Origin of the sequence: Pseudomonas sp. PDM05 (genome assembly GCF_014851685.1) — a bacterium.
GTDB lineage: Bacteria > Pseudomonadota > Gammaproteobacteria > Pseudomonadales > Pseudomonadaceae > Aquipseudomonas.
Genome location: NZ_JACVAC010000011.1, coordinates 170,231 through 211,942, shown reverse-complemented (window position 1 = coordinate 211,942; position 41,712 = coordinate 170,231). Strand labels below are relative to the sequence as shown.

33 protein-coding genes (1 of these 33 running past the window's edge) are annotated in these 41,712 nt (G+C 62.0%); 21 read left to right on the top strand and 12 right to left on the bottom strand.

Features of this window, described 5'->3' with window-relative positions; genetic code table 11:
• Positions 1-386: 386 nt before the first annotated feature.
• Complete coding sequence (locus IB241_RS21065; protein WP_192300134.1) at positions 387-1,175, bottom strand: helix-turn-helix transcriptional regulator; 789 nt, start codon at positions 1,173-1,175, stop codon at positions 387-389.
• A 199-nt stretch (positions 1,176-1,374) separates the two neighbouring features.
• On the opposite strand from IB241_RS21065, the gene IB241_RS21060 reads away from it, so the two are divergent.
• The 8 genes from IB241_RS21060 to IB241_RS21025 all read left to right on the top strand — a co-directional run bounded on the left by IB241_RS21060 (position 1,375) and on the right by IB241_RS21025 (position 11,962).
• Positions 1,375-2,739 (top strand): APC family permease, encoded by a 1,365-nt coding sequence (locus tag IB241_RS21060; RefSeq protein WP_192300133.1) that lies wholly within the window; start codon positions 1,375-1,377, stop codon positions 2,737-2,739.
• Between the two features lie 9 nt (positions 2,740-2,748).
• Complete coding sequence (locus IB241_RS21055; protein WP_192300132.1) at positions 2,749-3,852, top strand: P1 family peptidase; 1,104 nt, start codon at positions 2,749-2,751, stop codon at positions 3,850-3,852.
• 366 nt (positions 3,853-4,218) lie between these two features.
• Complete coding sequence (locus tag IB241_RS21050; protein WP_192300131.1) at positions 4,219-5,652, top strand: serralysin family metalloprotease; 1,434 nt, start codon at positions 4,219-4,221, stop codon at positions 5,650-5,652.
• 52 nt (positions 5,653-5,704) lie between these two features.
• A complete protein-coding gene (locus IB241_RS21045; protein ID WP_192300130.1) occupies positions 5,705-6,073 on the top strand; it encodes an AprI/Inh family metalloprotease inhibitor in 369 nt (122 codons plus the stop codon).
• A 104-nt stretch (positions 6,074-6,177) separates the two neighbouring features.
• Positions 6,178-7,878 (top strand): type I secretion system permease/ATPase, encoded by a 1,701-nt coding sequence (locus IB241_RS21040; protein ID WP_192300129.1) that lies wholly within the window; start codon positions 6,178-6,180, stop codon positions 7,876-7,878.
• Positions 7,875-9,167 (top strand): HlyD family type I secretion periplasmic adaptor subunit, encoded by a 1,293-nt coding sequence (locus IB241_RS21035; protein WP_192300128.1) that lies wholly within the window; start codon positions 7,875-7,877, stop codon positions 9,165-9,167. Before IB241_RS21040 ends, IB241_RS21035 begins: the two co-directional genes overlap by 4 nt.
• Positions 9,168-9,169: 2 nt before the next feature.
• Positions 9,170-10,507, top strand: a complete 1,338-nt coding sequence (locus IB241_RS21030) for a TolC family outer membrane protein (protein ID WP_192300127.1) — start codon at positions 9,170-9,172, stop codon at positions 10,505-10,507.
• A gap of 42 nt (positions 10,508-10,549) precedes the next feature.
• The gene (locus tag IB241_RS21025; RefSeq protein WP_192300126.1) at positions 10,550-11,962 is read left to right on the top strand and encodes a lipase; all 1,413 of its coding nucleotides are present in this window, start codon (positions 10,550-10,552) and stop codon (positions 11,960-11,962) included.
• A gap of 149 nt (positions 11,963-12,111) precedes the next feature.
• Here IB241_RS21025 and IB241_RS21020 read toward each other — a convergent pair whose 3' ends face one another.
• The gene (locus IB241_RS21020; protein WP_192300125.1) at positions 12,112-12,336 is read right to left on the bottom strand and encodes a YgdI/YgdR family lipoprotein; all 225 of its coding nucleotides are present in this window, start codon (positions 12,334-12,336) and stop codon (positions 12,112-12,114) included.
• Between the two features lie 187 nt (positions 12,337-12,523).
• Here IB241_RS21020 and IB241_RS21015 point away from each other — a divergent pair, with 187 nt between their 5' ends.
• The 3 genes from IB241_RS21015 to IB241_RS21005 all read left to right on the top strand — a co-directional run bounded on the left by IB241_RS21015 (position 12,524) and on the right by IB241_RS21005 (position 17,432).
• On the top strand, positions 12,524-14,167 hold the full coding sequence (locus IB241_RS21015) for a VRR-NUC domain-containing protein (protein ID WP_192300124.1): 1,644 nt from the start codon (positions 12,524-12,526) through the stop codon (positions 14,165-14,167).
• Positions 14,164-16,419, top strand: coding sequence for an ATP-dependent DNA helicase (locus IB241_RS21010; RefSeq protein WP_192300123.1), 2,256 nt, complete (start codon positions 14,164-14,166; stop codon positions 16,417-16,419). Before IB241_RS21015 ends, IB241_RS21010 begins: the two co-directional genes overlap by 4 nt.
• 80 nt (positions 16,420-16,499) lie before the next feature.
• Positions 16,500-17,432, top strand: coding sequence for an alpha/beta fold hydrolase (locus tag IB241_RS21005; protein WP_192300122.1), 933 nt, complete (start codon positions 16,500-16,502; stop codon positions 17,430-17,432).
• On the opposite strand, the gene IB241_RS21000 is transcribed toward IB241_RS21005, so the two are convergent.
• Together IB241_RS21000 and IB241_RS20995 are read right to left on the bottom strand one after the other, a co-directional pair.
• Positions 17,395-18,861 carry a sensor histidine kinase gene (locus IB241_RS21000; protein ID WP_192300121.1) on the bottom strand — a complete coding sequence of 489 codons (1,467 nt, stop codon included), beginning with the start codon at positions 18,859-18,861 and terminating at the stop codon, positions 17,395-17,397. The two genes, IB241_RS21005 and IB241_RS21000, sit on opposite strands and share 38 nt — an antisense overlap.
• A complete protein-coding gene (locus IB241_RS20995) occupies positions 18,858-19,568 on the bottom strand; it encodes a response regulator transcription factor (RefSeq protein ID WP_192300120.1) in 711 nt (236 codons plus the stop codon). The genes IB241_RS21000 and IB241_RS20995 overlap by 4 nt, the downstream gene beginning before the upstream one ends.
• Before the next feature lie 147 nt (positions 19,569-19,715).
• Between IB241_RS20995 and IB241_RS20990 the strand changes: the two genes are divergently transcribed.
• Positions 19,716-21,410: a cytochrome c biogenesis protein DipZ gene (locus IB241_RS20990; RefSeq protein ID WP_192300119.1), complete on the top strand. Its 1,695-nt coding sequence runs from the start codon at positions 19,716-19,718 to the stop codon at positions 21,408-21,410.
• Positions 21,411-21,492: 82 nt separating this feature from the next.
• Positions 21,493-22,185, top strand: a complete 693-nt coding sequence (gene msrA, locus IB241_RS20985) for a peptide-methionine (S)-S-oxide reductase MsrA (RefSeq protein WP_192300118.1) — start codon at positions 21,493-21,495, stop codon at positions 22,183-22,185.
• Between the two features lie 32 nt (positions 22,186-22,217).
• Here msrA and IB241_RS20980 read toward each other — a convergent pair whose 3' ends face one another.
• A complete protein-coding gene (locus IB241_RS20980) occupies positions 22,218-23,168 on the bottom strand; it encodes an alpha-E domain-containing protein (protein ID WP_192300117.1) in 951 nt (316 codons plus the stop codon).
• A 2-nt stretch (positions 23,169-23,170) separates the two neighbouring features.
• A complete protein-coding gene (locus tag IB241_RS20975; RefSeq protein ID WP_192300116.1) occupies positions 23,171-24,580 on the bottom strand; it encodes a circularly permuted type 2 ATP-grasp protein in 1,410 nt (469 codons plus the stop codon).
• 484 nt (positions 24,581-25,064) lie between these two features.
• Here IB241_RS20975 and IB241_RS20970 point away from each other — a divergent pair, with 484 nt between their 5' ends.
• The 6 genes from IB241_RS20970 to xylB all read left to right on the top strand — a co-directional run bounded on the left by IB241_RS20970 (position 25,065) and on the right by xylB (position 31,973).
• Positions 25,065-25,610 (top strand): hypothetical protein, encoded by a 546-nt coding sequence (locus tag IB241_RS20970; RefSeq protein ID WP_192300115.1) that lies wholly within the window; start codon positions 25,065-25,067, stop codon positions 25,608-25,610.
• Positions 25,611-26,003: 393 nt separating this feature from the next.
• Entirely contained in the window at positions 26,004-27,536 is a 1,533-nt protein-coding gene (locus IB241_RS20965; RefSeq protein ID WP_192300114.1) for a sugar ABC transporter ATP-binding protein, read from the top strand.
• Positions 27,529-28,509 (top strand): ABC transporter permease subunit, encoded by a 981-nt coding sequence (locus IB241_RS20960; RefSeq protein ID WP_192300113.1) that lies wholly within the window; start codon positions 27,529-27,531, stop codon positions 28,507-28,509. The genes IB241_RS20965 and IB241_RS20960 overlap by 8 nt, the downstream gene beginning before the upstream one ends.
• 37 nt (positions 28,510-28,546) lie before the next feature.
• Positions 28,547-29,479 (top strand): ABC transporter substrate-binding protein, encoded by a 933-nt coding sequence (locus IB241_RS20955; protein WP_192300112.1) that lies wholly within the window; start codon positions 28,547-28,549, stop codon positions 29,477-29,479.
• A 21-nt stretch (positions 29,480-29,500) separates the two neighbouring features.
• Complete coding sequence (locus IB241_RS20950) at positions 29,501-30,493, top strand: LacI family DNA-binding transcriptional regulator (protein ID WP_192300111.1); 993 nt, start codon at positions 29,501-29,503, stop codon at positions 30,491-30,493.
• A gap of 16 nt (positions 30,494-30,509) precedes the next feature.
• Entirely contained in the window at positions 30,510-31,973 is a 1,464-nt protein-coding gene (gene xylB / locus IB241_RS20945) for a xylulokinase (protein ID WP_192300110.1), read from the top strand.
• Between the two features lie 165 nt (positions 31,974-32,138).
• Here the strand turns inward: xylB and IB241_RS20940 are convergent, their stop codons facing one another.
• A complete protein-coding gene (locus IB241_RS20940; protein WP_192300109.1) occupies positions 32,139-32,579 on the bottom strand; it encodes an Lrp/AsnC family transcriptional regulator in 441 nt (146 codons plus the stop codon).
• Between the two features lie 109 nt (positions 32,580-32,688).
• On the opposite strand from IB241_RS20940, the gene IB241_RS20935 reads away from it, so the two are divergent.
• Positions 32,689-33,594 (top strand): DMT family transporter, encoded by a 906-nt coding sequence (locus IB241_RS20935; RefSeq protein ID WP_192300108.1) that lies wholly within the window; start codon positions 32,689-32,691, stop codon positions 33,592-33,594.
• Here the strand turns inward: IB241_RS20935 and IB241_RS20930 are convergent.
• A complete protein-coding gene (locus tag IB241_RS20930) occupies positions 33,572-35,551 on the bottom strand; it encodes a peptidase U32 family protein (protein ID WP_192300107.1) in 1,980 nt (659 codons plus the stop codon). The genes IB241_RS20935 and IB241_RS20930 overlap by 23 nt on opposite strands.
• A gap of 245 nt (positions 35,552-35,796) precedes the next feature.
• On the bottom strand, positions 35,797-36,177 hold the full coding sequence (locus IB241_RS20925) for a RidA family protein (protein ID WP_192300106.1): 381 nt from the start codon (positions 36,175-36,177) through the stop codon (positions 35,797-35,799).
• Between the two features lie 185 nt (positions 36,178-36,362).
• Between IB241_RS20925 and IB241_RS27705 the strand changes: the two genes are divergently transcribed.
• Positions 36,363-37,718: a methyl-accepting chemotaxis protein gene (locus IB241_RS27705; RefSeq protein WP_192300105.1), complete on the top strand. Its 1,356-nt coding sequence runs from the start codon at positions 36,363-36,365 to the stop codon at positions 37,716-37,718.
• A 49-nt stretch (positions 37,719-37,767) separates the two neighbouring features.
• Here IB241_RS27705 and IB241_RS20915 read toward each other — a convergent pair whose 3' ends face one another.
• The 3 genes from IB241_RS20915 to IB241_RS20905 form a co-directional block, all read right to left on the bottom strand.
• Complete coding sequence (locus IB241_RS20915) at positions 37,768-39,090, bottom strand: OprD family porin (protein ID WP_192300104.1); 1,323 nt, start codon at positions 39,088-39,090, stop codon at positions 37,768-37,770.
• A gap of 467 nt (positions 39,091-39,557) precedes the next feature.
• A complete protein-coding gene (locus IB241_RS20910) occupies positions 39,558-40,427 on the bottom strand; it encodes an isocitrate lyase/PEP mutase family protein (protein ID WP_192300103.1) in 870 nt (289 codons plus the stop codon).
• A gap of 132 nt (positions 40,428-40,559) precedes the next feature.
• A protein-coding gene (locus tag IB241_RS20905) for a hypothetical protein (protein WP_192300102.1) crosses the window boundary here: on the bottom strand, positions 40,560-41,712 show its 3' portion. The gene runs 494 nt beyond the window's last position; the window shows 1,153 of its 1,647 coding nt (coding positions 495-1,647); its start codon lies off the right edge, out of view; the stop codon is at positions 40,560-40,562.

Below are 41,712 nucleotides of genomic sequence, written 5' to 3'. Positions count from 1 at the left end.
GCTGAACCACCGCTTTCGCGGGCAAGCCCGCTCCCACATTTGAGCTGTGTTGCTGGGATGTCAGTGTTCGGCTGGAGATAGCCCAGGCACTGCCAATCCTCTGTGGGAGCTGTCGAGCTTTAGCGAGACTGCGAAGGCGGTGGCACTGTTGGTGGAGATGTTGGCTGAATCACCGCTTTCGCGGGCAAGCCCGCTCCCACAGGTGATTGGGGTTGCTGGGATGTCAGTGTTCGGCTGGAGATAGCCCAGGCACTGCCAATCCCCTGTGGGAGCTGTCGAGCTTTAGCGAGGCTGCGAAGGCGGTGGCACTGCTGGCAGAGAGGTTGCGCCTCAACCATGGAATTCCCCACACAAACCCCACACTTGGATTCTGTGCAGTCGCGGATTCAGGGGTTTTCCAGATCATGCCCCAACGACTGGATAAACAACGAAAACAGCTCCGGCTGTGACGAAATATCCAGCTTCGCGTACAAGTGTCGCCGGTGCACCTTTACCGTATCCGGCGAGATATTCAGGCGCTCGGCCATGGCCTTGGACGAAAACCCACGCAGTACCAGGCGCGCGATTTCCAGTTCGCGCTCCGACAGCACGCCGCTGCCAAAATGACTCAACGCATCGCGGATCTGGCTATCCATGGCCGGTGCCGCGCGCTGTGTGCTCTGCTGCCAATGTTGCTGCATCAACGGCAACACCCACGCCGCCAGCAGGGTCATCAGCCCGGTTTCTTCAACGCTGAATCGGCGCTGCATGCCCAATGACAGGGACAACGTCCCTGCGCCCGGCACTTGCAGGATGAACTGCACCTCATCCTCCAGCACGTTGTCGTGGAAGTAGTTGAGGAAGTACTCACTCTGGCGGAAATGATCCGGCGCGACTTCTTCCAGGCGGTACACGCCGCTGCTGAATCCCTCGCGACAGGCCTGGAAAAACGGGTCGAGCAAATACAAGCCATTGAGGTACACCAGCATCGACGCCGGCTTGCTGCTCGGCTGCGCGTCGTATTCCTCCAGGGCCTGGGGTGCGCCATCGTTGGGGTAGAAAATCGCCAGGGCGTTATCGAATGGCAGGCATTGGTGCAGCAACAGCACCAGCTGTTTCCAGAAACGCTCGGTGCCGATGTGCGCGACCGTGCGGCCCAGTGCGGCGTGCATGCCGACTTCCCTGAACAGGCTCATATCACAGGTTCCCACGGGCAGAAGATCGGCCAAGGGTTCGGCTTTTGCCGGGTGTCGTCAAGGGGAGTACGCCAATAGGGGAATTGGCCGACAACGGCCCAGGCGATAACGTCGGCATCATTGAACGGGAAACATATCCCGATAAATCACCATTTTTCGTTTCTGCCTCACACCAAAAACAACCACAGAGGATAACGATATGAGTGCTTCCCCCGCGCCAGACGGCGTGCTCAAGCCCACGCTGAGTGTGTTCGATGTAGTCGCCATTACCGTCTCGGCGGTCACGCCCGCCAGCTCCGTGTTTGTGATCGCCCCGTTTGCCATCCAGCAAGCGGGTAGCGGCGTGTTCCTTGCATTCGTGATGGCCGCTTTGCTCGCCCTGATGTTTGCCTTCTGCTACGCCGAACTGGGCCGTGCCCACAACAGCGCCGGTGGCGAATACGTGTATGCCAAGCGGGTGTTCGGCGGCATGGCGGGCTACGCGACGTTCCTGACGGTATTGGTAATGCTGCTGTTTATCCCGCCGGTGCTGGCCACCGGCGCGGCGACGTACTTGAACAACGCCCTGGGTACCAAATTCGACTCACAAACCGTCGCCCTGGTCATCGTGGTGTGCAGTTACGCCCTGGGCATCCTCAATATCAAGCTCAACGCCTGGATCACCGGCACCTGCCTGTTGCTGGAAGTCGCCGCGTTGCTGGTGATCGTGTTTATCGGCTTCGGCAACCCGATGCAGCCGGCCAGCGTGCTGTTCCAGCCGCAGATCGTCGAAAACGGCGTGCTGCACCTGGCGCCCTGGGCCTTGGTGATCGGCGCGGTGGGCATCGGCCTGTTCTCATTCAATGGCTACGGCCCGGCGGTGCTGCTGGCCGAAGACATGAAATGCGGCGGCAAGGGCGTGCACAAGGCGGTGTTGTGGTCGCTGGGCCTGGTGGTCGTGATCGAGCTGGTGCCGATCACCGCGTTGCTGATCGGCGCGCCGTCCCTGAGTGCGATGATCAGCAGCCCGGACCCCATCGGCTACCTGCTGACCAGTCATGGCAATGAAACCTTGTCGCGGCTGGTCAGTGCGGGGATTTTCCTGTCGGTGTTCAACGCCATTGTCGCCATCGTGATCCAGATCGGCCGCGTGGTCTTCAGCAGCGGGCGCGATGCGCTGTGGACGCCGCGGATCAACACATTGTTTACGCGCATTCACCCGCGCTGGGATTCGCCGTGGCTGGCTACGCTGTTCCTGGCGATTCCGTCGGCACTGCTGAGTTTCAGCTCGAACCTCGCCGACCTCACTTCGTTCAGCGTGCTGCTGATCATGCTGGTGTACCTGGTGGTCGCGTTGAGCGCGTTGATGAGCCGGGTGTTGCTGCGTGATCGCGAACACCCTTACCGCATGCCGCTCTGGCCTTTGCCGGCATTGCTCGCCGTGCTGGGCGCCGGGTATCTGCTGGCGACCCTGGTCGCGGCGGCATCGGTGCGCGACGTGATGATCATCGCCGGCTTGCTGGCCGTGTCGGTGATTCTGTATTGCATCAGTGGCCGGTTGAGTCCGGCGTTCCAGAAATTGTAAGGAGTGGTTATGCGTGCACGTCAATTGGGCATTACGTTGGGGCTGGGCACGCCCGGCGCATTGAATGCCATCACCGATGTACCGGGGGTGCGGGTTGGCCACAGTACGCTCAAGACCCGCGTCGACGGCAAACAGGTGCGCACCGGCGTGACGGTGGTGCAGCCACGCGCCGGCGAGGCCCGCCAGCAGCCGTGCTTTGCCGGGTATCACGTGCTCAACGGCAACGGTGATGCCACGGGCCTGGAATGGATTCGTGAAGCGGGGCTGCTGACTACGCCGCTGGCGATCACCAACACCCACAGTATTGGCGTAGTGCGCGACAGCCTGATCGCCCTGGAGCGCGAGCGCCTGGCGGACCCGGCAGTGTATTGGTGCATGCCGGTGGTGATGGAGACCTACGACGGCTTGCTCAACGACATCTGGGGCCAGCACGTCGGGCCCGAGCATGTGCGCCAGGCGCTGGAGTGTGCTGAAACCGGCCCGGTGCAAGAGGGGGCGGTGGGCGGCGGCACCGGGATGATCTGCCATGAGTTCAAGGGCGGCATCGGTACCGCGTCGCGGCGCTTGTCGGCAGAGCAGGGCGGTTGGACCGTCGGCGTGCTGGTCCAGGCCAACCACGGCAAGCGCCAGGAACTGCGGGTCGATGGCTACCCAGTGGGCCGCCAGTTGCTGCAAATCCCGTCGCCCTTCGCCGAGCGCGGCACGCCAGGCATGGGCTCGATCGTGGTGATCATTGCCACCGATGCGCCGTTGCTGCCGCACCAATGCCAGCGCCTGGCGCAACGTGCGTCCATCGGCATCGCGCGCACCGGCGGCGGCACCGAGGATTCCAGCGGCGACCTGTTCCTGGCGTTTGCCACTGGCAACGCTGACCTGCCGCCCGCTGACTACGGCCGCCAGGATCTGCCGCTGAGCACGTCGTTGCAGATGCTCAACAACGATCACATTTCGCCGCTGTTCAGCGCGGCGGCAGAGGCCGTGGAGGAGGCGATCATCAACGCGATCCTGGCCGGCGAAGACATGCACACCGACGATGGCGTGCTGGTGCCGGGCCTGCACGCTGAAACCCTATTGGCGGCATTGGATAAAACCGGCTGGAGTATGCCCCGGTAATCCGGGACAACTGCAACTTTTAGTTCAAGTAGTGGCTGTTTAATGTCGTTAATGACACCGTGCCAATATATTGGATCCATTAACTAAGCGGCCGCCAAACGTTGGCGGCTTTAGCCCTATTTAATATTTAAATAAGTGCGGCGTGTTTTTTGTCGGACAAAATCCGCGCCGACCAGCAAATACGGAGTGCAACTTACTGGCGCTAATTACCGGGTACTTTGTTGCCCCGGAAATAGATGTAGACGAAAGATTTCAAGTTGTGTCAGTTTTCTTACGCCTTCAAAAGAGGCGAGTGATAGGACGATCTCGCCCGCGGGGTTCCTATCGATCAAAGACTGATGCACTTGCAAACAAGGAAGTACGTTTATGTCAAAAGTAAAAGACAAGGCTATCGTGTCGGCGGCGCAAGCCAGCACCGCTTACTCGCAAATCGATAGCTTCAGCCATCTGTATGACCGTGGCGGCAACCTCACGGTCAATGGCAAACCGTCCTACTCCGTCGACCAGGCCGCCACCCAGCTGCTGCGCGACGGTGCGGCGTACCGGGACGTTGACGGCAACGGCAAGATCGACCTGACCTACACCTTCCTGACCTCGGCGTCGTCGAGCACCATGAACAAACATGGCATCTCCGGCTTCAGCCAGTTCAGCGCCCAGCAGAAAGCACAGGCCGCCCTGGCCATGCAGTCCTGGGCGGATGTGGCCAACGTCACGTTCACCGAGAAGGCCAGCGGCGGCGACGCCCACATGACCTTCGGCAACTACAGCGGCGGCCAGGACGGCGCGGCGGCGTTCGCCTACCTGCCCGGCACCGGCGCGGGCTACGACGGCACCTCGTGGTACTTGACCAACAGCAGCTACACGCCAAACAAGACCCCGGACCTGAACAACTATGGCCGGCAGACCCTGACCCACGAAATCGGCCACACCCTGGGCCTGGCGCATCCCGGCGACTACAACGCCGGCGAAGGCGCACCGACCTACAACGACGCGTCCTACGGACAGGACACGCGCGGCTACAGCGTCATGAGTTACTGGAGCGAGAGCAACACCAACCAGAACTTCAGCAAAGGCGGCGTCGAAGCCTACGCTTCCGGCCCGCTGATCGACGACATCGCCGCGATCCAGAAGCTCTACGGCGCCAACTACAACACGCGCGCCGGCGACACCACCTACGGCTTCAACTCCAACACCGGGCGTGACTTCCTCAGCGCCACTTCCAACGCCGACAAGCTGGTGTTCTCGGTATGGGACGGTGGCGGCAACGACACCCTGGACTTCTCCGGTTTCACCCAGAACCAGAAGATCAACCTCAATGAAGCCTCGTTCTCCGATGTTGGCGGCCTGGTAGGCAACGTCTCCATCGCCAAGGGCGTGACCGTGGAGAATGCCTTCGGTGGCGCCGGCAACGATCTGATCATCGGCAACAACGCGGCCAACGTGATCAAGGGCGGTGCCGGCAACGACATCATCTACGGTGGCGGCGGTGCCGACCAACTGTGGGGCGGCGCGGGCAACGACACCTTTGTGTTCGGCGCCAGCTCCGACTCCAGGCCGGGGGCGGCGGACAAGATCTTTGACTTCACCTCGGGTTCGGACAAGATCGACCTGTCCGGTATCACCAAAGGCGCAGGCCTGACCTTCGTCAACGCGTTTACCGGGCATGCCGGCGACGCGGTGCTGTCCTACGCTTCTGGCAGCAACCTGGGCACCTTGGCGGTAGACTTCTCCGGGCACGGCGTGGCGGATTTCCTCGTCACCACCGTTGGCCAGGCGGCCGTCAGCGACATCGTGGCGTGATGCAGGAGCGCGGCGTTTCGGCGCCGCGCTTTGCCCATGGAGCATAAGCAAGATGCAGCGTTTTACCCCCTTTATCGCCCGCGTATTGCTGGCGATGTTCGTATCGGCAGGAGCCCACGTGATGGCGAGCAGTCTTGTTTTACCCAGCAGCGCCCAATTGGCCGGACACTGGCAGTTGCACCAGCAGGACCAGGTGTGTGCGTTGGACCTGGTGGTCGCCGCCAATGCCGTGGCTGGCGACGTTGAATGCGCCGCGCAGTGGCTGGGCGACCATCCGAAGACCTGGCTGCCGACCCCGGACGGTATCTGGCTGATGAATGCCGACGGCACCGGGATTACCCATTTGAACCGGCAGAAAGAGGGTGAATATAAAGGTCGCACCGCCCAAGGCACCGAAGTGCTGTTGCAGCGCATCCCTTAGTTGTTGGTTATAAGCCTATAACTTGATTTTATTAGTTGGCCGCTCCGTTATTCGGGGTGCGGGCAACTATTGCTTATTGTTTGGTTCAAGTGAGATCGGAAGACATGGCCACACCGCCTTTATTCAAAGCGCTGGGTGAATACAAGAACCTCTTGATCAGCGTTGGCTGTTTCACGGCATTGATTAACCTGTTGATGCTGGTGCCGTCGATTTACATGCTGCAAGTGTATGACCGCGTGCTGTCCTCCCAGAATGAAACCACCCTGGTGATGTTGACACTGATGGTCGTGGGCTTCTTTGTGTTTATTGGCACACTGGAGGCGATCCGCAGTTTTATCGTGATCCGCATCGGCAGCCAATTGGAGCGGCGTTTCAACTTGCGCGTCTACAAGGCCGCGTTTGAACGCAACCTGCACTGCGGCCAGGGGCACGCCGGGCAGTCCCTTGGCGACTTGACCCATATCCGCCAATTCATCACCGGCCCTGCGTTGTTCGCGTTTTTTGATGCGCCGTGGTTTCCCATCTATCTGCTGGTGATTTTCCTGTTCAACGTCTGGCTTGGCGTGTTGGCCACGGCCGGTGCGCTGTTGTTGATCGGCTTGGCGTGCCTCAACGAATACCTGACCAAAAAGCCGTTGGGCGAGGCCAGCGGTTACTCGCAGCAATCCACGCAACTGGCCACCAGCCATTTGCACAATGCCGAGACTATCCAGGCCATGGGCATGCTCGGCGCGTTGCGTCAGCGCTGGTTTGCCGTGCATACGCAATTTCTCGGCCTGCAGAATCGGGCCAGTGACACCGGTGCGGTAATCACTTCCCTGAGCAAATCCCTGCGCCTGTGCCTGCAATCGTTAGTGCTGGGGCTTGGCGCTTGGCTGGTGATCAAGGGCGACATGACCGCCGGGATGATGATCGCCGGTTCCATCCTGATGGGCCGGGTGCTCAGTCCCATCGACCAGTTGATTGCGGTGTGGAAACAGTGGAGTTCGGCCAAGTTGGCCTACCAGCGCCTGGATGCGTTGCTGCGCGAGAGCCCGGAGGCCGTCGAGCCGATGAAGTTGCCGGCGCCCAACGGCCAGGTCAGTTTCGAACAGGTCAGCGCGGGCCCGCCGGGGCGGCGTGTGGCGACGCTGCACCACGTCAGTTTCAACCTTGGCGCCGGGGAGGTGCTGGGTGTGCTCGGCGCCTCGGGCTCCGGCAAATCCACCCTGGCCCGGGTGCTGGTGGGCGTGTGGCCGACCCTGGCGGGCACGGTGCGCCTGGATGGCGCCGACATCCACCGCTGGGACCGCGACGACCTCGGCCCGCACATCGGCTACCTGCCCCAGGACATCGAGCTGTTCAGCGGCAGCATTGCCGACAACATCGCGCGTTTTCGCCAGGCCGACCCGCAGCTCGTGGTCAAAGCCGCGCAACAAGCCGGGGTACATGAACTGATCCTGCGCCTGCCCCAAGGCTACGACACCGTACTGGGCGACAACGGCTGCGGGCTGTCCGGCGGCCAGAAGCAACGGGTGGCCCTGGCCCGCGCGTTGTACGGCGGGCCGCGGCTGATTGTGCTGGATGAGCCCAACTCCAACCTCGACACCCAGGGCGAAGCTGCTCTGGCCAGCGCCATCGTGCAGATGAAAGCCCAGGGCAGCAGCGTGGTACTGGTCACCCATCGCTCGGCGGCATTGGCCCAGGCCGACAAGCTGCTGGTGCTCAACGACGGCCAGCTGCAAGTGTTCGGACCCAGCCAGGAAGTGCTGCGGGCGTTGTCCGGGCAGCGTGAACAACCGCCTCAAGAGAGGATGCCAGCATGATCCACGAACAACACGACGCCGGCTTTTTTGTGCGCATGGGCTGGTTGCTGACAGTGCTCGGCGCCGGCGGTTTTTTCCTTTGGGCCAGCCTGGCGCCGCTGGACCAGGGCATTCCGGTGCAAGGCACGGTGGTGGTGTCGGGCAAGCGCAAGGCTGTGCAAACCCTCAGCCCCGGCGTGGTCAGCGCGATTCTGGTGCGTGAGGGCGAGGCGGTCAAACAAGGCCAGCCGCTGTTTCGTCTCGACCAGACCCAACACCAGGCTGACGTGCAATCGCTGCAAGCCCAATACCGCATGGCCTGGGCCAGCGTGGCGCGATGGCAGAGCGAGCGCGATAACCGCCCCGGCATCGTTTTTCCGGCCGAACTGAGCAGCAATCCCGACCCGGCCCTGGCCTTGGTCCTGGAAGGCCAGCGCCAACTGTTCAGCAGCCGCCGCGAAGCCTTTGCCCGCGAGCAGGCCGGGATTCGCGCCAACATCGAGGGTGCCACCGCGCAACTGGGCGGCATGCGCCGTGCGCGCAGTGACCTGACGGCCCAGGCCCAATCCCTGCGCGATCAGTTGGCCAACCTGCAACCCCTGGCCGACAACGGCTACATCCCGCGCAACCGCTTGTTGGAGTACCAGCGCCAACTGTCCCAGGTGCAACAGGACCTGGCGCAAAACAGCGGCGAAAGCGGCCGGGTCGAGCAGGGCATCCTTGAATCGCGTCTGAAATTGCAGCAGCACGGCGAGGAATACCAGAAAGAGGTACGTAGCCAACTGGCCGACGCGCAATTGCGCAGCCTGACCCTGGAGCAGCAGTTGACGTCCGCCGGGTTCGACCTGCAACACAGCCAGATCAACGCGCCGGCCGATGGGATTGCAGTCAACCTCAGCGTGCACACCGTCGGCGCAGTGGTGCGCGCCGGTGAAACCCTACTGGAGATCGTGCCCCAGGGCACACGCCTGGAAGTCGAAGGGCGCTTGCCGGTGCACCTGGTGGACAAGGTCGGCACGCAACTGCCGGTCGACATTCTGTTCACCGCCTTCAACCAGAGCCGCACGCCACGGGTGCCCGGGCAGGTCAGCCTGATTTCGGCCGACCAGATGCTCGATGAAAAGACCGGCGCGCCGTACTACGTGCTGCGCACCACGGTCAGCGAGCTGGCGCTGGAGAAACTCCACGGCCTGGTGATCAAGCCCGGCATGCCCGCCGAAATGTTCGTGCGTACCGGCGAGCGTTCGCTGCTCAATTACCTGTTCAAGCCGCTGCTGGATCGCGCCGGCTCCGCATTGACCGAGGAATAAACATGAAAGCGGTGTTTATCGCCTTGCTGCTCAGTTGTACCACTGCCCACGCCGCCATGGGCCCGTTCGACGTGTACGAGCAGGCCCTGCGCAACGACCCGGTGTTCCTCGGCGCCATCAAGGAGCGCGACGCCGGCCTGGAGAATCGCACCATCGGCCGTGCCGGCCTGCTGCCCAAGCTGTCGTACAACTACAACAAGGGGCGCAACAACTCCCAGGCCACCTTGCCCGACGGCCGTGGTGGCAACTATCACGATGACCGCAACTACAACAGCTACGGCTCCACGTTCAGCCTGCAACAGCCGCTGTTCGACTACGAAGCCTATGCCAACTACCGCAAGGGCGTGGCCCAGGCACTGTTTGCCGACGAGAGTTTTCGCGACAAGAGCCAGGCGTTGCTGGTGCGGGTGTTGTCCTACTACACCCAGGCGTTGTTCGCACAGGACCAGATCGACATTGCCCGGGCCAAGAAGAAGGCCTTCGAGCAGCAGTTCCAGCAAAACCGTCACTTGTTCGAGCGGGGTGAGGGCACGCGCACGGACATTCTCGAAGCCGAGTCCCGTTACGAGTTGGCCAGCGCCGAAGAGATCCAGGCGCTGGATGAGCAGGACGCGTCCTTGCGCGAACTGGGCGCGTTGATCGGCGTACCAAGCGTCAACATCAACGACCTGGCGCCGCTGAACCAAGGCTTCGCCGCGTTCACCCTGAGCCCGGCCAACTACGACACCTGGCATGCGCTGGCGATCAGCAACAACCCGACGCTGGCCTCCCAGCGCCAGGCCCTGGAAGTGGCGCGTTATGAAGTGGAACGCAACCGCGCCGGGCATTTGCCCAAAGTCACGGCGTATGCCAGTTCGCGCCAGCAGGAGTCCGACAGCGGCAATACCTACAACCAGCGCTACGACACCAACACCATCGGCATTGAAGTCAGCCTGCCGCTGTATGCCGGTGGCGGTATTGCCGCCTCCACCCGCCAGGCCAGCCGCGCCATGGAGCAGGCCGAGTACGAACTGGAGGGCAAGACCCGCGAAACCCTGATCGAGCTGCGGCGCCAGTTCAGCGCGTGCCTGTCGGGGGTGAGCAAATTGCGTGCGTACCAGAAGGCCCTGGTCTCGGCCGAAGCGCTGGTGGTGTCGACAAAGCAAAGCATCCTCGGTGGCGAGCGGGTCAACCTCGACGCGCTCAACGCCGAGCAGCAGCTCTACAGCACCCGCCGCGACCTCGCCCAGGCGCGCTACGACTACCTGATGGCCTGGACCAAATTGCATTACTACGCCGGCAACCTGCGTGACACCGACCTGGCCAAGGTGGATGAGGCGTTTGGGCCGGCGCAACGGTGACCGCCGATCTCGCGCATTCCAACAACAAAAAGAGGCATCAGCATGGGTATCTTCGATTACAAAAACTTCGGACCCGAGGGTTCCAAGGCGTTGTTCGCCGACGCCATGGCAATCACCTTGTACAGCTATCACAACCTGGATAACGGCTTTGCCGTGGGTTACCAGCACAACGGCCTGGGCTGGGGTTTGCCCGCCACTTTGGTCGGCGCGGTGCTCGGTGGCAGCGATTCCCAAGGGGTGATTCCAGGTATCCCGTGGAACCCGGATTCGGAAAAGGCCGCCCTGGATGCCGTGCAAAAGGCCGGCTGGACGCCCATCAGCGCCAGCGCCCTGGGCTACGCCGGCAAGGTTGATGCGCGGGGCACATTCTTTGGGGAAAAGGCCGGCTACACCACGGCGCAAGTCGAGGTGCTGGGCAAGTACGATGACGCGGGCAAATTGCTCGAAATCGGCATCGGCTTTCGCGGTACGTCCGGGCCACGGGAAAGCCTGATCAGCGACTCCATCGGCGATTTGGTCAGTGACCTGCTGGCCGCGCTGGGGCCCAAGGATTATGCGAAGAACTACGCCGGTGAGGCATTTGGCGGGCTGCTGAAAAATGTTGCCGACTACGCCAGTGCCCATGGCCTGCACGGCGCCGATGTGCTGGTCAGCGGTCATAGCCTGGGCGGCCTGGCGGTCAACAGCATGGCCGACTTGAGCGGCAGTCGGTGGTCAGGGTTCTACAAGAACGCCAACTACGTAGCCTACGCCTCGCCGACCCAAAGCAGCGGCGACAAGGTGCTCAATATCGGCTACGAAAATGACCCGGTGTTCCGCGCGCTGGACGGCTCATCGTTCAACCTGTCGTCCCTCGGCGTGCATGACAAGCCCCATGAGTCGAGCACCGACAATATCGTCAGCTTCAACGACCACTACGCCTCGACCCTGTGGAATGTGCTGCCGTTTTCCATCACCAACCTGCCGACCTGGATCTCCCATCTGCCCACCGGGTATGGCGACGGGCTGACACGGGTCGTTGAATCGGGTTTCTACGAGCAGATGACCCGCGATTCCACGGTCATCGTCGCCAACCTGTCCGACCCGGCACGCGCCACCACCTGGGTGCAGGACCTCAACCGCAACGCCGAACCGCACAAGGGCAATACCTTCATCATTGGCAGCGACGGCAACGACCTGATCCAGGGCGGCAAGGGCGTGGACTTTATCGAGGGTGGCAAGGGCAATGACACGATTCGCGACAGCAGTGGGCACAATACCTTTCTGTTCAGCGGGCAGTTTGGCCAGGACCGGGTGATCGGCTATCAGGCGACGGACACGCTGCTGTTCAAGGATGTGCAGGGCAGTGTGCAATACCGGGAGCAGGGTGGGGACACGCTGATCAGTGTGGGTGCGGATTCGGTCACGCTGGTCGGCGTGAGCGGCTGGACGGGAGAGGGGATGGTGATCAGCTAAAGCTGGAATGCCTTGAAACTGTGGGAGCGGGCTTGCTCGCGAAGGCGGCGTGTCAGTCGCCATATATACCAACTGACCGACTGCCTTCGCGAGCAAGCCCGCTCCCACACAAGCCCGCTCCCCAAATATTCGCGGTCGGCTCCGGAGAATTACTTTTCCTTGATGACTGTTGCCACATCCGCAGCCTTGACCCGCACACGCTTGCCGGCGATGTCAGTGAACTCATAGAAACCGTCGGCGGTGTTGGTTTTTGGAAGGTCCTGGGTCAAATACTGCGTGCCGTTTTGCAGCGTCACTACGGTTTGCGTCGCGCAACCGGCCAATACCAGAAAAGTGAGTGCAACCAGGGGAAGACCCAAATTCTTCATGTTCATAACCCTTACCTTTAACCTTGAAAAGTCCCACGCCAGAGGCTGCGGGCGACAAATTTTACGCCATCGACTTCCCCATCAGATCACTTTTATACAAAAAGTTGCGTGAGCCATTTATCTATTACCGATTGCAACAAGCCGTTTGCGACGGCACTCTGTATGCATAACCAGTATTTGACCTCTACGTGCCATGGCCAACCCCCTCGAAGACCCGCTCTATTACCTGCAAAACTTCCGTCAGGTCCTGCAATGGCTGGGGCAACGCTATGCCGACCTGCTCGACCCTGACGAAACGCAGTTCATTCAGCAATTTGACAGCTTGCCCCAGGCGTCCCAGGCCTTGCTGGTGCGCATGGTCATGCGCAAGGGCGTGCATTTTCGTGCGGGCAAGCTCAATTATCTGGAAATCGGTTGCACCCACGCCGCCGCGCAGCCGCTGTTGCAGTTGGGGTGGGTAAACGACCAGCAACCGCTGGCGTTTGAAGAGCTGTTCGCCTTGCTGCAAAAAGGCGAGATCCTCAATGCCTTCAAACCGTGGATCGACCAGCCCAAGGCCAACAAAGTCGAGTGGCTGGCAGGCCTGGCGGCGCAGTTCCCCGAGAGCCTCAGCTTTGCCCAGTGGTGCCCCGCGCTGCCCGACACGCTGTACAGCCTCACGGTGATGGACATGTGTGACCGCCTGCGCCTGATGTTCTTCGGCAACCTGTATCAGGACTGGTCCGAATTCGTGCTGGCGGACCTGGGCATCTACACCTATGAAAAAGTCGAGATCTGCGCCGAATCCCGCGGTTTGCGCAGCCGTGATGACGTGCAGGGTTTCCTGTTCCTGCATGGCTGCCAGCAAGCCTTCGAGGCCGGTGAGCCGATCGAGGACATACGCACGCGCATCACCGCCCTCAATACCGACAACCCCTGGTTGGAACGGCGTCGGGCCAAGCTGTTGTTTCTGCTCGGGCAGCATTGTGAACGCCTGGCTGAGCTGGCGCTGGCGGCACAGATCTACCGCACCTGCGCCTACCCTGGCGCGCGTGCGCGGCTGATCCGCGTGCTGGAACGCCAGGAGGACTACGCCCAGGCCATGGCCCTGGCGAGTGCCGCGCAACAAACCCCGGAAAGTGCCGCCGAGCAACAGCACCTGCTGCGCGTGCTGCCACGTCTGCGGCGCAAGTTGGGCGAACCGGCGCTGCCCAGGCTCAAGCCACGCGAGGTCACGCGCCTGGACCTGGCACTGCCGCAGGCTCTGGAGTCGGTGGAAGCCAGCGTACAGGCACACCTGAACGAGCCCGACGCGCCGGTGCATTACGTCGAGAACGGTCTGATCAACTCGCTGTTTGGCCTGCTGTGCTGGGACGCGATCTTCGCGCCGCTGCCGGGCTCGTTTTTCCACCCGTTCCAACGCGGGCCGGCGGACCTGCACAGCGAAGACTTCCATCAGCGCCGTGCCGACTTGTTCGCAGCCTGTTTCGCGCAACTGCAGGACGAGCGCTACAAGGCCACGATCCGCCAGCGCTACCAGGAAAAGTGGGGCATCCAGTCACCGTTCGTGTTCTGGAACCTGCTCAACGAAGAACTGCTGGAACAGGCCTTGGCGTGCTTTCCCGCCGTGCATTTGCGCCACTGGTTCGAGCGCCTGCTGCTGGACATCCGCGCCAACCGCGCCGGGATGCCGGACCTGATCCAGTTCTGGCCCGCGCAAAACACCTATCGCATGATCGAAGTCAAAGGCCCCGGCGACCGCCTGCAGGACAACCAGTTGCGCTGGCTGGAGTTCTGCGCCGAACACCAGATGCCGGTCACCGTCTGCTACGTGCGCTGGGCGGAGTCGTCGGTTTGAGCTACAACGTGGCAGTGCGCGCGCTGTGTGAGTTCACGGCCAAGGTCGGCGACCTCGACCTACGCTTCACGCCGTCGCCCAGCGCCCAGGAAGGTATCGTCGGCCATCGCACCGTCGCCTCGCGGCGCAACGCGCATTACCAGCATGAAGTCGCCCTGGAGGGCGAGTACCAGCAGCTCACGGTGCGGGGCAGGGCGGACGGCTACGACCCGGACGCCAACCGCCTGGAGGAAGTGAAGACCTATCGCGGCGACCTCGATGCCCAGCCTGCCAACCACCGGCAACTGCACTGGGCCCAGGTCAAGGTGTATGGCTGGCTGATGTGCCAGAAGCTTGGGTTGACGGACATCGACCTGGCGCTGGTGTACTTCGACATTGTCGGCGAGGGCGAAACGCTACTGCACCAGCGTTATAGCGCCGCCGAACTGGAGACCTTCTTCAACGCCCAGTGCGCGCAGTTCCTCGGCTGGGCCCAGCAGGAAATGCAGCACCGCGCCGCCCGCAACAGCGCCGCGCAAACCCTGGGGTTTCCGCACGCCGGGTTTCGCACGGGCCAACGCTCGCTTGCGGAGACGGTCTTTAAGGCCGTCACCACCGGCCGCTGCCTGATGGCCCAGGCTCCCACGGGCATCGGCAAGACCATCGGCACGATCTTCCCGCTGCTCAAGGCCCTGGCGCCGCAGCAACTGGACAAGCTGTTCTTCCTCACCGCCAAGACTCCGGGGCGCAAGCTCGCCCTCGACGCCGCCGATGTGCTGCACCGCAGCCACCCGGACTTGCCCTTGCGCGTGCTGGAACTGGTCGCCCGCGACAAGGCCTGCGAACACCCGGACAAAGCCTGCCACGGCGATTCGTGCCCATTGGCCAAAGGCTTCTACGACCGCCTGCCCGCTGCCCGCAGTGCCGCTTCGCAGGTGCGCCAGCTCGATCAGCGCAACTTGCGCGAGGTGGCCCTGGCCCACGACGTGTGCCCGTATTACCTGAGCCAGGAAATGGCGCGCTGGGCCGACCTGATCGTCGCCGACTACAACTACTATTTCGACTTTGGCGCCATGCTGTTCGGCCTGGCCCAGCTCAACCAGTGGCGGGCGGCGGTGCTGGTGGACGAAGCGCACAACCTGGTGGAGCGCGCCCGCTCGATGTACAGCGCCAGCCTTGACCAATACCACCTCAAGACCCTGCGCGACAGTGCGCCCGAGCCGCTGAACAAACCCCTGCAACGCCTGAACCGCGAATGGAATGCGCTGCACAAGGACCAGCTCGCGCCCTACCAGGCCTACGCGAGCCGTCCAGACAAATTTCTGCACGCCCTGGGCCTGTGTACCAGCGCCATGGGTGACTATTTCAACGACCACCCGCAAGCCCTCAGCGGCGAGTTGCAAACCTTCTACTTCGACGCATTGCAATTTGCCAAGGTCGCCGAGCTGTTCAATGAACAGTTCATTTTTGACATCAGCAAACGCCAACACAGCGGCAAGCGCAGCAGCTCGACCCTGTGCCTGCGCAACGTGGTACCTGCCGAGTTCATTCGCCCACGGCTCACCGCGGCGCGCAGCAGTGTGCTGTTTTCCGCGACCCTGAGTCCGCGTCACTACTACGCCGACCTGCTGGGGCTGCCGGCGGACACCGCGTGGATCGACGTGGAGTCGCCGTTCAAGGCCGCGCAGCTCAAGGTGCGCATCGTCGATCAGATCTCCACGCGCTTCGTGCACCGCCAGGCCTCGCTGGAACCCATCGTCGCGTTGATCGCCACGCAGTTCGCGCAGCGGCCGGGCAACTACCTGGCGTTTTTTTCCAGCTTTGACTACCTGCAACAGGTCGCGCAATTGCTCGCCGAACGCCACCCGCAGATCCCGCTGTGGCTGCAATCGCGCGGCATGGCCGAGGCCGAGCGCCAGGCATTTCTCGAGCAGTTCACCGAACACAGCCAGGGCATCGGCTTTGCCGTGCTTGGCGGTGCGTTTGGCGAGGGTATCGACTTGCCCGGTGCGCGCCTGATCGGTGCGTTTATCGCCACCCTGGGCCTGCCGCAACTGAACCCGGTCAACGAACAGATCAAGCAGCGCATGGCCACGATCTTTGGTGCCGGTTACGACTACACGTATTTGTACCCTGGGCTACAAAAGGTGGTGCAGGCCGCCGGGCGGGTGATTCGTGGCCAGCAGGACGAGGGCGTGGTGATGTTGATCGACGACCGCTTCGGCGAGGCGCGGGTGCGCCAGTTGTTGCCGCGCTGGTGGGCGGTGGAGTGAGTTATTCCCGTCGTCAATGATGCTGGCACTGTCGCCGCCAATCCCCCAGGCTAGGCCAAACCTTCAGCCAGGCCCTGCCCATGCGCCAGCAAATCCTCTGCGTCAACGCTATTGAGTTAAGCGTGCACATCAGCGGTCCCGAACACGGCCAGCCGATCTGGCTGCTGCACGGTTTCCCGGAATGCTGGCATTCCTGGCGCGCGCAGATCCCGGCGCTGGCGGCGGCGGGTTATCGGGTGTTTGCGCCTGAGATGCGCGGCTACGGCCAATCCGGCGCGCCCGCCGAGGTGGCCGACTACGACCTGCTGACCCTGTGCGCCGACATCCAGCAGGCCATGGATCATTTCGGCCACACCGAGGTGGTGATGGTCGGCCACGACTGGGGCGCGGTGGTGGCCTGGCACCTGGCGTTGCTGGAGCCCGAACGCGTCACGCGGCTGATCACGCTGTCGGTGCCGTTCGCCGGGCGAGCGCGCCGGCCGGTGATTGACATCATGGCTGAGCTGTATGCCGAGCGTTTCAATTACATCCTGTATTTCCAGGAACCCGGCGTGGCCGAGCAGGAACTGAACGCCGACATCGAACGCACGCTGCGCCTGTTCATGCAGGACCAGGACGTGTTCCTGCAACACAAACCGGCCACTGCGCGCTTGCTTGAAGGCGTCGGTATGCCTGGCGCCTTGCCGTCATGGTGTTCCCGCGAGGATCTTGACGTGTACGTGCAAACCTTCGCCGAACACGGCTTTCGCGGCCCGCTGAACTGGTATCGCAACTTCACGCGCAACTGGCAGCGCACCGAATGCCTCGCCGGCCGCCAGGTGCTCCAGCCCACACTGTTCCTGATCGGCGACCGCGACCCGGTCGGCGTGTTTGAAGCGCACACCCTCAAGCGCATGCCCGATTGTGTGCCGGACCTTGAGCAGCACGTGCTGCCCAACTGCGGCCACTGGATCCAGAACGAGCAGGGCCAACAGGTCAACGAACTGATGCTCGCCTTTCTAGGGAAAAAGTAAACGTCGCCCCGCGGCCGGGCCGCTCCACCAGGCGAATGCTGCGCCCGTGCAATTGCAGGATGCGGTGCACGATGCGCAAGCCCAGGCCGCCATCGCGCCGTGCGCCGCCAATGGTGAAGGCGCGCAGGAACAAGCCTTCATGCAGCTCGGCATCGATGCCCGGGCCGCTGTCGCTGACGGTCACGCTGACGCTGTCGGCCTCGACAGCCAACAGCACTTCGACGTCGCCATTGACCGGGGTGTGCCGCAAGGCGTTGTCCAGCAGGTTGGTCAGTACGCGCTCGATCAAGCCGAGGTCGGCCATGACTGCCGGCACCTGCGCCGGCAGGCTGGCGCTGAGGCTGATACCGCGCGCTTCGGCGCTCAATTCGAACTTCTGGAAGACGTCCTGCACCAGGTCCGGCAGCGAAAAGCCTTCGAGCACCGGCTGGACAAAACCATGTTCCAGGCGCACCAGTTCCAGCAGCGATTGGGCCAGGCCGCCGACTTTGCGGCTCTGGTCCAGGGCAATCCCGAGGTAGCGCCGGCGTTCCTCGGCGCTCAAGGTCGCGTCCTTGAGGGACAGGGTTTCCAGGTAGCCGTGCAACGAAGCCAGGGGCGTGCGCAGGTCGTGGGAGATGTTCGCAACCATCTCCCGGCGTTCCTGTTCCTGGCGGGTGAGGGCGCGCCACTGTTCGCCGAGGCGGTTTTCCATCTGCATGAAGGCGTGGTCGAGCACGGCGATTTCATCGCCGCTGTCAGAGGTGGGCGCGATGTTTTCCGCTGGTTTGGGGGCACCATTGATGTCGAATCGGCCAACCTTGTCGGTGAGCTGGCGCAATGGCCGGGTGATCCAGGCAAACGCCAGCAGGCCCGCCAACAGACACAGCAGCGCGACCAGGCCGATGCACCACAGCGCAATCTTCAGCGCCATGCCGGTGGCGTCCTTGGCATCGAACACATCGTGGGCCTCGCCGAGAAGTACCACATACAGAAAGCCGGTTTGCGTGCCGTTGGCCTTGAGCGGCGCGGCGCTGAACACCTTGCGCGCGTCGACGCTGCGCGGGTCGTCGCCGAGGATCGGCAACATGGCGCCACTGAGGAAACGGCGGATCGGCGCGAGGTCGACCCGGTCGCGCAGCAGGTGCCCGCTCGGCGCCGCATTGCCGACCACGCGCCCCTCGATGTCGAGCAAATACACCTCGACACTCGGGTTCACCAGCATCAGTTGGCCGAACAGGTTGCGCACCGCATCGGGCTTGAGGCCGTCGGCATCCATCAACTGCGTGTCACGGGCGATATGCGCTGCCAGGTCGCGGGACACGCCTTGCACCACTTCCAGCTCGTGCATGCGGTTGGAGCGCACCTGCAACCACGCCGAGGTGCTGCTGCAGATCAGCAGCAACACGGCAAACACCACCGACAGGCGCTGGGTCAGGGTCAGTTTCATGGGCCGTTCTCGGCGAACTTGTAGCCACGGCCCCACACCGTGAGGATGCGCGCCGGGTTGGCCGGGTCGGCCTCGACCTTGGCGCGCAGGCGGTTGATATGGGTGTTTACCGTGTGCTCGTAACCTTCATGGTTGTAGCCCCACACGGCGTTGAGCAGGTCCATGCGCGAGAACACCTTGCCCGGCTGGCGGGCAAAGAAATACAGCAGGTCAAATTCCCGGGGCGTGAGCTCCAGGGGCTGGCCGTGCAAAGTGGCCTCGCGACTCAGCGGGTTGATGAACAGTGGCCCAAGGTCGAGGCTGCCGGCATCCATTTTCAGGTTGCGCGCCATGGCGTCGACCCGGCGCAGCAGCGCCTTGACCCGGGCAACCAGCTCGGGCAGCGAGAACGGCTTGGCCAGGTAATCGTCGGCACCCAGCTCCAGGCCGAGGATGCGGTGCAGCTCGCTGGAGCGCGCGCTGGTGATGATGATCGGGGTGTAGCGCGTCATGGCGCGGGCGCGGCGGCAGATCTCCAGGCCGTCGACGCCGGGCAGCATCAGGTCGAGGATCAGCGCATCCCAGCCGCCTTGCTCCAGCAGGCGCAGGCCTTCGTTGCCATCGGCACTGTGCACCACTTCGAACTGTTCATCGCGCAGGTGCAGGAGGATCAAGTCGGCGATATGGGCATCGTCCTCAACCACCAGGACACGTTTGGGCTGATCCATGTAAGCGAAACCTTGGCTTGTAGTCGGCGCATTGTGCGGCTTTTGCCACAGTGTAGTTATCACGAATTGTTTAACTCTGCGTGAGGATTGCGCGACCGGCCTGGGCGCAGGATGGGGCTACTTGTTCATTCTGTTAAGGGGCAATCAATGTGGCTTCTGGTTCTCGCATATCTGGGCGGCGTGCTGACAATCGTCAGCCCGTGCATCCTGCCGGTTCTGCCTTTTGTCTTCGCTCGCACCGGGCAGCCGTTTTTGCGCAGTGGCTTGCCGCTGTTGGCGGGGATGGCGGTGACGTTCGCCCTGGTGGCCTCGCTGGCGGCGGTGGGCGGCGGTTGGGTGGTGCAAGTCAATCAATACGGGCGCTGGCTCGCGTTGCTCTGCGTGGCGCTGTTTGGGCTCACGCTGTTGCTGCCACGGCTGTCGGAGCGCCTGACGCGCCCGCTGGTCGCCGCCGGCAGCCGTTTATCCGAGGCGGCCGGGGCCGATGCCAGGCCACGGCCGGGGGCGTCGTTCCTGATCGGCGTGGCCACCGGGCTGCTTTGGGCGCCGTGCGCCGGGCCGATCCTCGGGCTGGTGCTGACCGGCGCCGCCCTGCAAGGCGCCAGTATCGGTACTACCTTGCTGTTGCTGGCTTACGCTGCCGGTGCCGCCACGTCCCTGGCGTTGGCGCTGCTGGTCGGCGGTAAGGTGTTTGGCTTGATGAAAAAATCCCTCGGTGCCGGTCAATGGCTGCGCCGCGGCCTTGGCGCGTTGATGCTCGTCGGGGTGGCAGCCATTGCCCTGGGCCTGGATACCGGCGTGTTGGCGCGGTTGTCGACGGCCTCCACCGGCGGCTTGGAGCAACACCTGGTGGATCGCCTGAGCGCCAAACCCCAGGGCGGGGCGATGATGATGGCGGCCAACCACAGCGACACGCTGCCGATAGAGGGCGCGCTACCCTCCCTGGACGGCGCCGTGCAATGGCTCAACAGCCCGCCACTGAGCGCCGAGGCGCTCAAGGGCAAAGTGGTGCTGGTGGATTTCTGGACCTACTCCTGCATCAACTGCCTGCGCACCTTGCCCTACGTCAAAGCCTGGGCCGACAAGTACCGCGAGCAGGGCCTGGTGGTGATCGGTGTACATGCTCCGGAGTTCGCCTTTGAGCGCGACGTGAACAACGTTACCCAGGCGATGAAGGACCTGGGGATCAACTACCCGGTGGCGATCGACAACAACTACAAGATCTGGCGTGCGTTCAACAACCAGTACTGGCCGGCACATTACTTTGCCGACGCCAACGGCCAGATCCGTTACCACCACTTTGGCGAGGGCGACTACGCCGAATCGGAGCGGGTGATCCAGCAGTTGTTGCGCGAAGCCGGGGCAAAAAACGTCGCGGGCGGCTTGATCGACGTGGATGCCAAGGGCGTGCAACAGGCGCCGGACCTGAACACCGTGCAGTCGCCGGAAACCTACCTGGGCGCGCAGCGTGCCGAGCACTTCGTCAAGTCCGGCCCCCTGGCGTTGAACAACTGGACCCTGGACGGCCAATGGAACGTAGGCGGCCAGCAAGTCACCCTGGACCAGGCCGGTGGGCGCATCGTCTACCGCTTCCACGCCCGTGACTTGCATTTGGTGCTGGCCCCCGGCGCAGATGGCAAGCCTGTGCGCTTCAAGGTCACGATCGACGGCAAGGCCCCAGGTGACGCCCACGGCACGGATGTCGCCCCGGATGGCAGCGGCGTGGTGACCGAGCAGCGCCTGTACCAACTGGTGCGCCAGCCGGGGGCGGTGCAGGACCGCACCTTCAGCATTGAGTTTCTGGACCCGAACGTAGCGGCCTACGCCTTCACCTTCGGCTAACTGATTGATGAACTGATAACCCAATCAATGGGGGAGCGAGCAAGCCGGCTCCCACCGTTGACCGTATTCTGGAGTGAGTTTTATGAAAGTTCTCAGATGGCTACCTGCATTGGCCTTGGCTGCCTTTATCAGCCAGGCCCAGGCGTTCTCCTTCGGTTCTTCTGACGATGCTGTCGTCATCCCACCGCCCGCCCTGGACTTGCCGGCATCGGGTGATCTGCAAACGGCGGTCTTCGCCGGTGGTTGCTTCTGGGGCGTGCAAGGGGTTTTCCAGCATGTGCAGGGTGTAAAAAACGCGGTCTCCGGGTATGACGGCGGCGCGGCGGGCACGGCGCAGTACGAGTCTGTCAGCGCAGGCAACACTGGCCATGCCGAGGCGGTCTCCGTCACGTTTGACCCGAGCAAGATCAGCTACGGCAAGCTGCTGCAGATCTATTTTTCGGTGGCCCACAACCCCACCGAACTCAACCGCCAGGGCCCGGATACAGGCACGCAGTACCGCTCGGCGATCTTTGCGCAGGATGCCGAGCAGCAGAACGTCGCCCAGGCGTATATCACGCAGCTGGATGCGGCGAAGGCGTTTGATAAGCCCATCGTGACCACAATCGAGAGGGGCAAGACGTTCTACCCGGCGGAGGCCTATCACCAGGACTTTCTCAGCGAGAACCCGTCTTACCCGTACATCGTGATCAATGATCTGCCGAAGGTGGCGCAGTTGAAAAAGCTGTTTCCCGAGCAGTACCGCGCTGAGCCGGTGCTGGTAAAAACCCAATAGCCCGCTCCCACGTCGTTGTTCCTCAGTGTGGTTTAGACCACTTCCAGGTAAGACGCGTGTATGGCCCGGGCCAGTTCGCGCACGGTGTCGATAAAGTCCGTCAGGCGGCTGTGCAGGCCATCCTCAAGAATTTCATCAATCCCGGTATAGCGCAGCCGCGCCTCGAACTCCGCCGCCAGACGCTGGGCCGTACGCCCATAACTGCCAGGCAAGTCCGCAAGGATATGACTCAACTCCTCGATACACGCATGCAGCGACCTCGGCACGTCACTGCGCAACAGCAGCAGCTCCGACACCGAGCGCGCATTCAGCGCATTCGGGTACAGCTCGGTGTACGCCTCGAACGACGACAACGCCCGGAGCAGGGCGCTCCACTGGTAGTAGCCGCGTGCGGACAGGTCGCTGACTTCCTCCGACTCTTCGCCAAACATCTCGTAGCGCGCATCCAGCAGGCGCAAGGTGTTGTCGGCACGTTCGACAAAGGTGCCCAGGCGAATAAACCGGTAGGCATCGTTGCGCATGATGGTCCCCGACGTCGCGCCACGGAACAGGTGCGAACGCTGCTTGACCCAATCACAGAAGTGGCTGATGCCGTGGCGCGCCAGGCCGCCGGCGGCGATGCTGCGCATTTCCAGCCAGGTCGCGTTGAGGTTTTCCCACATGTCGGCGGTGATGCGCCCGCGCACTGCATGGGCGTTGCCCCGGGCGGCGCGCAGGCAGTTGTAGATGCTGGCGGGATTTTCTTCGTCGAGGGCGAAGAAGTGCAGCATGCGCTCGGCGTCCAGTTGCTTGTGGCGCTCAAGGTAGCTTTCCAGGGTGCCGCTGCTGAGCAACGACATGGCCAGTTCGTCCAGACCGTCGCTGCGTCCGGCCTGGGGCATCAACGACAACGAGTAACTGACTTCCAGCATGCGCGCCAGGTTCTCGGCACGCTCCAGGTAACGGGACATCCAATACAGATCTGCGGCGGTTCTACTCAACATACTCAGCCCTCCACCACCCAGGTGTCCTTGGTTCCGCCGCCTTGCGACGAGTTGACGATCAACGAACCTTCACGCAGTGCCACACGCGTGAGGCCGCCGGGCACCAGGCGGGTTTCCTTACCCGACAGCACGAACGGGCGCAGATCGATGTGCCTGGGCGCAATGCCGTTTTCGACAAAGGTCGGGCAGGTGGACAGGCTCAGTGTGGGTTGGGCGATGTAGGCGTGGGGGCGCGCCTTGATGCGTTGACGGAAGTCCTCGATCTCGGCCGCGCTGGAGGCCGGGCCGACCAGCATGCCGTAGCCGCCGGAGCCCTGGGTTTCCTTGACCACCAGTTCCGGCAGGTGCGCCAGCACATGGGACAACTCGTCGGGTTTGCGGCATTGGAAGGTCGGCACGTTTTGCAGCACCGGCTCTTCGTCGAGGTAGAAGCGGATCATCTCCGGCACGTAGGGGTAGATCGACTTGTCATCGGCCACTCCGGTGCCGATGGCGTTGGCCAGCACCACGTTGCCGGCGCAGTAGGCGGCGACCAGGCCGGGCACGCCGAGCATCGACTCGGGGTTGAAGGCCTGGGGGTCGAGGAACGCGTCGTCGATGCGGCGGTAGATCACATCCACGGCTTTGGGGCCGTCGGTGGTGCGCATGAACACCTTGAGGTCGTGCACGAACAGGTCGGCGCCCTCCACCAGTTCCACGCCCATTTCCCGGGCAAGGAAGGCGTGCTCGAAAAACGCGCTGTTGAAGCGGCCGGGGGTGAGTACCACGACGTTGGGGTTGTCCAGGCGGCTTGAGCTTTTGAGGGTCTTGAGCAGCAGGTTGGGGTAGTGGTCCACCGGCGCGATGCGTTGCTTGGCGAACACCTCGGGGAACAGGCGCATCATCATCTTGCGGTCTTCGAGCATGTAGCTCACGCCGCTGGGGGTACGCAGGTTGTCTTCGAGCACGTAGTAGGTACCGTCGCCATCGCGCACCAGGTCGACGCCGGAGATGTGCGAGTAGATGTCGCGGTGCAGGTCGAGGCCGACCATGGCCTGCTGGTAACCCTCGTTGCCCAGCACCTGGTCGGCGGGAATGATCCCGGCCTTGATGATGCGCCGGTCGTGGTAGATGTCGGCGAGGAACATGTTCAGTGCCGTGACGCGCTGGATGCAGCCACGTTCGATCACGCGCCACTCACTGGCGGGGATGCTGCGCGGGATGATGTCGAAGGGGATCAGGCGCTCGGTGTCTTGCTCGTCGCCATACAAGGTGAAGGTGATGCCGGCGCGGTGGAACAGCAAGTCGGCTTCGCGGCGACGCTGGGCCAGCAGTTCCGGTGGCGTATTGGCCAACCAGCGGGAGAATTCCTGATAGTGCGCGCGGCAGGCGCCGTTTGCGTCATTCATTTCATCGAAGAAAGATCGAGCCATTCCAGTACCTTGTCAGTGCCGAGTGGGGCTTGGGGGGCACTGCCGTTTAAAAAAACGCATGTTTTTATGAGCCCATGGCTGAAGGTGCCAATGGGCCTGGTCCTTACTTTCTTATGGGGTCGGCTCTGGGTCGGGTTGTAACGAAAGCTCCTGTGTGCGGGCGGTGTTCAATGACTAAAGCAATGCCTGTGCCGGAACCTCTAAATCCCTAAACTGCGAACCCGCGCAACCCCTAGTGAGCGGGCTTGCCCCGCGCTGGGGGGCGCAGCCGCCCCAACAAGACCGCCGCGGTATTTCAGGAAGACCGCGGTGTCTGGGTTTGGGGCGGCTTCGCCCCCCAGCGCGGGGCAAGCCCGCTCACTACAACGGCGACAGCTCGCACAGGGGGAGGGTGCGCTTTGCGCTGATTTGGTGCGCGAACAAACTTGAACTTCATCCGGTGCCCCTTCTTCTAACAGGACTCGACCTCCCACGGAGCACCGCCGTGCCCAGAATCATCTCGCCGCATTCCCCGGAAACGGCCCTGACCGACCACAGCGAACACAACGCCAAGATCTTCGGCTCGCCCAAGGATCGCCTGGACTTCTACCGCCGTGAGATCCAGTACGAAACCACGATCCTGGCCAACCGCACAGACGCCTACCTCACGGCGCAATCCTTCCTGGTCATCGCCTTCGTCTCCGGCATGGGCAACCTCAACCCCGAGTGGGGCAAGCTGTTCACCCTGGTGGTGCCGGCGTTCCTGGTCTTGCTCGGCATTCTCAGCTCGCTGAACGCCTGGCCGGGGATTCGCGCGGCGTATGAAATCATTGACCACTGGCACTACAAGCAAAGCGAGCTGTTGCGCAGTGAACCGGTGATGGGCCTTGCGTACGACGATTCACCGCTGTTCTGCGAGACCGAGTCGTCCCACAAGGGCTACCGCAAGTCGCTGCTATTCTCAATGCGTGCGCCGTGGCTGTTTATGGTGTTCTGGTTGTTGCTGGGCGCCTATGCGTTTTATATCCAGGTGGACAACCCGGGTTCATAGAGGTGTGGATCATGTCGGATGAACGTGAGCAGGAACCGCAAGAGGAACTCAACGACCCCGGCAATGAAGACCCCGGTTCGCTGATGGATGATGCGCAGGTGCCGCTCATCGAAGAGCAGGAGCCTTAGCGCACCGCTCCAACAGCCATGGCTGCCCCGCACCCTGCAAGCTGGTCGCACCCAACCTCCTTTCCCAAGGCCAATGGCGGCGCTGTGGCTACCACTGCGCGCGATGGACTGTGCGTGCGTACTAACCGGACTTTTGCACAAAAGTCGTTGGTGAAACGTTTCTTCAAGCACAAAAACAGCTAAGCAAGCGCTTGCGCAAGCAAAAGCTTCTGTTTTAGAGTCGGCCCCGCTCGACCACAAAAATAATAAAACCAGGAGCTCAGCCATGAGCCTTGAACCCTTGCTTGAGATGCAGGGCATCAGCAAAACCTTCAACGGTTTGCGTGTGCTCAAGAATGTCGGCCTGAAGGTCTACCCCGGCGAAATCCACGCCTTGATGGGGGAGAACGGCGCCGGCAAATCCACCTTGATGAAAATCCTCTCCGGCGCCTACCAGGCCGATCCCGGCGGTGAAATCCGCATTGCCGGCCAACCCGTCGCCAGCTTCGACCCTGCCACCGCCAAAACCCTCGGCATTGCCGTGATCTATCAGGAACTGAGCCTGTGCCCCAACCTCAGCGTGGCCGAGAACATCTACCTGGGGCGTGAACTGCGGCGCGGCTGGACCATCGACCGCAAGGGCATGCAGGACGGTTGCCGCGAGGTGCTGCAGCGCCTGGGCGCCGAGTTCACGGCGGCGACGCGGGTCAGCAGCCTGTCGATTGCCGAGCGCCAACTGGTGGAAATCGCCCGCGCCCTGCATGCCCACGCCAAGATCCTGGTGATGGACGAACCGACCACGCCGCTGTCCTCCCGCGAGACCGACCGCCTGTTTGCGTTGATCAAGCAACTGCGCAGCCAGGGCCTGGCGATCATCTATATCAGCCACCGCATGGCCGAGATCTATGAGCTGTCGGACCGGGTCTCGGTGCTGCGTGACGGCCAGTACATCGGCGAACTGACCCGCGACGCGCTGTCGGCCGAGGTGCTGGTGAAAATGATGGTGGGTCGTGACCTGTCCGGCTTCTACAAGAAGGAGCACGCTGCCTATAACCCCGGAGACGTGGTGATGCGCGTGCGCGACATGGCCGACGGCAAGCGCGTGCGCAATTGCAGCTTCGACCTGCATGCCGGTGAAGTGCTGGGCATCGCCGGGTTGGTGGGGGCAGGGCGCACCGAGCTGGCGCGGCTGATCTTCGGTGCCGACCCACGCACCCACGGCACCCTTGAAGTGGTCGGCAAGACCGTCACCCAACTGCGCACTCCGGCGGACGCGATCCGCGCCGGCGTGGTGTACCTCACCGAGGACCGCAAGGCCCAGGGCCTGTTCCTCGACATGAGCGTGGCCGACAACATCAACGTCTGCGCCTGCGTGCCGGACGCCCACGCCGGTGGCGTGCTGGATCGCGGCCACGGTGCGCAGCGTGCCAGTGAAGCGATCAAGGCGCTGTCGATCCGGGTGGCGTCGGGCAAGGTCAATGTCGGCGCGTTGTCCGGCGGCAACCAGCAAAAAGTGCTGCTGGCGCGGTTGCTGGAGGTCAAGCCGCATGTGCTGATCCTCGACGAGCCGACGCGGGGCGTGGACATCGGCTCCAAATCCGAGATCTACCGCATCATCAATCAACTGGCGCAGGCCGGCGTGGGCATCGTGGTTATCTCCAGCGAACTGCCGGAGATCATCGGCACTTGCGACCGTGTGCTGATCATGCGCGAAGGCCAGTTGGTCGCCGAGGTCGGCGGCGCATCCGGTCAGGTTATTTCCCAGGAACGCATTATTGACCTCGCCACGGGTGGCGATCAGGTGGTGGCCAATGGCTGAATTGCAGATGACGACAACAATGGGCAAGGCAGAACGTGCACGTGAGTTGATGCGCACGGTGGGCATGTTGCCGGTGCTGGTGCTGTTGCTGGTGGGCTTTGCCCTGGCCAGCGAAAACTTCCTGACTATGCAGAACCTGTCGATCATCACCCAGCAGGCCTCGGTCAATGTGGTGCTGGCGGCGGGCATGACCTTTGTGATCCTCACGGCGGGCATCGACCTGTCGGTGGGCGCGATCCTGGCGGCGTCGGCGGTAGTGGCGTTGCAGGCGTCGATGTCGCCGCAGTTCGGCATGTTCGGGATCGCGGCGGGCATCGGTTTTGGTCTGTTGCTGGGCTTGGTCAACGGCGGCTTGATCGCGTTCATGCGCCTGCCGCCGTTTATCGTCACCCTCGGTGCGCTGACTGCCATGCGCGGTTTGGCGCGCTTGCTGGCGGACGACAAGACCGTGTTCAACCCGGACCTGCCGTTTGCCTTTATCGGCAACGACTCGATCCTCGGCGTGCCGTGGCTGGTGGTGATTGCCGTGGCGGTGGTGGGCTTGTCGTGGTTCATCCTGCGCCGCACCGTGATGGGCGTGCAGATCTATTCGGTGGGCGGCAATCCGGAAGCGGCGCGGCTGTCGGGGATCAAGGTGTGGAAGGTGTTGCTGTTCGTCTACGCCATGTCCGGCGCATTGGCCGGGCTCGGGGCGGTGATGAGTGCTTCGCGGCTGTTCGCGGCCAACGGCCTGCAACTGGGCCAATCCTATGAGCTGGATGCGATTGCCGCAGTGATCCTCGGCGGCACCAGTTTTACCGGCGGCGTCGGCACCATCGGCGGCACGCTGATCGGGGCCCTGATCATTGCGGTGCTCACCAACGGCCTGGTGCTGCTGGGGGTGTCGGACATCTGGCAATACATCATCAAGGGCATCGTGATCATTGGCGCGGTGGCGCTGGATCGTTATCGCCAATCCGGTGCACGCACCTGATTTCACTCGTACAACAACAATCACAAGAGAGACCCGTATGAACTTCAAACGCGTATTTCCCGTTATTGCCCTGGCGGCCCTGATGTCCCAAGCCGTCGAGGCGCGTGAGTTGAAAGCCCTTGGCATCAGCATGGGCTCGCTCGGCAACCCGTACTTCGTGACCCTGGCCGATGGCGCCACGGCGCGGGCCAAGGCGCTGAACCCCAACGTCAAGGTCACCTCGGTGTCAGCCGACTATGACTTGAGCAAGCAGTTTTCGCAGATCGATAACTTCATTTCGTCCAAGGTCGACCTGATCCTGATCAACGCCGTCGACCCGTCGGCCATGGCCTCGGCGATCAAGAAAGCCCGTGACGCCGGGATTGTCGTGGTCGCCGTGGATGTGGATGCCAAAGGGGTCAACGCCACGGTGCAGACCGACAATGTCGAAGCCGGCAAGCTGGCCTGCCAGTACCTGGTGGACAAGCTGGGCGGCAAGGGCAATGTGATCATCCAGAACGGCCCGCAGGTCACGGCCGTGACCGACCGCGTCAAAGGCTGCAAGGCGGCGCTGGCCGGTGCGCCGCAGATCAAGGTGCTGTCCGACGACCAGGACGGCAAAGGCTCGCGTGAAGGCGGCCTGAATGTGATGCAGGGCTACCTCACACGCTTCCCGAAAATCGACGGTTTGTTCGCGATCAACGACCCGCAAGCCATCGGCAGCGACCTGGCCGCCAAGCAACTCAAGCGCAGCGGCATCGTCATCACCTCGGTGGACGGTGCGCCGGACATTGAGAACGCGCTGAAGACCGACACGCAGATCCAGGCCTCGGCCAGCCAGGACCCCTGGGCCATGGCGCAGACGGCGGTGGATGCGGGCAACGACATTCTGAATGACAAAGCCCCTGGCGAAGCGGTTACCCTGCTCACGCCAAAACTGATCACCCGCGACAACGTCGGTACGTACAGCGGTTGGTCGAGCAAACATTGATCGATTAAGGGGAACAGCAACGTGGTGACCATGGATGACGTGGCCAGCCGGGCAGGGGTGTCGACGTCAACCGTGTCCCACGTGTTGAACGGCACCCGCAAGGTCAGCCCGGCCTCGGTGCAGGCGGTGCAGCAGGCGATCCAGGCGTTGGGGTACATTCCCAACACCCTGGCGCGCGCGCTGGCGCGGTCGAGCACCAGCACGATTGGCGTGGCGATCTCGGCGCTGTCCAACCACTACTTCAGCGAAACCGTGCATGCCATTGAAAGCGAGTGCGCCAAGCACGGCTACATGATGCTGTTTGTCGACACCCACGACGACCCGGAGCAGGAGCTGCGGGTGGTCACGGCGCTGCATCACCGGCGTGTCGACGGGGTGATCCTTGCGCCGTCGAACGACTCGAAGGCGCTGGAGTACCTGCGCACCAACCAGATCCCGGCAGTACTGGTGGACCGCATGATGAGCGCGCAATTCGATCAGGTCGGGGTGGAGAATACCCAGGCCACCCAGGCCCTGATCACCCATTTGATTGGCCACGGGCACCGCCGCATCGGTTTTATCGCCGGGCGTACGGGGTTCAGCACCACGGACGAGCGGGTTGCCGGCTATAAGGCTGCTTTGCAGGCGGCGGGGTTGGCGTTTGATCCGCAGTTGCTGGTCAACGGCGGCTCCAACACCGAGCCGGCACGCCAGGCCACGGTGCAGTTGCTCGGGCTGGATGCACCGCCTACGGCAATCATGGCCGGAAACAACCTGATGACCCTTGGCGCGATGCACGCCCTGCGTGACGCGCAGATTGAAGTGCCAGGACAGATGGCCTTGGTGGGGTTTGATGATTTTGACTGGGCCGATTTTTTCGTGCCGCGCCTGACGTTGATTGCCCAGCCGGTCAACGAGCTGGGCGCGCGTGCGGTGCACCTGCTGCTGCAGCGCATGGCGACACCCGAGGCAACGCCGCACAGCGTGCGCCTGGCGCCGAGCCTGCAACTGCGCAATTCATGTGGCTGTATCTGATTGGAATGACACGCGTATGAGCAGTCCTGTTTCCCTCGGCATAGACCTCGGCACTTCAGAACTCAAGGCGATCCTGATGGACCTTGACGGCACGGTATTGGCCCACGCCGGCGTGCGATTGAGTGTGTCGCGGCGCCACAGTGGCTGGTCCGAGCAGGCGCCGCAGGACTGGTGGCAGGCGTGTGTGCAGGCGTTGGCGCAACTGCGGGCGCACCCGGCCTTTGCCCGGGTGGCGTGTATCGGCTTGTCCGGGCAGATGCATGGTGCGGTGCTGTTGGGGCGGGACGACCAGGTGTTGTATCCGGCGATCCTGTGGGACGACTCCCGTGCCATCGCTGAGGCTCAAGAGCTGGGCGCGGGCTTTGCAGACGTCACCGGCAGCCTGCCGATGGCCGGGTTGACCGCGCCTAAGCTGCTGTGGCTGCAACGCCACGAGCCTGAGGTGTTCCAGGCAATTGACTGTGTGTTGTCGCCCAAGGATTACCTGCGTTTGCGCTTGAGTGGCGAGCGCGTCAGCGAGATGTCGGATGCCGCCGGTACGCTGTGGCTGGATGTGGCGAACCGTGAATGGTACGGCCCGATGGTTCGCGCCAGCGGCCTGGCGCTGCAGCGGTTGCCGAGGTTGGTGGAAGGCGGCGCGGCCAGCGCCGTGCTGACCGCGACCGGCCTGGGCTTGCCTGCCGGGGTGGTGATCGCCGGTGGCGGAGGCGACAACCCGGTGGCCGCCGTAGGCATCGGCGCGATCAATGCGGGGGACGGGTTCATCACTCTGGGCACCAGCGCTGCGATTGTGGCAATCACCGATCACGCCGCCGGCAATCCGGCCAGCGCCGTGCACAGCTTCTGTCATGCGCTGCCCGGGCGCTGGTACACCATGGGCGCGATGCTGGCGGGTGCCAGTTGCCTGCGCTGGGTCACGCGGCTGACCGGCACGCGGGATGAGCAGGCGCTGCTGGAGCAGGTGCAGGCGCAACTGCCGATCGCACAGGCGGTGCCACTGTCGGCGCCGCTGTTTCTGCCTTACCTGGCTGGAGAACGCACGCCGCATAACGACCCGTTGCTGCGCGGTGGATTCATGAACCTGGGCCACGACTGCACCCCGGCGCTGCTCGGGTATGCGGTGATGGAGGGGGTGGGCTTTGGTTTGCTCGATGCGTTGCACGCGGTGCAATCGGCGGGGGCCCGCGTCGGCGCGTGTGCCTTGGTCGGCGGCGGGGCGCGCAGTGAGTACTGGGCGCAGCTGTTGGCCAACATCCTGCAGCGGGAGATCTTCACGTTGCATGGCAGTGAGTTGAGCGCGTGCGTGGGGGCGGCGAAGCTGGGGCTCATGGCGATCGGGCAGGGCGCCGAGTTGCTGCAGGCGGGGATGCCGGTCAAGGCGCGTTACCAGCCGGATGTCGGGCAACAGCCGCTGCTGGAGGCGCGCTATCGCAAGTTCAAAGGTTTATTGGCGGCGGCCAAGACACTGCACGGCCTGTAGTGAGCGGGCTTGCCCCGCGCCGGGGGCAAAGCCGCCCCAACGGTACGCTGCGGTGGGTCAGGAAGACCGAGGTGTCTGAATTTGGGGCGGCTTCGCCACCCGGCGCGGGGCAAGCCCGCTCACTACAGGCGAGCGCAGTACATTTCAAGCGCGGGGAAAGCAGCGTTACCTATCAAGCGGCGGCAAGCGGCGTTTGACCGGGGTTTTCTTGACGATGGCGGTGTTGGTCTCGGCATACACGTTGAGCCGGTCGAGCAGGCTGTCCAGCTGTTCCATGGTGCGCACATGCAGGCGTGCGATGAAGCAGTCGTCGCCCGTGACCTTGTCGCACTCGGTGAACTCGGGAATCGCCTGAATCTGGCGTTCGACTTCCTGCAATTTGCCGGGCAGAGGACGGATGCGCACGATGGCTTGCAGCAGGTAGCCGAAGTGTTTGGCGTCAATGTCCACCGTGTAGTGGGTCAGAACACCGCGTTCTTCCAAGCGCCGCAAGCGCTCGCCAACGCTGGGCGACGACAGCCCGGTGATGCCCGCCAGCGCCTTGAGGGACAGGCGTGAGTCGTCCATCAAGGCGGCGATCAGTTGCTGGTCGATGGTGTCGATCATGGTTTTTGCCTAATTAGTAAAGGTGATCCAGGGCTTTGGCCTTTTTTAGGCGCTGGAGCCGTTACCCAGCAGATTGCCATAATTGAGCCTCATTTGAGGAGCAGCAAACATGGACACATCCATCCGTCGCGGTTCGTGGGAAATGGTCGCCGCCATGCTCATCTCGGGCACCATTGGTTGGTTTGTACTGGTGTCGGGCGTGTCGGTGATCGAAGTGGTGTTCTGGCGCTGTGTCATCGGTGCGCTGACACTGTTGCTGGTCTGTGCCGTGCTCGGCTACCTGCGCCTGTCGCTGCTGACGTGGGCCAGGCTCGGGCTGGCGATGCTCAGCGGCGTGGCGATCGTTGGCAATTGGTTGCTGTTGTTCGAATCCTATTCACGTGCGTCCATCGCCATCAGTACAGCGGTGTACAACGTGCAGCCGTTCATGTTGGTGCTGTTGGCGGCGCTGTTTCTGGGGGAAAAGATTACTGTGCAGAAGCTCGCGTGGCTCAGCGTAGCGTTCCTTGGGATGTTGGCGATTGTCACTGCCCATGGCGAGCAGCAAGCCGGTGGCGGGGACTATCTGGCTGGGGTTGCGTTGGCCTCTGGCGCGGCGTTTTTGTATGCGATTGCCGCCTTGATCATCAAGCGCTTGAAGCAAGTGCCAGCGCATTTGATGGCGTTGATCCAGGTCGCCACCGGCGCATTGTTGCTGGCGCCACTGGTGACGTGGAGCAACCTGCCGGTAGCGCCCACCGCCTGGGCGGCGTTGGCGACGCTGGGCGTGGTGCACACAGGTGTGATGTATGTATTGCTGTACGGTGCGATCCAGAAACTGCCGACCGCGTTGACCGGCGCACTGTCGTTCATCTACCCGATTGCGGCGATCTTCGTCGACTGGATCGCCTTCGGGCATCGCCTGGGTTGGCTGCAATGGCTGGGAGTGGCGGCGATTCTGCTGGCGGCGGCGGGGTTGCAGCGGGGCTGGTGGTGGCCCCGCTCCCAGAGGGTTAGTGCGTACCCTGGAAAATAATGTTTTCCGGGTTGAAATGCTCCACTGCGCTGCCCGGTTGCGGCAGACCGAGGATATGCCCCTTGATCTTGCCCACCACGTGCATCTCGCAGGGTTTGCAGTCGAACTTGAGGGTCAGCACTTCGTCGCCGTGGATCAATTGCATGGGCGCGACCTTGGTCTTCACGCCCGTCACGCCCTTGGCCTGTTTCGGGCACAGGTTGAACGAGAAACGCAGGCAGTGCTTGGTGATCATCACCGGCACTTCGCCGGTTTCTTCGTGGGCTTCGAAGGCGGCGTCGATCAACTTCACCCCGTGACGGTGATAGAAGTCGCGGGCTTTCTGGTTGTAGACGTTGGCCAGGAACGACAGATGCGCGTCCGGGTACACCGGCGGCGGGGTGGTTTCGGCTTTGCGCCCACCACGCGGGTGCGCGGCAACGCGGGCGGCGGTCAGCGCTTCAATCACTTCGCGGCGCAGGGCCTTGAGCTGCGAGTTGGGGATGAAGAACGCTTGCGGCGCATCCAGCTGGATGTCGGTGGCGTGGTATTCGGTGGTGCCCAGTTGGCCGAGCAGGTCGCGCAGGGTGTCCAGGGCCTGTTCCGGCTTGTTGGCCACGCCGAACGGGCCGGGCAGGGTGACGCTGGCGCTGATGCCTTCTTCGCTGGTCGCGGTGACTTCCAACTGCGCTTCACGCAGGCGTGCAGCCCAGGTCAGACCGATACGGCGTTCGGACGAAGTCTTGAGCAGCGCCTGTTGCCAGTTGTGGTCCAGGTTGCGGTTCAGCGGGTGGTTGGGGCGCAATTGATACAAACCGGCCGGCATTTCATTCGGCTCGACGCGGTAGCGGTAACGCTTCTCGCCATCTTCCTCGAACTCGCCCTTGGGCTCGGCAATGTTGGCGCGGAAACCCACGACCTCACGCTTGACCAGTACATTGAGACCGTCGCCGTTGGACAGCGGCTCATGGGTCACCACCTGCAAGTCGCGCTTGCCGGTTTTTTCCACCACACCCACCGGCAGGCCGGTGAAGGTCGGGGTATCGAAGGCGCCGATGTCGATCTTGCGGTCGGTGACGAAATAGTCGGTGCTGCCCCGGTGGAAGGTTTTTTCCGGGTCGGGCAGGAAGAAATGCGCAGTACGGCCGCTGGACGCACGGGCCAGGTCCGGGCGGTCTTCGAGCACTTCATCGAGGCGCTGGCGGTAATAGGCAGTGATGTTTTTCACATAGCCCATGTCCTTGTAGCGGCCTTCGATCTTGAACGAACGCACACCCGCTTCGACCAGCGCGCGGATGTTGGCGCTCTGGTTGTTGTCTTTCATCGACAGCAGGTGCTTTTCAAAGGCCACGACGCGGCCCTGGTCGTCTTTCAAGGTGTACGGCAGGCGGCAGGCCTGGGAGCAGTCGCCACGGTTGGCGCTGCGGCCGTTCTGCGCGTGGGAGATGTTGCACTGCCCGGAGAACGCCACGCACAGGGCGCCGTGGATGAAGAACTCGATGGCGGCATCGGTTTCATCAGCGATGGCGCGGATTTCCTGCAGGTTCAGCTCGCGGGCGAGGACCAACTGCGAGAAACCGGCCTGGTCGAGAAACTTGGCGCGGCCCAGGGTACGGATGTCGGTCTGGGTGCTGGCGTGCAGCTCGATGGGCGGAATATCCAGCTCCATCACGCCCAGGTCTTGCACGATCAACGCGTCGACGCCGGCGTCGTAGAGCTGATGGATCAGCTTGCGCGCGGGTTCCAGTTCGTTGTCATGCAAGATGGTGTTGATCGTGGTGAAGACGCGGGCGTGGTAACGGCGGGCGAATTCCACCAGTGAGGCGATATCGCTCACCTCGTTGCACGCGTTGTGACGGGCGCCAAAGCTTGGGCCGCCGATGTAGATGGCGTCGGCGCCATGCAGGATGGCCTCGCGTGCGATGGCGACATCGCGGGCAGGGCTGAGCAATTCAAGGTGGTGCTTGGGCAAGGACATAGTTTTTTTAGTCAGGCTTGTCACGGTTGAGGCGCGCATTGTAGCTGTGAAACGCTGGGGGGGCACCTACCACAAGGCTGACGGGTGTTTCCTGAGCCTTGGGATTGCAAACCCAATCAAATGTGGGAGCGGGCTTGCCCGCGAAGGCGCTGGATCAGTCAAACATCTATTGACTGACACACCGTATTCGCGAGCAAGCCCGCTCCCACACAAGCCCGCTCCCACATTTTTTGGCTGCGCCTGGCTTAGGCTTTTGCGGCCATTGCGGTGACTTCGACGCGCATGCCATCGACGGCCAACGCGGCCACGCCAACGGCTGCCCGCACCGGCCACGGCTTGGCGAAGAAGCGCTTGTAGACGTCATTGAACGCGGCGCGATCGGCCATATCCGTCAAGTAGATCGTCAGGTGCATGACCCGGTCCATGGAACTGCCGGCCTTTTCCAGGGCGACTTTCAGCGCTTGCAGGGTGCATTCGCTCTGCAAGGTGATGTCGCCCAGCTCCAGGCTGCCGTCGGCACGGGTGGGAATCTGGGTGGAGACCAGGATGCCGTTGAAGCCGATCACGTCGGAGGAAATCGAATCTGCATCGGGGTCGGGGGTGTAGTGCAGGTCGTGGTTGGCCATGGGGGCTCCGCTCAGGTCAAAGGGTTGCCAGTTTAAACACAGGGGCAGGGTGGGTCACGGTGGCGATGCGCGGCGTGTAAATATTGACGTCAATTAATAAATATTTTTTCCGTGTCAAGTCCGTTTTTTTTACGCCGATACTAGACTCAGGCACTACAGGATCACGCTTGAGCGAGAGGTACGTCATGTTCAATAAAGTCTTAAAAACAGAACTGGCGGCCAGGACGGCCGACGTCACTGAATATAAGGGGCTGATCGCCGCGCTCGAGCGCTCCATGGCGGTGGTCGAATTCGATCTGACCGGCAAGGTCTTGCGCGCCAACGAAGTTTTCCAGAACACCCTGGGTTACAGCGCCGCGCAATTGATGGGCAAGTCCCACCGCGACTTCTGCTTGCCGGAACTGACCGGCAGCCCGGCTTACACGGAATTCTGGAACGACCTTCGTGCTGGCAAGTTCGTGTCGGGCACCTTCAAACGAGTGGCTTCCAACGGAAAAACTGTGTGGTTGGAGGCCAGCTACAACCCGGTGCTGGATACCCAAGGCCATGTGTTGAAAGTGGTCAAGTACGCGCTGGATGTGACGCAGAAAGTCGAACAGGAAGCGGCGACCCGCAGCAAACTCGCGGCGCTGGACCGGGCAATGGCCGTGATCGAGTTCGACTTGAATGGTCAGGTGCTCGACGCCAACGAAAACTTCCTGAACGTCATGGGCTATTCCCTGGCTGAACTCAAAGGCAAACATCACCGCATGTTTTGCGAACCCGCATTGGTCAACAGCAGTGAGTACAGTGACTTCTGGCGACGCCTGAACAACGGTGAGTTTTTCACCGGGCAATTCAAGCGCATCGGCAAGCATGGTCGCGTCGCGTGGTTGGAGGCCAGCTACAACCCGGTGTATGACGGCGATGGCAAACTGCTCAAGATCGTCAAGTTCGCCAGCGACATCACCGAGCGGGTAGAGAAATTCGAGGAAGACTCCCGTGGCGCGTCGCGGGCCTATCACATCTCCTCCGAGACCGAGCGCTTTGCCGAGCATGGCACCCAGGTGATCCAGGAAACTGCCAGCGAGATGCGCCGCATCGCCGACAACATCGGTGCATCCGCACGACTGGTGGGGCAGTTGGGCGACCGTTCCGAGCAGATCACGGCCATCGTCAACACCATTCGCGGTATTGCCGACCAGACCAACTTGTTGGCGCTCAACGCAGCGATCGAGGCGGCGCGCGCGGGCGACCAGGGGCGCGGGTTTGCGGTGGTGGCCGATGAGGTCCGACAACTGGCCGGGCGCACCAGCCGCTCGACGGCGGAAATTGCCGAGATGATCGGCATGATCCTCTCGGAAACGCGTGACGCGGTGACCAGCATGAACGCCACCCAGGAAGGCGCGCAACGGGGTGTGAATCTGGCCGATCAGGCCGGTTCGGTGATCCTGCAGATCCGCACCAGCACCAGCGATGCGGTGCAAGCGGTGAGCATGTTTGCGTCGAAGCTGGATGAGTCGGAAGTCATTCCCAAGACCGCAGTAGGCTGGGTGGGGTAGCACGGTCATGAGCCGGCCGGCGCCCTGTCGGCCGGCTCAGTGTGGTCGCCTACAGCAAGGTAAACGGATAGTCGACAATCAGCCGCAGCTCGTTCAACTTGCCATCGCCCTGGTCGGCGTTCGACGACACGATGGCATCACGCACCCGTAGCGACAGGTTCTTCGCCGGGCCGCTCTGGATCACGTATTTGGCTTCCACATCGGTCTCGTGATGCGCGCCGTCCGAGCCATAGTCGTTGGCGTAGGCGCTGTGAGCCGGTGTGTGGCTGCCGTCGATGTCCGAGCCGTTGATGTAACGGCCCATGAAACTCAGCCCAGGCACGCCATAGCTGGCCATGTTGAGGTCATAACGGATGCCCCAGGACTGCTCGCCGGGCCCGTTGAAATCGCCCCACTGCACCGAGTTGGCGAGGAACACTGAATCGCCGCCTTCGCCCGCACCGTTGTTGCCGGTGCCGATGTAGTCAAACGGTGTATCGCCATGCACTTTCTGGAACGACAACGTCAGCGTGTGTGCCTGCCAGAACGAATAGGCCGCCGCCACCGAATAAGTGGTGTTGTTGATCGCCCCGGCCTTGGCGCTGCCGGTGTCGAGGGTGCGGTACAGGTTGCCGTCCAGGGCCAGTGACTGGTCGTGGCCCAAGGGGATCACGTAGTTGAGGTTGGTGTAGTACTGGCGCCAGATGTCCTCCAGTTCGCCGGCATACAGCGTCGCGCTCAGTGACGGGCTGAAGGTGTATTTGCCGCCGACAAAGCTCGCACTGTTGGCGGCGATGTTGGCGTAGGTCGCGTAGATGTCGTGGTCGTGGTTGCTGGTCATGCCGCTGTTGGTGCTGGTGAAGTGCCCGGCTTCCAGGTCGAGGCCGGCGATTTCGCTGCTGGTCAGGTCGAAACCGGTGGCCGTCTGCGGCAACAGGCGGGTGCCGCCGGTAGCGAAGACCGGGGCGGTGGGCTGCATGTCGCCGAACTTGAGCTGGGTCTTGGAGATTTTTACCTTCACCGCCGCGCCCACTGAGCCGTAGGCATTTTCTGGATCGCCGTTGCGGTCGGTCGGCAAGTTGCCAGTGCCGGCGTCGCTGTGGGTGGCGTCGAGTTTCAGCCCGCCGTAGGCATAGGCATCGACTCCGAAGCCGATGGTGCCCTGGGTGAAGCCCGAGGCGTAGTTGAGCATCGCGCCCTGGGTCCAGTCACGATTGTCGGCCTTGCCGCTCGCGCGGTCGCGGTCCATGTAGTAGTTGCGCAACAGCCCGGTGATGCTGCTGCCGTCGATAAAGCCTTTCGATTCGGCCTGGTCGCTGACCGACTCGGCCAATGCCATTTGACTGATACTGGCGCACACCGCCAGTGCCAGCAGACTGCTGTGTTTAAACATTTATTTAATCCCCAAGAATATTGAACGCGCGCGCAAACACCGCACTTGTTGGATAGCGCATAACATTGTTTTGGCAGATGTTTTCAGGTGAGGCATTACCGTTTTTATTATCTTCGACGTGGCTGCCGAAGCTGATTCTAAGCAGAGTCTGCGTGGCCTGCAGCCAGGGGAAGGATGAAACTCGATTAATTAAACTTCACGGTATTTATTTGCTATCGGGTGTAGCGTGGAACTGTCTTAGCCGCTCTGCTTCGACAAAATCCTTTGGTTGCCGCCGCAGACTCTGCGGCGGATTTTTTTCGTGCGCGCGAGTTTTTAGTTGGCTGCTTAGTTGCGGTTAGTGGCATTGGTGAGCAGGGCGCTCAGGGCGGGGCATGCGATGGGGTGGCGCTGGCGTGACGCCGCCAACGGTGGCGGTGAGCCCATGGCAGGAGGAGGGCATTCACCGCTTACCTGGCAGGTAAGGACTACTCTTTTACATCCATGAACTCTTGCGCCCACGCCACGTAACTCTCGGGCAACGTGTAGGTGTGCGTCAGTTCGGTAGCGCTGAGGTTCGAGGTGCTCTGAGTCAACTGGCGCTGGGCGCGCAGGCTGTCGTAGGTGGCCTTGATCGCGGCGAAATATGCACCGTGACCGGCAACCACCACACGAACGCCGAGGCTGGCCAGACGTTGGGCGTCATGGAGTTTCGGGTTGCCGTAGGTCACCAGCATCAACGGCACCGTGAGGTTTTCTGCGATCTTCTCCAGGTGCTCGAAGTCACTGACACCGACCATGCAAATCCCATCCGCACCGGCTTTTTGATAGGCCAGGGTGCGCTCTATCACCGCTTCGGTGGGCAATACACCGGCGTTGGTCCGCGCAATGATCGACAGTTCCGGATCGACCCGTGCTTCCAGCGCGGCGCGGACCTTGCCGATACCTTCGTCGATGGAAATCAGATCCGTGGATTTACGCCCGAATTGTGCGGGCAGCAGCGTGTCTTCAATGGTCAACGCGGCCACACCGGCACGCTCAAGTTCTTCGACGGTGCGCATCACGTTCAGGGCATTGCCGTAACCGTGGTCGGCATCGGCAATAAACGGCAGTTGGGCGACGCGGCCGATGCGGGTGGCCTGCTCGACAAACTCACTCAGGGTGATCAAGGCAAAATCGGGGGCGGCAAGCACCTGCAACGAGGCGACGGAGCCGCCCAGGATGCCCACTTCAAAACCCAGGTCGGCGGCGATACGCGCGGACATCGGGTCAAAGACGGAAGCGGTTTCTACGCAGGTAGGCGTTGCAAGCAATTCACGAAAATTACGGCGCAGGGCGGTGTGAGACTTTTTCGGCATGATCTTTCCTGGTTGGGGCCTTTGACTGCATGGGATCAAAGCCGATGAGGGAGGTGGCAGATTACCATGTAGGAAAAGGGAGGATTATGACGTTTGAGAATGGGGTATGCGGGGTAGGCATATTGCACCGTATTAGTGCGATTCATCGCGCTCAAGACTGTGCGGTGCCAGCTTTACCACTTCGTTTTTATTGAATATCCAGCGTTTGCCCGAAGAAGAATAGATATTCATGAACTCAACGAGGGAGATACACGTAAAGTCTTTGATCTGATTTGCGACGAATGTTGGGTACCGCGTTATCATTACGCGGCAAATAGCACCAAACTGGATGCCGGGATCAAATACCTCTTGAAAATAGGCTTCCAGATCGTTGAGATTGTCAGCGGCCCATGTGTACTTTTTGGAGAATTTCTCGCTGTAACTATTTTTGCTGGTTATAAATTTTGTGAGATCATCCCGGTGCGTTCTAGGCTCGGTAGATTGAATAACTTGTTTGTCTTCAATAATGATGAGTAATTGTTGATCAGGGCAGAAAACGAGATGGTCGATTTCGCCGACATCGGCTGGAACTTCAATTTTTTGACCCTTTTTGAAGCGCAGGTTTTTTACGGATGACAGGCCGCGCAGTCCAACGCGCTCGAAGTTGCTTGTAACCACGCTTTCAAACCAGCGACCCGACTTTAAGGAAACATCTGCCAACTCTGCACCCACCTGTTTGGCGTACCATTCAGTCGGGATTTTTTTGAAAGCGAATTCTCGGACCAGACATGTTAAACATTCTGTTGCCATAAGCTGAGAGAAGAACATCAGTTCGTCGCCGTTATGGTAATCGTAAAAAAACGGACGCTTATAGGCTCTATACTCTTGTTTCGGACTAAATAGCTCTCTGCGCTCCTCGCGCATTTTTTCAGGCGAGAGAGATAGCCCATCTAAAAATAATCGAGCCTGCTCTGCTGATACCGCGCAAGTCTGAATAATTTTCGCAAGTACTTCGTCGCGATAGAAAAAACAAATACGCTCTGGATGTTCGGCGTCGCTATAGGTAGTGATGATCCACTGAAAAATACCTAAAGCTGTTGTATACGTAATCCCTAGGTGGCGAATGAAACTTTCTTCAGTAAGCTCACTGTGCGCGGCGTGATCGCACAGAAAGTCTGGGCTGGGAATATAGAGTTCTTCATCACGATAAGCCTCACGCGGGTCAAAAATTGTATCGGCGTCTTGAGGCACATTAAAATAGGTTTCTTCCAGAGGGTCGAGGATGAGTGTGACGTTCTCCATCAAA

Coding starts and splice junctions, on each gene's coding strand:
- IB241_RS21065 (WP_192300134.1), bottom strand. CDS start 1,175: ATGAGCCTGTTCAGGGAAGTCGGCATGCACGCCGCACTGGGCCGCACG.
- IB241_RS21060 (WP_192300133.1), top strand. CDS start 1,375: ATGAGTGCTTCCCCCGCGCCAGACGGCGTGCTCAAGCCCACGCTGAGT.
- IB241_RS21055 (WP_192300132.1), top strand. CDS start 2,749: ATGCGTGCACGTCAATTGGGCATTACGTTGGGGCTGGGCACGCCCGGC.
- IB241_RS21050 (WP_192300131.1), top strand. CDS start 4,219: ATGTCAAAAGTAAAAGACAAGGCTATCGTGTCGGCGGCGCAAGCCAGC.
- IB241_RS21045 (WP_192300130.1), top strand. CDS start 5,705: ATGCAGCGTTTTACCCCCTTTATCGCCCGCGTATTGCTGGCGATGTTC.
- IB241_RS21040 (WP_192300129.1), top strand. CDS start 6,178: ATGGCCACACCGCCTTTATTCAAAGCGCTGGGTGAATACAAGAACCTC.
- IB241_RS21035 (WP_192300128.1), top strand. CDS start 7,875: ATGATCCACGAACAACACGACGCCGGCTTTTTTGTGCGCATGGGCTGG.
- IB241_RS21030 (WP_192300127.1), top strand. CDS start 9,170: ATGAAAGCGGTGTTTATCGCCTTGCTGCTCAGTTGTACCACTGCCCAC.
- IB241_RS21025 (WP_192300126.1), top strand. CDS start 10,550: ATGGGTATCTTCGATTACAAAAACTTCGGACCCGAGGGTTCCAAGGCG.
- IB241_RS21020 (WP_192300125.1), bottom strand. CDS start 12,336: ATGAACATGAAGAATTTGGGTCTTCCCCTGGTTGCACTCACTTTTCTG.
- IB241_RS21015 (WP_192300124.1), top strand. CDS start 12,524: ATGGCCAACCCCCTCGAAGACCCGCTCTATTACCTGCAAAACTTCCGT.
- IB241_RS21005 (WP_192300122.1), top strand. CDS start 16,500: ATGCGCCAGCAAATCCTCTGCGTCAACGCTATTGAGTTAAGCGTGCAC.
- IB241_RS21000 (WP_192300121.1), bottom strand. CDS start 18,861: ATGAAACTGACCCTGACCCAGCGCCTGTCGGTGGTGTTTGCCGTGTTG.
- IB241_RS20995 (WP_192300120.1), bottom strand. CDS start 19,568: ATGGATCAGCCCAAACGTGTCCTGGTGGTTGAGGACGATGCCCATATC.
- IB241_RS20990 (WP_192300119.1), top strand. CDS start 19,716: ATGTGGCTTCTGGTTCTCGCATATCTGGGCGGCGTGCTGACAATCGTC.
- msrA (WP_192300118.1), top strand. CDS start 21,493: ATGAAAGTTCTCAGATGGCTACCTGCATTGGCCTTGGCTGCCTTTATC.
- IB241_RS20980 (WP_192300117.1), bottom strand. CDS start 23,168: ATGTTGAGTAGAACCGCCGCAGATCTGTATTGGATGTCCCGTTACCTG.
- IB241_RS20975 (WP_192300116.1), bottom strand. CDS start 24,580: ATGGCTCGATCTTTCTTCGATGAAATGAATGACGCAAACGGCGCCTGC.
- IB241_RS20965 (WP_192300114.1), top strand. CDS start 26,004: ATGAGCCTTGAACCCTTGCTTGAGATGCAGGGCATCAGCAAAACCTTC.
- IB241_RS20960 (WP_192300113.1), top strand. CDS start 27,529: ATGGCTGAATTGCAGATGACGACAACAATGGGCAAGGCAGAACGTGCA.
- IB241_RS20955 (WP_192300112.1), top strand. CDS start 28,547: ATGAACTTCAAACGCGTATTTCCCGTTATTGCCCTGGCGGCCCTGATG.
- xylB (WP_192300110.1), top strand. CDS start 30,510: ATGAGCAGTCCTGTTTCCCTCGGCATAGACCTCGGCACTTCAGAACTC.
- IB241_RS20940 (WP_192300109.1), bottom strand. CDS start 32,579: ATGATCGACACCATCGACCAGCAACTGATCGCCGCCTTGATGGACGAC.
- IB241_RS20935 (WP_192300108.1), top strand. CDS start 32,689: ATGGACACATCCATCCGTCGCGGTTCGTGGGAAATGGTCGCCGCCATG.
- IB241_RS20930 (WP_192300107.1), bottom strand. CDS start 35,551: ATGTCCTTGCCCAAGCACCACCTTGAATTGCTCAGCCCTGCCCGCGAT.
- IB241_RS20925 (WP_192300106.1), bottom strand. CDS start 36,177: ATGGCCAACCACGACCTGCACTACACCCCCGACCCCGATGCAGATTCG.
- IB241_RS27705 (WP_192300105.1), top strand. CDS start 36,363: ATGTTCAATAAAGTCTTAAAAACAGAACTGGCGGCCAGGACGGCCGAC.
- IB241_RS20915 (WP_192300104.1), bottom strand. CDS start 39,090: ATGTTTAAACACAGCAGTCTGCTGGCACTGGCGGTGTGCGCCAGTATC.
- IB241_RS20910 (WP_192300103.1), bottom strand. CDS start 40,427: ATGCCGAAAAAGTCTCACACCGCCCTGCGCCGTAATTTTCGTGAATTG.